A 54931-nucleotide genomic window follows, 5' to 3' on the forward strand; every position below is an offset into this window, starting at 1 on the left:
GCGGCCATGCTGCCTTTGCTGATCGGCCTGCCGCTCGGGGCGATGCTGCCTTGGAAGCGGGCGGATCTCGGGCAGGCTCTGGCGAAGCTCTGGTGGGTCGGGGCGGGGGCGGTGGTCGTCGCGCTGCTGGTCGCCATGGCGCAGGGCGGCGGCAAGGGAATCATGGCGCCCGTGGGGCTGGCTCTGGCCTTTTGGGTCGGCGGCGGCGCGGTCGCGGATCTCGTCGAGCGGGCGAAGCTGGGCAAGGTCTCCGCCGGGGAATCGCTGCGGCGTCTGGCCAATCTGCCGCGCTCGGCCTGGGGCGCGGCTCTGGCGCATTTCGGCGTGGGGCTGACGCTCTTCGGGATCATGGCCGTCACGGCCTGGGAGGTGGAGACCATCCGCGCCGCCCGTCCGGGCGACAGCTTCCCGGTCGGGGCCTATGAGATGCGCTTCGAGGGCGTGGACCGCGAGCGCGGCCCCAACTACCTCGCCGAGATCGGGCGCTTCACGGTGCTGAAGGACGGCCGGGTCGTCGAGGTTCTGCGGCCTGAGAAGCGGGTCTATCCGGTGCAGGGCTCTCCGACCACCGAGGCGGCCATTCGGGCGCGTCTGAGCGGCGACGTCTACGTGGTGCTCGGCGACCGCCAGCCGGACGGCGCCACATGGGCGGTGCGGGCCTATCAAAAGCCTTGGGTCAATTGGATCTGGATCGGGGCTTTGGTCATGGCTCTGGGCGGGACGCTGAGTCTGGCCGACCGGCGGCTGAGGGTCGGGGCGCCCGCGCCGAAGAAGGCCCGCGCTCCTGCGGCGGCGCCTCCGGCGATGCAGGCCGCCGAATGAGGGGCTTCGCGCGGATTCCGGCTTTGGCTCTGGCGCTGGCTCTGGCGGCTCCGGCCTTCGCGGTGCAGCCGGACGAGATGCTCGACGACCCCGCTCTGGAGGCTCGCGCCCGCGCGCTCTCCAAAGACGTCCGCTGCCTCGTCTGCCGCAATGAGAACATCGACGATTCCAACGCGCCCCTCGCGCGGGATCTGCGGATCCTGCTCCGCGAGCGGGTCGTGGCGGGCGACAGCGACGCCGAGGTCAAAGACTTCCTCGTTGCGCGCTACGGCGAATTCGTGCTGCTGCGTCCGCGTTTCGGGGCGCATACGGCGATCCTCTGGTTCGGGCCGCTGGCGGCTCTGGGGCTGGGGCTGCTGATGGCGCGCGGAATCATGCGCCGCCGCGCCGGGCCCGCCGCGCCGGAGACGCCGGAGCCTGAGGCGCCGCTCTCCGAGGAGGACCGCGCGCGGCTGCGCGAATTGCTCGGCGACGGCGAGGAGGGCGGAAAAGGCGCGTGAACCCGGCCCGGAGCCGAGCCTGAATCCGGCCCTGAATCCGGCCCTGAATCCGGCGGATCGCCATGCGAAAACCCGAATCCGGGAAGAGCTTGTTAAGCATTCTGGCGTTTCATGGCTTGGGCGGGGCGATCGGGGCGGGCGCATGCGGCGAGGTTCATCAGCGCAGAGAACGGCGTCTTCGGCGCCATGCGGGCCGGGCCGAGGTTTTCGGATGGGCTTGCGGAGCGGCTTTCGCGCCTCCGTTGCGGCCTTCGTCCTCGCGGCTTCAGGCGGCGCGGCGGCTCAGGCCCCGGCTCCCTCTCAGCCTCCGGCCGCGGATCTCGTCTGGTGCCATGACGCGCCGCGCGATCTGGTTCAGCCCATCTCCCGCGCCGATTGCTCAGGCGTCGTCCTCGCCGACGAGGCGGGCCTCGCCCTCGACGAGGAGATCCGTCAGCGCCGCCTCGTGAAGATGCGCGCCGCCCTCGCCCGCGAGGAGGCGGCTCAGGCGGCGGGTCTCGCCTTCGCCAGCGCCGGAGCGGGCTTCCTCATCAATGAATTCGGCGACGTGCTGACCTCGGCCCATGTGGTCATGGGCTGCGACGCGCTCGGGGCGCGTCCGGCGGGGCTGGATCTGACGCCCTTCCGCGTGCTCGCCATGGACGCCGAGCGCGATCTGGCCATCGGCCGCCTCGATCCGCCGCCGCCCGAGGCCTCGCCCGTGCGCTTCGCGCCGCGCGCCGCCCCCGACGGAGATCCGGCGGCGCTCTTCGGCTTTCCGCATGAGGGGATGATCCCGCTCGTGGCGCGGCTGACTCCGGTGCATCTGGATTACGCCGTGGCCGATCCCGAGCGCGACGGCGCGACGGGGCTGCGCGGCGACGTGCGGCGCGGCCATTCCGGCGGCCCGGTGATGGATAGTCAGGGCCGCGTGACGGGCCTGCTCAAGGCTAAGGTGGATTCCGTCGAGGCCTGGCGGCGCAGCGGACGGCTGCTCAAGGAAATGGGCGTGATGCTGGCCCGCGAGGAGCTTCTGGCCTTCCTCAACCGCGCGCAGGCGCCCTATCACGTCGCGCCGGAGGAGGGGGCCGAACTCTCCGGCGAAGAGCTTTACGCCCTCGCGAAGCCCTCCCTCGCCCGGATCGACTGCTTCAAGCGCCGCATTCAGCCCGCCCGCTCGCCCCGCATCGTCGAGGGGCCGCAGGCGGAGCCGCCCGAAGTCGATCAGGGGGCGGTGGTCGAGGGCGGCGCGCCGAAGACGCTCCCCTTCGCCTTTACGGAGCCTCCGGAGGCGATCCCCCAGACGCCGCCCCAGACTTCGCCGCAGACTTCGCCCTCCGAAGCGTCCGAGGCCGAAACCGCGCCGGAAACGCCCTGATCCCCCTCCGGCGGCGCTGAAAGCTCATTGGGCGAGGGATTTCCGCCTCTTCGCGGGGCGGGTTCCTCCGCCTGAGACGCATTCCCCCTTCCCATGGCGGATAAAACGCGGCATGTAGGGGCCTCATCCCGCTCAGGACAGGACGTCATGGCCTCAGACCAGCCTAATTCCTATCGCGCCGGCCCCGACGACGAAGGCCGGTTCGGCATTTATGGCGGGCGTTTCGTGGCCGAGACGCTCATGCCGCTGATCCTCGACCTTGAAGCCGCCTATCAGGCCGCCCGCAAGGATCCCGCCTACGCCGCCGAGATGACCCATCTCTGGCGCCATTACGCGGGGCGTCCTTCGCCGCTCTATTTCGCCGAGCGGCTGACCGAGCATTTCGGCGGCGCCAAGATCTATTTCAAGCGCGACGAGCTGAACCACACCGGATCCCATAAGATCAACAACGTGCTGGGCCAGATCCTGCTGGCGCGGCGCATGGGCAAGACCCGCGTCATCGCCGAGACCGGCGCCGGACAGCACGGCGTGGCCACCGCCACGGCCTGCGCGCGCTTCGGGCTGAAATGCGTGGTCTTCATGGGCGCCGCCGACGTGGAGCGCCAATCGCCCAACGTCTTCCGCATGAAGCTGCTCGGGGCCGAGGTCCGCCCCGTGACCGCCGGACGCGGCACGCTCAAAGACGCCATGAACGAGGCTCTGCGCGATTGGGTCACCAACGTCGCGGACACCTTTTACTGCATCGGCACGGCGGCGGGGCCTCATCCCTATCCGAGCATGGTCCGCGACTTCCAGTCGATCATCGGCCTTGAGACCCGCGAGCAGATGCTGGAGCGCGAAGGCCGCCTCCCGGACACGCTGGTGGCCTGCATCGGCGGCGGCTCCAACGCCATCGGCCTCTTCCACCCCTTCCTCGACGATCCGCGCGTGAAGATCATCGGCGTGGAGGCGGGCGGCAAAGGGCTTGAGGGCTCCGAACACGCCGCCAGCCTCACGGGCGGGCGTCCGGGCGTGCTGCACGGCAACCGCACCTATCTGCTTCAGGACGCGGACGGCCAGATTCTCGAAGGCCATTCGATCTCGGCGGGCCTCGATTATCCGGGCGTCGGGCCGGAGCACGCCTGGCTCCATGACAAGAAGCGCGTGGACTACGTCGCGGTCACCGACAAGGAGGCCCTTGAGGCCTTCCAGCTCTGCAGCCTCAAAGAGGGGATCATCCCCGCCTTCGAGCCCGCCCACGCCCTCGCGCATGTGGCGAAGATCGCGCCTTCTCTGCCGAAGGATCATCTGCTCGTCATGAATCTCTGCGGGCGCGGAGATAAGGACGTCTTCGCCGCCGCCAAGCATCTGGGTTGGGAGATGGGCCAATGAGCCGCATTCAGGCGCGTTTCGAAGCCCTCGCCGCCGAGGGCCGGGCGGGCTTCGTCAGCTTCGTCATGGCCGGAGACCCCGATTACGACGCCTCTCTGGCGCTGATCAAGGCGCTGCCGGGCGCGGGCGTGGACATCCTTGAGATCGGCATGCCTTTCACCGATCCCATGGCCGACGGCCCCACCATTCAGGCGGCGGGAATCCGGGCGCTCAAGGGCGGCCAGACCCTCGTCAAGACTCTGGAGATGGTCCGGGCTCTGCGCGTCGAAAACGCCGAGACCCCCGTGGTGCTGATGGGCTATTACAATCCCATCTTCAGCTATGGCGCGGCGCGCTTCCTCGAAGACGCGAAAGCGGCGGGCGTGGATGGTCTGATCGTGGTGGATCTGCCGCCCGAAGAGGACGCCGAGCTTTGCCTGCCCGCCCGCGCGGCGGGTCTGGACTTCATCCGCCTCGCCACCCCGACCACCGACGAGAAGCGTCTGCCCAAAGTGGCGGCGAACACCTCGGGCTTCATCTATTACGTCTCCATCGCGGGCGTGACCGGCGCCGCCGTCCCCAAGCCCGCCGAAGTGCGCGCCGCCGTGAAGCGTCTGCGCGAAGGGACCGGACTGCCGGTGGCCGTGGGCTTCGGCGTGCGCACCCCCGAGACCGCCGCCGCCCTCGCCAAACACGCCGACGCCGTGATCGTGGGCTCGGCCATCGTCAAGGCCATCGAGGACAACCTCACGCTCAAGGGGACGCCCCGCGCGGGCTTCCTGAAAAAGGTGACCGCCGTGGCCGCCGCTCTGGCCGAGGCCGCGCGCAAGGCCCGGGCGGCCTGAGGGGATGGGCTTCGTCCCGGCGGATTCCACTCAGGTCGTCGCGACCAATTTCAAGCGGCGGCTTTCGGGCGTCACCGCCACCATCGAGCGGGTGGTCCCGGCGCAAAGGGCGCTCGGCGTGGGAGTCGCGACTCTCGGGCCGGGGCTCTCCGAGGCCGCGCCGCGCCTTCGCTTCCGGGATCTTCTGAAATTCTGGAGGGCGCCCGGGGGGCGCCCTTTCCGCATCTGGCACGCCCGGCGCAACGTCGAGATGCTGGCGGGGCTGGTCCTGCGCGATCTTCTGCGGATGAAGCTGCGCTGCGTCTTCACCAGCGCCTCGCAGCGCGAACATAGCGGCTGGACGAAATTCCTCATCCGCCGCATGGATTCCGTGATCGCCACCTCGGACCGCACGGCGGCTTATCTCGAAGTCCCCGCGACGGTCGTTCAGCATGGCATAGACCTCTCCGCCTACGCCCCTGCGGAGGATCGCGCGGCCTTGCGGGCGAGCCTTGGTCTGTCGCCGGATCTGAAGATGGTCGGCTGCTTCGGGCGCATCCGCCGCCAGAAGGGGACGGATCTCTTCGTGGAGGCTCTGATCCGGCTTCTGCCGGAGCGCCCCGGCTGGATGGGCGTGATCTACGGCCGCGCCACGGCGGAGCATCGGGCTTTCGAGGCCGAGCTTGAAGCGCGCGTCAAGGCGGCGGGGCTCGCGGAGCGCATCCGCTTCGCCGGAGAGCGCCCCAGTCCCGAGATGCCCGCGCCTTACGCCGCTTCGGATCTCTATGTGGCGCCTCAGCGTCATGAGGGCTTCGGCGTCACGCCGCTCGAAGCCATGGGCGCGGGGACGGCGGTGGTCGCGACCATGGCGGGGGCTTTCCCGGAATTGGTGGTCGAGGGCGAGACGGGTTCGCTGGTCCCTGTGGACGATCTCGACGCCCTGACCGCCGCGATGGCGCGCTGGATGGACGAGGATTCCGCCCGCGAGGCGGCGGGCCGGGCCGGACGCGCGCGGGCTTTGGCGCGTTTCGACATCTCCGTCGAGGCGGCGGCGCTCAACGCCGTCTACGAGCGGGTTTGGGCGCGGGGCTGAGGCTTTTGGCCTCTGCCGTCGCGTCCTCCCGCTGCGAAGCCTTTGGCTTCGCTGGACGACGCTCTAGCGCCCCGCGCGCAGAGTGACGCGCTCGCGGCCGTTCCAGATCGTCACCGAGGAGGGCGGCCCCGCGGTCATGGCTTCGATGCGCCATCCGCCCACCGTCGCGCCGACGCCGCCTTCGACGATGCTGTTGTCCGGCAGACGGATCAGCGCCGCGCTGCGGCCGCCTTCGCGGGGGAAGACCGCCGCCAAAGCCAGAGAAGCCGGATGAATCGAAGGCCCCGCCGGAGGCGGTCCTGAAGCCGCAGGCGCGGAAGGCGCCGGAGTCGGAACCGGCGCCTGAGTCCGCGCGGGCGGCGGCGTTTGCGCGACGGGCGCGGGGGGCGTCGGCGTTTCGGTCGGGGCGGCGGGGCGGGGCGTCGAGGGCCGCGGACTGAGGTCGATCCTCAGCGCGTCGTTTGGAGACGCGGGAGAGGGAGTCGCGGCGGGCGTCGTCGCGGAGGGCGGCGGCGTCAGCGCGGAGGTCTCGATGATGACGGCGCCGCCGCTGTCGGGGGCGGGAGAGGCGAGGCTCTCCGGCGGCCCCGCGGCGCCCGTCAGAGGCTGAGGCGCCGGCTCGCGCAGCGGCGCGAGGGTGAAGCTCGGATCCGGGCTCGCCACCGGATGCAGCGCCAGAGAGGCCGCCGTGCCGTAGCTTTCGCGCCGCTGATTGAACAACGGCCGCCGCGCGGCGACCTCCATAAGCGCATGATCCACGCTCGGCGCGTAAAAGCGCCGCGAGGGCGGCGCGCGCAGGCCGCTCAAAGGATCCTGAGGCCGCGCCGAGGGCTCGCCCGGATCCGCCAAGGCCGGCGCCTTGATCGCGAACCACGCGCCCCCAAACGCCGCGAGCGCGAGCGCCGCCGTGACCGCAAGCCAGGTTTCCCGCTTCATCGCGCCGCCGTCTCCTCTAGGCTCATGCGCTGCGCTTCGCCCTCGATGGTCAGCGCCAGAATGGGCGGACGGCCGTTCGGGCGGCTTTCCACCACCGCGCCGAATTTATCGATGAACAGAAAGGGCGGCTCCGACTCCAAGGCCGTGAGGAAGGCCGAGAGGCGGGATTCGGGCAGGGCGCCTTTCGCGAAGAACCGCACTTTCTCAATGCGCTGCCCTTCCTCTTTGGAGACCTCGATCAGCCCGCCGTCGTCCCAGCGGCCTTCGGCGGCGGTGATCAGGCTGCGGATGCGCCGGATGGCGCTGTCGGCGGCGAGCTGCGCGGTGTCCTCCGGCGAGAAGCCCGAACGCGGATCGCGCACATGGCGGCGCCATTCGCTTTCCTCCAGCGCGAGGCGCCTTCCGGCCTCGTCGAGGCTGCGGGCCTCTTGGGTCGCGGCGCGTTTGGCGAGGATCTCCTCGCCTTGGGCGCTCCAGACGCGCCAGAGCGGCGCCGCCGCCAGACCGGCCAGAACCAGCCCCAAGGCCGCGGCCAGACCAAGGGCGGCGAAGCGGCTGGCCAGAGTTCCGCGCTTGAGGCTCATCTTCCGCTCCATGTCACGGCGGCTTCGAGCGTGAATTGCGTCACGCCCGCCGTCGAGGTGGAATTGGAGCGCACGAAGCGGGCGCCCTCGAAATAGGGCGAGGCGTCCATGGCCTCCAGCACGCCGCGGGTGTCGGTGGCGCGGCCCTCCAGACGGATGCGGCGGTTCTCGATCCAGAGCTTGTCGAGATGGGCCGCCGGAGGCAGGGCCGCCGCCGCTGCCGCCGCGAGGGTCGAGATCTCCGGCGAGGTGCGCCGCTGGCTGGAGGGCGCGAGCGCCGCCGAAGACAGCCGCGCCAAAGCGTCGGAGCGGCCTGCGAGGGCCCCCTCGTCGCGGGCGCTGGCGATGGAGGCGGCGTTGGTCTCCTCGACCAGCGCCGAGCGCGCCGCCAGAGCCCGCGCCGCGCCGAAGGCGCCTCCGGCTATGGCGATCACGGCGAAGATCGCCGCCGCCCGCCGCAGGGGCTTGAGCGCCGGATCCGGAGATTCGTCGCGCAGGAAGACGGGCCGGGCCTCGGTTTCGCGCCAATGGGAGGGGCCGGAGACCCGCGCGGCGCGAAAGCCCCAGCGCTCGGCGTATTCGGCGGCCTCGCGGACGGTCTTTTCGGGGGCGACGGCGACCTCGGAGTAAACGTCGTCGGGAGTCTTGCGCGGCGCGGGCGCCAGATCGAAGGCCAGAGGCTGGCCCGATTGCTGCGCCAGCCGCTCCACCCGCAAAAGGGCGGCGGCCCGCAGAGCCGCGATCTCGCGCGGCTCGAAACGCTCCTCGCTGAGGAAGGTCTGATCCTGCGGCAGCACCACGTCCACCGAGGCCGGAGCGCCCACGCGGCGCTCGGCGGCCTCGCGCAGGGAATCCAGCTGCTCGGACCAGTCGAGCGCGCCGATGCGGGCGCTGGCGATGGCAGCCCCGCCCGAGCTCTCCACGAGATGGACCTCCTCCGGGCCGAGCACCAGCGCCAGAGGGGGATCAGCGCCCCGCCCACGCCAGATGTCGGACAATTCGCCCGTCCACCATCTCCAAAATCTCGTCAACGCCGTCATGGGGCGGCCTCGTCGCTCGACATCGTGCAAACCGCGGCGTTGCGCGTCGGCGCCTGCGGAGTCGGGCGCGCCTCTGCGCCCTGAGGCCTTCGTCGGGCCCTGAGGGGGTCCGGCGGGGGCCTTCTTCATTGGTTCTTCTTCGGGATCGGGGGGCGGGCCGCAGCCGGCCTTCCGATTCCGCCATGGCTTTTCAACCTTGGTTTACGTAGCATTATAAAACCCTTCCTCCAGCCTGTCCCGCGTGAAATCTCCTGATTCGGCGCTCTTTTGGCGCGATTGGACGCGGGCCTCGCCCAGAGGGCCTTTTGAAGGGCCCTCGCGCGGACCGAGGCCCCGCAGAAGAAGAGAATTCATCCTTAGGCTGAGCGGAAAACGCCTGTGCGTTGAGCAAGCCTTAGGAAAAACCGGGAACAATCCAAGGCGGAGCAGTTTGTTTGGAGGCGCGTCATGCCCCCCCCTTTGACGACAGCGCCGCCGTCCTCCCGCGATTTGGAGGAGCCCGTCGAAAAAGCCGCCCATGAGGGCGCGGAGAACGGGTCGGCGGCGGCGGAATCTCAGGCCCCTCAAAGCCCTTACGAGCTTTATGTGGCGGCCATGTCCTATATCGAGCGTCTGCATCGCCTGATGCTGGACGTGATCAAAGACGAATTCGAACGTCTGGGCCAGGAGGGCCTGAACAGCGTGCAGGCGATGTTGTTGTTCAACATCGCGGGCCATGAGCTGACCGCGGGCGAACTGAAGTCGCGCGGTTATTATCAGGGCTCGAACGTCTCCTACAACCTCAAGAAGCTGGTGGAGGGCGGATACATCCACCATGAGCGCAGCGAGGTGGACCGGCGCGCGGTGCGCATTCGTCTGACCGAAAAAGGCGAAGCCTTGCGGCGTCGGGTGGCCGAGCTCTACGAGGCCCATGTCTCGGCCTTCTCCGCGGAGGAGGGGGCGGTGAGCGCCGAGAACCTCGCGCGGATGACCTCCGTGATGCGCGACCTCGAACGCTTCTGGGGCGAGCGGATCCGCTATATTTATTGAAAAAGGCGGCGGATCCGGGATCGGATCCGCCGCCGCCGCCTCGCGCTGCGTATCGGCGATCAGCGTCCGAAGCGGAAGAAGTCGTCGTCCCGGCGGCGGTCATGGTCGTCATGCTCGCGGTCGATGAACTCGCGGCAGGCGCGTTGGGCGTCCCGGCCGCGGACGTCGCCCGCGCAACGCCGCCGCCAGCCCTCCCGCCAGCCGTCCTGATAGGCCCGCAGCGCGCTTTGCGGATCATGGGCGCGGGCGCCGCAGGCGCGCGGATCGCGCTCGCAGAGCCAGGGGCGGCCGCTCAGGCCATCCTGAAATCCGCGTTCGGCGAAGCTGGAGACGGGCGTGCGTCCTCCCCCGAAATTAGGCCCGAAGCTCGGGCCGGGATTGACGACGGTCGCCTGACAGCCCGCCAGACCGAAAGAGGCGAAGAGCAAGGCGAAGAGGGTTCGTTTCGAGGTCATAGGGGCCTCCTTGAGGGCGGATCCTGAATAGTGCGGGTGTGCGGTCGGGCGGGCGGCGCCTCACCAGAACCAGCCGGGGCCGAAGCCGTCGACGCGGTCCAGCCGGGCGCGCAGGCGCCGGATTTCAAAGCCCCATCTGGCGCGCTCCTCCTTCGAGCCCGCCGCGGAATAAGCGGCTTCGGCCCGGCGCAGATCGTCGAGCGCCTCCTGATAGCGCCTGCGGGCGTAAGCCTCGGCCTCGCCGGTCCGGTAGCCCGCGAGGAAATCCGCCTCGGCGGGCCCGGAGCAGACCCGCGCGTAAGGCCGCTCCGCCAGACCCTCGCGATAACCGATTTCGGCGACGCAATAGAGCCTCAGGCCCTCCGCGCGCCCCGCCGACCATGCGGAGGCGTTCGGGACCACCCCCGCCTTGGCGCAAGCTTCGGCATGGGCGTTCAGGCGGCCTTCGGAGGCGCCCGCGGCGCCGTCCTTGAAGCCCTGCTCGCTCCAGTCGACGACGCGGCATTCCTCCGGCGAGAGCGTGGCGCAGCCCGTCAAGACGCCGGTCAGGATCAGGGCCGCCGCTGAAAGCCTCATGGCGGTCACCACCAGCCGCTCCGCCAGCCCCAGCCGACGCCCCAACCCATGCGCGGGCCGCCGCCCCAGCCCCAGCCGAGCCCGACGCTCGGGGCGTAGACCACCGCCGGATTGCGGAAGGCGAAGCCGCGCTCATATTCGCGCAGGAAGGCCTCGGCCTGAGCCTCCGGGCAGACGCCGCGATATTCGCGCCCCGCCCGCCCGAGCCGATAGCCGTTTTCAGCCGTGCAATAGGCCGCGAGCCCTTGGGCGCGGCCTTCGGCCCAGGATTGCTGCGGCAGGCCGGGACAGGCTCCGAGATGGCGCGCCAATTCGGTGGAGGGGGCGCCCTTCGCGCCGTCCTCATAGCCGACGCGCGTCCAGTCGACGGCGGCGCATTGGGCCGGAGCCAAGGGCTGGACCGGCAGAGAGGCGCAGCCCGCCGCCAGAGCGCCGCCGGCGAAAACCGCGCAGAGGCCGATCCGCCGCCCGATCCGCCGTCTTATCCTCTGCGAATCCGCGCATGTCGTCTTGATCATCGAAGGCTCATCCTCCCGAATCATATCCCGTCGTCGCGTCCGTCCCCGGTCCCCGTCTCCATCATGCCCGCATATATGGCGAGACCAAGACGAAAACCCTTTCGGACGCCGTCTTCTTTACGTTTCAGGTTCTTCCGATCCGTCGCGGACGGCCTTGAGCGGCCAAAATCCGCCCAAAACCGCCTCTGGGCCGGATTCGTGACGGAGCTGTGAGCGCGCCTTCCTTGACGCCGTCCGTTTGAGCGCCCAAATCCGGGAGCGCGATCAGGCGATTCCGAAGCGCCCCGGCGCGAGGCCTGACCTTATGGTCCGGCTTCGTCGGCCTCGCCGCCCCCTCTCCGAGCCCTCCGGTCGCGTTGCGCCGGGCGTCTTCGGGGCCTATAAGCGGCTTGGCGTCTCCGTGGGGAGGCGCGGACCCATCGCAAGAGCGAGACATCCCGCGCGCGGAATTCCGGAGGCCGAGGCCCCCCGCGCGCCTGAGGCGAAGGAGCGTTCATGCCCTGGAGCAATGATTCGGGCGGCCCTTGGGGGAAAAAAGGCGGTCAGGGCGACCGCGGGCGCGGCCCATGGGGCTCCGGGCCTTCGGGCGGAGGCGGCGGTTCGGGCGGAGGCGGAGGCGGAGACCGAGATCCTCAGAAAGAGGTCGAGGAGTTGTTTCGGCGCGGCCGCGAGCGCATGCGCTCGGCTTGGGGCGGCGGAGGCGGCTCCGGCGGCGGCGGATCGGGCGGCGGAGGCTCCTCCTTTCCCGGCGGCGATCTGACCGCGGGCGGGCTTCTGCTCGGCGGTCTGGCGGCGCTCGGCGTCTGGCTCTTTCTCTCGATCTACACCGTGGACGCGGGCGAGGAGGCGGTGGTTCTGCGCTTCGGCGAGTTCCACGCGACCGCCACCCCCGGTCTGAACATGCGCATCTGGCCCATCGACACGGTGGAGAAGGTGCGCGTCACCGAGGTGCGTCAGATCAACATCGGCGGCGAAACCTCCGGCGTGACCAATTTCCGCAATCAGCGCGTCTCGGCGGACGACGGCGAGAACCTGATGCTCACCGGCGACGAGAACATCATCGACCTGCATTTCAAGGTGCAGTGGCGCATCGGCGACGCCCCGAAATACCTCTTCAGCCTGCGCGAGCCGGAAAGCACCGTGCGCGCCGTGGCCGAAAGCGCCATGCGCGAGGTGGTCGGCCGCAACAACGCCGAATTCGTCCGCACCACCGGCCGTCAGCTGGTGATGCAGGAGGTCCGCGACGTCATCCAGACCACCCTCGACAGCTACGACTCCGGCATCCTCATCGCCGACGACATCCAGCTGGAGAAGGCCGATCCGCCCGCCGCCGTCATCGAGGCCTTCCGCGACGTGCAGGCCGCGCAGCAGGATCAGGTGACCGCTCAGAACCAGGCCGAAGCCTATCGCAACCAGACCCTCGCCCGCGCCCGCGGCGACGCCGCTCAGGTGGCGCAGCAGGCCGAAGGCTATCGCGCGCAGGTCGTGGCGGAGGCTCAAGGCGAGGCCTCGCGCTTCGGCGCGATCTATCTGGAGTATCGCGAGTCGCCGGCCATCGTGCGCACGCGGATGTATCTCGAATCCATGGAGCGCGCGCTTGCGGGCGCGCCGAAGGTCATCCTCGATCAAAACGGCGTCGGCGGGGCTGTGCCCTTCCTGCCGCTGAACCAGATGACTCCGTCGAGGGAGGACCGCTGACATGGCGACCGTGATTTCGCAACGCGCTCTGCGCTTCGGTCTGATCGGCGCCGCCTTGGCCGCCGCCGCGATCTATTTCTGCACCTACACCGTGGACGAGCGCGAACAAGCGCTGGTGCTGGCCTTCGGCGAGCCCCGCGAGGTGGTCAAGGATCCGGGGCTGCATTTCAAGCTGCCGCCGCCCTTCAACAACGTGCTTTACTTCGAGGACCGCATCCTGCGGCTGGAGACGCCTTCCCGCGAAGTGATCTCGCGCGATCAGCGGCGCCTCGTGGTGGATTCCTTCGCGCTCTGGCGGATCACCGATCCGCTGAAGTTCTATCAGTCGGTGCGGACCATCGGCACCGCCGAACAGCGCATCTCCGCCAATCTGAACACGGCGCTTCTGCGGGTGCTTTCGGGCCAGAACTTCGCGGCCCTGCTCACCGCCGACCGCGCCACCACCATGAATCAGATCCGCAACGAGGCCCGCGACTCCAGCGCGGCCTTCGGCGTGGACATCATCGACGTGCGCATCCGCCGCGCCGATCTGCCGGACGCCAACCTCGTGGCGACCTATAACCGCATGAACACCGAGCGTCAGCGCGAGGCCGCCGACTTCCGCGCCAAAGGTCAGGAGGCGGCGCAGATCACCCGCGCCGAAGCCGATCGTCAGGCTCTGGAGCTGGTGTCCAACGCCCGCCGCGACGCCGAATATATCCGGGGCGAGGCCGACGCCGCCCGCAACGGCATCCTCGCGGACGCCTTCGGCGGAGATCCCGAGTTCTACGGCTTCTATCGCCATATGCTGGCCTATGAGCGCGTCTTCGGCGAGGGCTCGGCGGGGACTTCGGCGGTGCTGACCCCCGAGAGCAATCCCTTCCTGCGCTATTTTCAGGACATGGCCGGAGGCTCGGAGCGGATCACGGCCTTGCCGGCTCTGCCGGATATTCCCGGCGGCTACGTCGCGCCGAGCTTCCCGCGCGGGCCCGTCATCGAGCCGCCGGTGATCGAGGGCGTGACGCCCGCGCCCGCGACTCAAACCGAGACCGAGGCCGGGACCGAGACCGGGACGCCGGGCTTCAACGGATCCTTGCTGGAGCCTGCGCCCGCCGCCTCTGAGGTCGAGGCGGCTCCGGCCGCGCCCTTCGCGCCGCTTCTGGAGCCGGCTCCGGCCCCGGCCGCCCCGCAGGAGAACGGGGAGGAGGAGGCGGCGCCCGCGCCGCTCTGATCTCTCCGACTGATCGCCGCAATCTCGAAAGGCGTTCCCCCCATGACGCACAAGACGACGGACATGACGACGGACATGACGCAGATTCCGATCCGCAAGCCGCGTCCGGCGATCTTTCTGGCGGCGGTTCTTCTGGCGCTCTCCGGCGCGGGGGGGCTCGCTCCGGCGAGCGCCCAGCCCGCCGGAGCGCCGGAGAGCTTCGCCGATCTGGCGGGGGCGCATTCCGCGGCGGTGGTGAACATCTCGACGCGCCAGACGGTCGAGCGTTCGGCCTTCGACCGCGCGCCGAATTTTCCGCCGGGCAGCCCCTTCGAGGAGTTCTTCAAGGACTTCTTCGGCGACGGCGACCGCCCCAGCACGGCGCAATCCCTCGGCTCGGGCTTCGTGATCGACGCCGAGGGCTACATCGTCACCAACAACCACGTCATCGAGGGCGCGGACGAGGTGACGGTGAACTTCCCCAACGGCGATTCGGCCGAGGCCGAGATCGTCGGCCGCGATCCCAAGACCGACATCGCCTTGCTCAAGCTGATTTCGCCGCCCGCCGATCCTCTGCCGACGGTGGCTTTCGGCGATTCCGACGGGCTGCGGGTGGGCGACTGGGTGATGGCCATCGGCAATCCCTTCGGTCTGGGCGGCTCGGTTTCGGCGGGCATCGTCTCGGCGCGGGGGCGCTCCATCGACGTTGGGCCCTACGACGACTTCATTCAGACCGACGCCGCCATCAACCGCGGCAATTCGGGCGGCCCCCTGTTCAATCTGCGCGGCGAAGTGATCGGCGTGAACACCGCCATTTACTCCCCGACCGGCGGATGGGTGGGCATCGGCTTCGCCACGCCCTCGAACATCGCCGCCGAGGTCGCGGCGCAATTGCGCGAACATGGCGTGACGCGGCGCGGCTGGATCGGGGTGCGCACGAGCAATCTCGGGCCGGAGAAGGCCCGCGAGCTCGGATTCGCCCGGCCGCGCGGGGCTTTGGTCTCCGCCGTGACCGAGGAGGCGCCCGCCGCTCAGGGCGGCCTTCAGGAAGGCGACGTGATTCTGAAGGTCGGCAGCCAGGAGGTCGCCGATTCCCGCGCGCTGACGCGCATCGTGGCCGCCGCCGAAATCGACGCGCCGGTGGATCTGCTCGTCAACCGCGACGGAGAAGAGATCTCCCTCGAGGTGACCGTGGGCCTGCTGGAGGAGGAGACGCCGGAGATCCGCCGTCGCCGCGTGGAGGCCGCCGAAGCGGACGAAGCCGCCGCAAGCCGCGCCCGGATGACTCTCGGCATGGCTCTGGCGCCTCTGACCGAGGAGAACCGCCAAGAGCGGGACTTGCCGGAGGATCTGGAGGGCGTGCTCGTGACGGACGTCGCCTCGACCGGCCCGGCGGCCCAGAAGGGCATCCGCGTCGGGGACGTGGTGGTCGAGGCCGCCCGCGAGCCCGTGACCACGCCGGAGGATCTCGTGGCGCGGGCGCAGGCCCAGCGCGACGAAGGCCGGACCTCCATTCTGCTGCTCGTGCGTCGGGCGGGCGATCTGCGCTTCGTCTCTCTGCGGCTGAACGAAGAAAACCCCTGAGGCTTCCGGCCGGGGCCCGGAGGAGAGGAGGCGGGGGCCGCGAGGCCGCCCGCCTTTTTCGTCTTCAGAGGAGGAACTCCTCGACGCTGAGCACGCCCGCCGCGCTGCGCAGATCGCTCATGAGGTCGGGCGTCATGGCGTAGCGCTCGGGAAGGCGGATCTGCGCCAGACCCGCCGGAGCCTCCAGCAGGAGGCGGACCTCCGCGCCGCGCGCCGCCCGCATCGGATCGAGCCGCGCCTTCAGCGCCTGAGGCGCGGCCTCGGAGGTCAGACGGATCGTCACGCCCTCCGGCGCGGCGCCCGCCGTGGCCTCGCGCAGATCCTCGACGCTTTGCAGCTTGAGGCGCATCTGCTCGCCGCCGCGGTCGGCCTCCACGCCCAGCGCCACGAGGCGTCCGGGCTCCAGAAGCTCGCGGCTGGAGGTCAGCAGGTCGGAGAAGGCCATCCCCTCCGAAATCCCCGTCTGGTCGGAGAATTTCACGAAGGCGAACATCCGTCCGGACTGGGATTTCTTCTCCTGACGGCTGATGATCACCGCCGCCACGCGCCCGCCCGCCGCGCTGGACTGCTCCAGATCGCGCAGGGTCATGAATTTCTTGCGCCTCAGCGCCGGGCCGAAGTCGTCCAGCGGATGGCCCGAGAGATGGAAGCCCACCGCCGATTGCTCATGATCGAGCTTCACCATGGCGGGCCAATCCTCCTGAGTCTTCAGCCGGGGCGGGGGCGGGGGGCCGCCGAAGAGCGAATCCTGATGGCTGGCGCGGTCGGCGGCGGCGCTCTGGGCGTAGGAGAGGAGCGCGTCGAGATTCTCGAAGAGCTTGCGGCGATTGGGCTCCAGCTTGTCGAAGGCCCCGGCGCGCACGAGATTCTCCAAAGCCCGCTTATTCACCTGACGGGGATCGATGCGGCGGAGGAAGTCGAAGACGTCCTTGAAGGGGCCCTTGGCCGCGCGCTCGCGGACGATGCCCTCCATGGCCTCGGCGCCGACGTTCTTCAGCGCGCCCAGCGCATAAAGGATCTCGCCTTCTCCGGTGACGAATTTCGCGCCCGAGCGGTTCACGTCGGGCGGAGAGAGCCTGATGCCGAGCCGGTCCAGCTCCTGTTTATAGACTCCGAGCTTATCGGTGTTGTGCATGTCGAAGGTCATGGTGGCGGCCATGAACTCCAGCGGATGATTCGCCTTGAGCCAGCCCGTCTGGTAGCTCACCAGCGCATAGGCGGCGGCGTGGGATTTATTGAAGCCGTAATCCGCGAATTTCGCCAGCAGGTCGAAGATCTCATCCGCTTTGGCCCGGTCGAGGCCGCGCTCCACCGCGCCCTCGACGAAGCGGCTGCGCTGCTGATCCATCTCGGCCTTGATCTTCTTGCCCATGGCGCGGCGCAGAAGATCGGCCTCGCCGAGCGAATAGCCCGACAGAAGCTTGGCGATCTCCATCACCTGCTCCTGATAGATGATGACGCCGTAGGTCTCCTTGAGCACCGGCTCCAGCTTGGGATGCAGGTAGTCGGCGGGTTCGCGGCCATGCTTCACGGCGCAATAATGCGGGATGTTGCTCATCGGGCCGGGACGATACAGCGCCACGAGGGCGATGATGTCCTCGATGGCCGTGGGCCGGAGCTGGCGCAGGGCGTCGCGCATGCCCGTGCCCTCCACCTGAAACACGCCCACGGTCTCGGCGCGGCCGTAAAGGGCGTAGGTCTTTTCATCGTCGAGGGGGATGGCGGCGATGTCCACCGGCGCCGGGATCAGCTCCAGAGCCTCCTGAATCACCGAGAGGGTCTTCAGTCCGAGGAAGTCGAATTTCACCAGACCCGCCGGCTCGACCCATTTCATGTTGAACTGAGTGACCGGCATCTCCGAGCGCGGATCGAGATACAGCGGCACCAATTCGTCTAAAGGCCGGTCGCCGATCACCACGCCCGCCGCATGGGTGGAGGCGTGGCGGTAAAGCCCCTCCAGCTTCATGGCGATGTCGAAGAGCTTGGCGACCGCCTCATGAGACCGGATCTCCTCGCGCAGGCGGGGTTCTCCGGCGACGGCCTCCTCGATGGTGACCGGCTTGGCGGGATTGTTCGGCACCATCTTGCAGAGCTTGTCGACTTGCCCATAGGGCATGTTCAGCACGCGCCCCACGTCGCGCAGAGCCGCGCGGGCCTGAAGCTTTCCGAAGGTGATGATCTGGGCCACCTGATCGCGGCCGTATTTCCTCTGCACGTAGTCGATGACGAAATGGCGCTTCTCCTGACAGAAGTCGATGTCGAAATCGGGCATCGACACGCGGTCGGGATTGAGGAAGCGCTCGAAGAGCAGCCCGTAGCGGATGGGGTCGAGATCGGTGATCAGCAGCGACCAGGCCACCAGAGAGCCCGCGCCCGAACCGCGCCCCGGCCCCACCGGAATCCCCTGCTCCTTGGCCCATTTGATGAAGTCGGAGACGATGAGGAAGTAGCCCGAGAAGCCCATGCGCGCGATGATCGACAATTCATAGGCCAGACGCTCTTCGTAAGCCTCGCGCGTCGCGTAGAGCGGACCTGTGGCGAGGCGGCTGGCGAGGCCCTCCTCCGCCTGACGTTTGGCCTCCTCGACCTCGTCGGGGGCGAAGCGGGGCAGGATGGGCTTATGAGTCTTCGGGCGATAGGCGCAGCGCCGCGCGATCTCGACCGTGGTCTCCAGAGCCTCCGGCAGATCGGCGAAGAGCGCCGCCATCTGATCGGGAGTCTTGAAATAGCGCTCCGGGCTCAGCCGCACGCGCTCGGCGTCGTCCACCCGCGCGCCCGAGGCGATGCAAAGCATGGCGTCATGGGCCTCGGCCATTTCGGAGACGGCGTAAAGCGTCTGCTGGGTCGCGACGATGGGCAGATTCCGCGCATAAGCCGTCTCCAGAAAGACGGCTTCGGTCTCCTCCTCCTCCGGCGCGCGCCTCGCGCCTTCGGAGCCATGGCGCTGGATCTCGACGTAAAGCCGGTTGGGATAGATCCGCGCGAGCTCTTCAAGATGCGCCTCGGCGAGGGGGCGGCGGCCGCTGCGGATCAGGCGTCCGGCGGGGCCGTCGGCGCCGCCGGTGAGGCAGATCAGCCCCTCGCTCCAGCGCGCGAGATCCTCCATCAGCACATGCGGCGATTCCGACCCCGAATCGAGGAAGCTCTTGGAGATCAGCTTGAGCAGATGGCGATAACCCGCTTCGTTTTGCGCCAGCAGGAGGATCGTCGGATCGGCGGCGGCGTTTCCCGGCGGCTCCAGACGCAGCGGCGCCAGACAGCCCGCGATGGGCTGAATCCCCGCCTTGGCGAGAGTCTCCGAGAACTCCAGCGCGCCGAAGAGATTGCCATGGTCGGTCAGAGCCGCCGCCGGAACGCCCGCCTTCTCGCAGAGCTTGGCCATGGCCTTCACATGAATCGCGCCCTCCAGCATGGAATAGCTGCTTTGCAGCCGCAGCGGGATGAAGCGCGGCTGAATCAAATCGAGCGGGGCGGGGGATTCGGCTTCGGTCATAGGCGGCGGACTCGCGGCGGGAGGGGGCGGGGGAGGGGATCCCCGCGAGTCTAGAACATCAGGGCGCGGGGGTCACGTCTTGAAGCTCGGGGAAGCTGGGGGCCGCCAGACGCCGCGCATGATCGCGCAGATCCTCCGGCCAGCCTTCGGTGAGCGCAAGGAAGCGCGCCTGATCCTTGGCGTAGAGCGCCCGCGAGGCTTCTTCGTAATCCGGGGCGTCGCCGAGGGCGGCGGTCATGAAATTCCCCGCCGCGGTCTGAGCGCGTTTGGCTTCGGCTCGGGGGTCTTTGCGGGCCTCCTCCACCAGCCGCCGCAGAGCCGCCGAGGCGCCGCCGGGCTGAGTCGCCAGCCAATCCCAATGGCGCGGCAGAAGCGTCACCTCGCGGGGGGAGACGCCGAGCTTCGGGCGTCCGGGCTTCACGGATTTCTGAGGCTCGGCGCGCTCGGCGACTTCTTCGGGGGTTCCGCGCAGATCGGCGTCGAGGGGGCGCCCGGTGTCGTCGGAATAGAAGCTGAGGCGGGATTCCGCCTCGGGATCCGCGTCGAGGGCCTTGCGCGCGGCTTTGACCACGCAGCCCGGCGCGCCGGAGGCGAGGCGCCTCCCATCAAGGAAGGCGGTCCAGCGGGGGGATTCGGAGTGAGGCATGGAAGGGGCTCCCGAAGCGTTTTCCAGCGAAGCCGAACGGACTTCGCGTCGGGAAAACGCGGCCATGTCAAAAGTCAGGCCCCGATTATTACCCGGATGAAATCTGCGAGTCAAGATTTATCCGGGTAATATTATCCTCATAAAAGATGTCCGCTCTTCGCGCCCTTCACCGCGAGATAACGCGCGTTCTGCTCGGTCTCGCCGACCCGCAGCGGCGCGCGGGCGACCACCTCCAGCCCCTGTTTCTCCAGAGCGGCGATCTTGCGCGGATTATTGGTCATCAGCCTGAGCTTCTTCGCCCCGAGATCCTTCAGCATCAGAGCCGCCACGCGGAAATCCCGCAGGTCGTCCTCGAAGCCGAGGCGGTGATTGGCCTCCACCGTGTCGAAGCCCTGATCCTGCAAGGCGTAGGCGCGGAGCTTGTTCGCGAGGCCGATGCCGCGCCCCTCCTGCGCCAGATAGAGCAGGATTCCGCCGCCGCTTCCCGCTTTATGCTCGACGGCCATGCGCGCCAGAGCCGCCCGCAATTGCGGCCCGCAATCGCATTTCAGCGAGCCTAAATGATCCCCGGTCAGGCATTCGGAATGCAGCCGCGTCAGAACCGGCCGCGTCAGATCCGGCTGGCCCACGACGACGGCGTAATGCTCCGGCCCGCCGTCCGAGGGCCGATAGGCGTGGATCTCGGTCATCCCCGCCAGAGCCAGTGGCACCCGCGCCGCCGCCAGACGCCGCAGCGTCAAATTCTCCGTATCGAGAGCCTCGCGCAGATCCGAAGCTGCGATCCTCAGGAGATCGGCGGGCGCCTCCGCCGGGGCCGAAGCCAGCAGCGCCGCGGGCAGCAGCCCCGCCCGCGCGCAGAGCTTCAGCGCCAGACGCGCGGCCTCCGCTTCGGGCTGGCCTTCCGCGTCGCCGCGCAGGCTCTCGAAGGGGCCGCGCAGAGGATTCGCCAGATCCTGCGCCGGATCGGCCAGAGCCCCGAGAAGCTCCGGCCCGGCCCCGGCGGGAATCAGAATCCGCGCGAGATCCCCGTCATAGGCCCGGATCTTCAGCACCGAGGCCCGCCGCGCGCTCAGAGCCGCCACGGGCCGCCCGAGCCGTCGCGCCAGCTCCAGAGCCCGCTCAGAAACGCCCTCCAGCGCCGCGACGAGGACCGGCGCCGCGCCTTCCCGCATCAGCAGCAGCGGCGTTCCGGCGCGCAGATCCGCGCCCGCGCGCGCCAGACGCTCCGCAGGCGTCAGCCAGATGTCGTCGGCCATGGGGGTCTCCTTGCTCAGGGGATGGGCTCCGGGAAGCGCAAAAGATCGGGAGGCTTCGCAAGCGCGCGACCTTCCGCCGCCGCGTCTTGACGAAAGCGGCTCCGTCGCCTTCCTATCCTCAGAAGCGCAGGCCGGAAAGCGGGAAGCGCCTTTCGGCCGCTCCGGCGTGGAGCGCCGCAATCAAGAATAAGGAGCAGAGAGCATGGCCGCCATACGCCGCATTCTGATGGTGGACGACGACGCCGATCTGCGCGGAGCCCTCGCGGATCAACTGGTTCTGACCGAGGAATTCGACGTCTTCGAAGCCGAAAGCGCCTCCCGGGGGCTGGAGATGGTCAAGAGCGACCATTACGACCTCGTGCTGCTGGACGTCGGGCTGCCCGACATGGACGGCCGAGAGCTCTGCCGCATGATGCGCAAGGCGGGCGTGAAGTCGCCGATCCTCATGCTGACCGGCCACGCCTCGGACGCGGACGCCATCCTCGGGCTGGACGCGGGCGCCAATGATTACGTCGCCAAGCCCTTCAAATTCGCGGTTCTTCTCGCGCGGATCCGGGCGCAGCTGCGCACCCATGAGCAGAATGAAGACGCCATCTTCAGCATCGGCGGCTACAGCTTCCAGCCCAGCACCAAGATGCTCACCGACGGATCGGGCAAGAAGATCCGTCTGACGGAGAAGGAATCCAGCATTCTGAAGTTCCTCTATCGCGCCGCCGACCGCATGGTGGCCCGCGAGGTGCTGCTGCACGAGGTCTGGGGCTATAACGCCAACGTCACGACCCATACGCTGGAGACGCATATTTATCGCCTCCGCCAGAAGATCGAGCGCGAGCCCGGCGAGGCCCGCATCCTCGTGACCGAGCCCGGCGGCTATCGCCTGATCGCCTGAGGCTGAGCGCGGCGGCGCTGGACAATCTCGTTTCACCCCCTTACCGTTCCCTTGATGTTCGAATCAAGGGAGGCGAAGATGAGATTCGGCTATATGGTCGTCTATGCGCCCGACGTCGCCGCGACCGTGGCGTTTTACGAGAAAGCCTTCGGCGTGAAGGCGCGCTTCGTCACGCCTGAGGCCGATTTCGCCGAGATGGAGACCGGCGCCACGGCTCTGGCCTTCGCGCGGGAGGGCCTCATGCAGGGCTTCGCGCCGGACCTCCGGCCGAACCGCCCCGAGGATCCGCCCGCGGGCGCGGAGATCGCCTTCGTCGTCGAGGAGGCGGAGCTTGAAGCGGCCTGGACGCGCGCCGTGGCGGCGGGCGCCGCGCCCCTGGTCAAGCCGGAGCGGACGCCCTGGGGACAGATGATCTCTTACGTGCGCGATCTGAACGGCGTGCTGGTCGAGATCTGCGGCCCGGTCCCCAAACCCGCCTGAGCGCTAAACCGCCCTCAGCGCCGCCGAGACCCGGCGCCCTTCCAGAAGCAGCACGTTATAGGCCCGGCAGGCCGAAGCGGTGGACATGGGGTCGAGCCCCAAGCCCGCCGCCTCCGCCGCCGCCCGCACCGAAGCCGGAGGCGGCGCCTCAAGCCGCAGGCCCAATCCCAGCAGGATCACGTCGCCCGCCGCCGCCCAGAGCGGCGCCAGAGCCTCGGGCGTCAGCTCGCCCGACCAAGGCAGGATCTCGCCCGTCTCCAGAATGAAGAGAGATCCCTCGCGCCGCGTCCCGCCGATGCGGAAGCCGCCCGCGCCATAGGCGTCGATGGGCCGCGCGCCCCCGGAAGGGGCCTCGGGAGGGATTTCGGTCATGCGCATGGCGTTTCCTCCTCGGATGGCGCGGAATCGCGTCCGGACAGGGAATAGAGCCTTTCCGCCCGCTCTGAAAAGGCCGCGCCGCCGCGCCGCATGAAAAAATCCGGGAGGCGGCGCCCCCCGGATTTCCGGATGTCGTAAGATCGGGCCGTCGCCTTAATTGCTGGCGGGCGGGGGCTCGTCGCCGCCGAAGCGGACGCCGGTCGGGCCTCCGGCGGCTTTCTCGGCCGCCTCCTTGCTCCAGTCGCGCTTGACCCCGAGCAGCAGCAGCATGGGCGCCGCGATGTAGATCGAGGAATAGACGCCGATGAAGCAGCCCCAGAGCATCGTCAGCGAGAAGCCGCGCAGGGTTTCGCCGGCGAAGAAGTAAAGTCCGATCAGCGCCAGCAGCGTGGTGAAGGTGGTCATCAGCGTGCGGGCGAGGGTCTCGTTCAGCGAGAGGTCGATCAGATCCGGCAGGGACATCTGCTTATATTTGCGCAGATTCTCGCGGATTCGGTCGTAGATGACCACCGTGTCGTTGAGCGAGAAGCCGAGCAAGGTCAGCAGAGCCGCGATCAGGGTCAGGTTATACTCCACCCCTGTGATCGCGAGGATCGCCGCCGCCACGGCCACGTCGTGCAAGGTGGCCACCGCCGCGCCCACGGCGAATTGCCATTCGAAGCGCAGCCAGAGATAGATCATCACGCCGAGCAGCGAGACGGCGATGGCCGCGATGCCCGTCCAGACGAATTCGCCGGAGACCTTCGGCCCCACCACGTCCACGCCATGCACGGTCAGGCCGGGCACTTCGGCGGCCAGCGCCTCGCTGGAGCGGCGGACCACGTCGTTCATGGCGGCTTCGTCCTCGGCGGCGGCGACGCGCACCATCGCGTCGCGCGGATCGCCGAAGCCCTGCACCGCCACCTCGCCGACGTTCAGGCGGTTCATCACCTCGCGGATCGCGCCGACGTCGGCCTGAGGCTCGACGCGGACCTGAATCACCGCGCCGCCCGCGAAGTCGATGCCCATGTTCACGCCGCGGATCGGCAGAATGGCGATGGCCGCGAAGGTCAGGATGGTCGAGATGATCAGCGCCGGGCGCCAGATCTTCATGAATTTGAACTTGGTGCCGTCGGGGACCATCTGGAAGAGCGCGATCTTCGCGGTCTTGGGGCGCTTCCAGTTATACCAGGTCACGACCATCAGGCGGGTCAGGTTCACGGCGGTGAACATGGAGGTCGCCACGCCGATGGCCAGAGTCACGGCGAAGCCGCGCACCGGCCCCGCGCCGAGGCTGTAGAGCACGCCCGCCGCGATCAGGGTGGTGATGTTGGCGTCGATCACCGCCGCCAGCGCCTTTTCGAATCCGAGGTCGATGGCGCGAGGCATGGATTTGCCCGCTTTCAACTCTTCTCGGATGCGCTCGTAGATGAGCACGTTGGCGTCCACGGCGAAGGCGATGGTCAGCACCACGCCCGCGATGCCGGGCAGCGTGAGCGTCGCGCCGATCATCGACATGATCGCGAAGATCAGGATGACGTTCACCGCCACCGCCACGCTCGCCATGACGCCGAAGAGCCCGTACATGACGATCATGAAGACCACCACCAGCGCCGAAGCGATGTAGGTCGCCTTTTTGCCGGCCTCGATGGAATCGGCGCCGAGCTCGGGGCCGACGGTGCGCTCTTCAAGGAACTCCATGGAGGCGGGCAGGGCGCCCGCGCTGATCTGCGTGGCGAAGCGCTGAGCGCTGTCGACGGTGTAATTGCCGGTGATCTGGCCCGAGCCGCCCATGATGGGCTCGTTCACGCGGGGCGCGGAGAGCACCTTGCCGTCGAGCACGATGGCGAAGGGATTGCCCACGTTGGCGCGGGTGAAGTCGGCGAATTTCTTGCCCGCCGCCGTGGTGAAGCGGAAGGCGACGATGGGCTCGTTGGTGTTGGAGTCGAAGCCTTGGCTGGCCGTGGCGACCTCGGTGCCCGCGATGAGCGGCGTGACCGAAACGGCCCAGAGGATCTCGGGGTTGTCGGCCTCGGCGAGGATCTTGAAGCCCGGAGGCGCCACGCCCGCGTCGAGATCGGCCTGAGACACCGACATGTTGACCGTATGGAAGCTCAGCACCGCCGGATCGCCGATCAGGGCCTTGATGGCGTCGGCGTCTTCGGCGCCGGGCACCTGAATCAGAATGCGGCGGTCGCCTTGGCGGGTGATGGTGGCTTCCGTGGTGCCGTCGGGATCGACGCGGCGGCGCACCACCTCCAGCGATTGCTGGAGCGTGCGGGCGGCGAGATCCGTCTTGGCGGCCTCCGAGAGGGCGACGCGGAAGGTCTTGTCGTCCACGCGCGTCACCGTGAGGTCGCGCGCCCCGCCCAGAGAGCCGTCGATGGGCTGCGAGAGGCCTTCGAGCGCGGTCTGCGCCTTGGCCTGCTCCTCGGGCAGCGGGATCTCGATGAGGATCGCGCCGTCGGCCTGAGTCTGGGGCACGCCGCGCCGGGTGACGCCCGCGTCGGCCAGAGCCTGACGCAGATCCAGAGACACCTGCGTCATGCGGGCGCTCCAGACGTCCTCGACCTTGGTCTCGACGAGCAGATGCGCGCCGCCTTGGAGGTCCAGCCCCAGATTCATGCCTTGAGAAGGCATCCATGCGGGCAGCCGCTCGCGAGCCTCCTTGTCGATCAGGTTCGGGGAGGCGATCACCGCCCCGAGCAGACAGATCATGAGGACGAGGGCTTTTTTCCAGAACGGATAATGGAGCATGGGGGGCGTCCGGCTTGGTCCCGACGGATCCGGCGCCCGGACCCGCCGCGACGGGTCACTTCACGGCGGGTTCGGTCTTCTTGAGCACGGCGGAGAGGGTCGAGCGCAGGGCCTTCACACGCACGCCGTCCGCGAGCTCCAGCTCGATTTCGTCGTCGCCCTCGGCTCCGATCTTGGAGATCTTGGCGATCAGGCCGCCCGCGGTCACGACCATGTCGCCGCGACGCAGCGCCGTCAGCATCGCGCGATGCTCCTTCAGGCGTTTCTGCTGGGGGCGGATGAGCAGGAAGTACATGATGCCGAAAACCAGCACCATGGGCAGCAGCATGGAGATCATGCTGGGCGCCGGAGCGGCGCCGGCGGTCTGCGCGAAAGCGGGAGTGATGAACATGCGTGACTCCGGGGGTCCGAAGTTCGGGCTTCGGATGCGGCGGATGGGGATATGGGTCCGGCGACGGCCCGCCGCCAGAGGGTCGGCGGACTATATAGCCCAAAGCGTCAATTGCAAACGCGCCCTGAAACCATGATTCCCGCCCCGCGCGGAAGGGCGCGAAGGGAGGCGGGGCGTTTCGCCGCAAGCCTTTCGCGCCTCGCCGAGGGGCGCCGCGCGGCTGGACAGAAGCGCCTCGGGAATGTAGCTGAACTTCATCCGCGGCCCGCGTCAGCGAGGGATCCATGTCCGGTTACGAATATAAGACCCTCGCCTTGCCCCGTCTGCTGAAAGGCCCGCGCGCGCGCCGCCAGAGCGCCGCCGATTTCGTCTCCGGCGTGATCGAGTCGGCGCTGAACGACGAAGACGGCCAAGGCTGGGAATATCTGGGCGTTCAGGAATTCTCGACGCCGGACCGCTCGGGGCTTTTCGGGCGGGTGGAGCCTGCGGAGTTCGCGGTGCTGATCTTCCGGCGTCCGCGCGAGGCCAGCGCTCCGGTGAAGCGCATGATGGAGATGCGCGCGCCCTCTTCGCCCGCCCCTGCGGCTTATGAGTCGCCGCCCGCGCCTGAGGAGCCCATCGCTCCGGCGGCCGCGCCGCCGCGTCCGCCCATCGGTTCAGGGACGGGTTCGGGCGCTTCGCCCGCCGTCGTGGCGACCTCGCCCGCGCGGCCTTTTCCTCCGCGCGCGCCTGCGGCGGGAGGGATGTTCAAGGGCGGGCGCCAGACGCCCCCGACGTCTTCGATTCCTGAAGATCCGGGCGTTTCCCCCTCTGCTCCCCCGGCCGCTCCGAGAGCGCCGCGCCCGCCTGCGCCGAGCGCCGGGCCGCGTTCCGCCCCGCCTCAGATCGACGACGATTTCGGCAAGCTCTGAGGGCGTTGGGTCTTTTCTCGCGCCCGGATTGCGTTAAATATTCCTTACGGAGACGGAGGAATCGCGCATGGATGAGATTCTCGCATGGCTGGGCCAGAATTGGTGGATGGGCGTCGCGGGGATCGTGGCGATCCTCGGTTTGCTGGTGACGATCTTCAAATCCGGCGGGGACAAGATCTCGGCGAGTGACGGCGGCGTGGCGATCAAGGGCAAGAACAACACGGTTAATCCGTCTGCCTCCAAAGAGCCGCCCAAGCCATGATGGGCGATAAAATCTCTGCTGAGAATGGCGGCGTGGCCTTCAAGGGCGATGGCAACACCATCATTGTCGGCTTCACGATTGAGCAGCATAAGGCTATTCTGAAAGAGCGTCTCGCCGAACTGCGCGAGCAGATCGCGCGCGAACATGGCAAGGATCTGCAAATCCTTGAACATGAGAGGTCAAGATTTGAGCGCAACCTCGCCGACCTCAACACCTCATATCAGGCGGCGCTGAAGCGTTTAGAAGAAATGGGCGAGGCTCTGCGTCGCCTCTCCGACGAGATTCCGCAAGAGCGCCTGAAAGCCGCTTATGAAGCCCTGAATCGTGGCGATTCCAGCGAAGCCGACAAGATTTTCGCCGAAATTCGGAAATCAGCGGTCGCCACCATCTCTCGCGCCGCCGAGGCGGCTTATCAGCAAGGCCGCATCGCTTATGAAGCGATCCGCTGGCGCGAGGCCCGTGCGGACTTCGATGATGCCCATCGGCTGGAGCCGGAGAATGAGCTTTACATCTATTGGGCGGCGCGTCTGGCACGAGCCACGGGCGATTATATCGTCGCTGAGCCGCTCTATCGCCTCTCCCTCCAGCTGGCTGAAACGAACCATGGCGCCGCGTCATCCGAATACGCAGCGGCGGCGAGCAGTCTGGCTGGAGCGCTTGAAGACAAAGGCGAATACGCCGCCGCAGAGCCATGGTGCCGTCTGGCCATAGACATCGGGGAAAGGACGCTTGGGTCAAGCGACCCTATTTTGGCGCTCCGATTCAACAATCTCGCCAATCTGCGCCGAGCTCAAGGCGATCTCGTCGAAGCCGAGACCCTCTATCGCCGCACCTTGGAGATCAACGAGAAAGTTCTTGGGCCAGATCATCCTGACTTGGCGAAAACACTCAATAATCTCGCTGGGCTGATAAGAACAAAAGGCGATATCGCCGCTGCCGAGCCGCTTTATCGGCGCGCCATCGCCATTGGCGAGAAAGCCCATGGGAGGGATCATCCCGAGCAGGCGACCCGTCTCAACAATCTCGCCTTTCTGCTTCAGCTCAAAGATGAACCCGCCGGAGCAGAGCTGCTTTATCTCCGCGCCATAACCATCGCCGAAGATAAACTCGGGCCGGATCATCCCCAAACTCAAAAAATCAAAGCCAATTACGCCCGCTTCAAATCCGCCCATCCCTGACCCTTCGCGCCGCAGGCTTCTTGCGGCTTTGGCGCAAGTGATGTATCTCACGCGCGTCGGGGCGTAGCGCAGCCTGGTAGCGCGACAGTTTTGGGTACTGTAGGTCGTGAGTTCGAATCTCGCCGCCCCGACCAGAACCGTCGAGCGGAAGCCGCAAGCCTCCTCCGACGAACCTCTAACACCTTTCAAAATCCTCCAGCCGCGCCCGCCTCGGCGCTTCTTCTTCTCATTTTGACGCCCCGTCGCGGATCGGGGCCTCTCTCCGGACGCCGCCAAATGACCCAAAATCACGGGAATCAAGATCAGGGAGCCCAAGGCCCCCAACCTAAGCCCGGCGTCCTGCGCATCCACGCCTATGTGGGCGGCGCAGCTCAGACGAAAAGCGGCAAACCCGCCGTCAAACTCTCCTCGAACGAAAATCCGCTCGGAGCCAGCCCCGCGGCCAAGGCCGCTTATGAAACGGCCGCGCGCAGCCTCCCCATCTATCCCGAGGGAAGCGCGCGGATCCTCCGCGAAGCCATCGCGGAGGCCGAAGGCCTCGATCCCGCCCGCATCGTTTGCGGCGCAGGATCGGACGACATCCTCGCCCTGCTCGCCAAAGCCTATTCCGGCGAAGGCGACGAGGTGATCCACACAAGGCACGGCTTCTCCGTCTACCCCATCGCGGCGTTGACGGCCGGAGCCGAGCCCATCATGGCCGACGAGACCGACTTGCGCGCGGACGTGGACAAGATCCTCGATCTCTGCACCCCGCGCACCAAGCTGGTCTTTCTGGCCAATCCCAACAACCCGACCGGAACCTATCTCTCGATCAAGGAGATGGCGCGGCTGAGGGCGGAGCTTCCGCCGCAAGTCCTGCTGGTCGTGGACGAGGCCTACGCCGAATTCGCCGAGGCGGGCGATTTCGGCTCCGCGCTGAAGACGGTCGAGACCCGCGAGGATCTCGTCGTGACGCGGACCTTCTCGAAGATCCATGGACTCGCGGGCCTGCGCGTGGGCTGGGGCTACATGCCCCTCGCCGTCGCGGACGCCCTGCACCGGATCCGAGGGCCTTTCAACACCTCCATCCCGGCGCAGATGGCCGGGGCGGCGGCGATCCGGGACCGGGCCCATATCGAGGCCTCCCGGAACCATGTGCTGCGCTGGCGGAGCTGGCTCGCGCAGGCGCTCGGCGGAATCGGGATAGAAGCCACGCCGAGCCAAGCCAATTTCCTGCTCTTGCGCTTCGATCCGGAAGGACCCCGAAGCGCTCCGGCCGCCGATGCATGGCTTCAGGAGCGGGGACTGATTTTGCGGCGGATGGAGGGCTACGGCCTCCCCGACCGGCTGCGGCTCTCGATCGGCCGCGAAGAAGACAACCGCGCGGTGGTCGAAGCGCTCGCGCAATTCATGACGGAAAATCATCAGTGACGAATGAGAAGAAGACGGGCGTGGACCTTGAGGCCGCCCGCATCGCCGCGGAGCGGCTGGACGAAGGTCTGGACGCCATCGGTCCCGAAAGCGAGGACGAGGCGCTGAACGAAGAGGAAGAAGCCGAGGTCGCGAAGCTCTCCGACGAGGATTTCGACGAGGAAGGCGAAGAAGGCGAAGATGAGGACGAAGACGAGGACGGCGAAGAGGACGAAGACCTCGAAGCCGAAGCCTCCGCCGTCGTCGCCAAGGCGCTGAACGCCCAAAGCCCCCGCATGAGCCGTCTGGCGATCATCGGGCTCGGCCATATCGGCGGCTCCATCGCTCTGGCCGCGCGCCGGGCGGGGATCGCCTCGCATATCTCCGGCTACGTCCGCAATCCTGAGGATCGCGAAGCCGCCGAGCGGCTGGGCTTCGTGGATTCGCTCCATGTTAGCGCCGCCGAGGCCGCCGAGGGCGCGGATCTGACGATCCTTTGCGTTCCGGTCGGCGCCATGGCCAAGGTCGCCGCCGAGATCGCGCCCTCGCTGGCGCCGGATTCGATCCTGACGGACGTCGGTTCGGTCAAGGGCGCGGTGGTCGAGGCCGTGACGCCTCTCGTGCCGCCGGGCGTGCATTTCGTGCCGGCCCATCCTCTGGCGGGCACCGAGCATTCCGGCCCCGAATCCGCCTTCGCGGAGCTCTTCGACGGACGCTGGGCCATCCTGACTCCGCCCGAGGGCACCGATCCCGAGGCCGTCGCGGTTCTGCGCGGCTTCTGGGAGAAGCTCGGCGCGAACGTCGACGAGATGACCGTCGCCCATCACGACCGCGCTTTGGCTCTGATCAGCCATCTGCCCCACGCCATCGCCTACACCATCGTGGGCACGGCGGCGGACGCCGAGGACGTGTCTCAGGCCGAGATCATCAAATATTCGGCTTCGGGCTTCCGCGACTTCACCCGCATCGCGGCTTCGGATCCGGTGATGTGGCGCGACATCTTCCTCAACAACCGCGAGGCCCTGCTTGAGGCCTTCGGACGCCTTGAGGAGGATCTGGTGGCGCTGCGTCGGGCGATCCGCTCCGGCGACGGCGATTATATGTATAAGCATTTCTCCCGCACCCGCGAGATCCGCCGGGGGATCGTGCAGGCCGGTCAGGACGTGGCGGCGGCGAACTTCGGCCGTCCGCATGGTCAGGCCGGACGCAAGGCGCCTTCGCCGCGCACCGTCGAATCCGACGCGGGCCGCAGCTTCCGCCGTCCTGAGAACGAAGAGCGCGGCGGTTTCGGCCGTCCCTCCGATTTCGGCGACCGTCCCCGTCGCAGCTTCGATCGTGACGGCGGGCGCGAAGGCGGCGGCGGCTATCGCGGACGCGAAGGCGGCGGGGATCGTCCCTTCCGTCCGCGCGAGGGCGGCGGCGGCGGCTTTGGCGGCGCGCCCCGCAGCTTCTGGCGCAAAGACGACGAGGGCGGGCGTCCTTTCCGTCCGCGTGAGGGCGGCGAGGGCGGCGACCGTCCCTTCCGCAAGCCCTATGAGGGCGGCGGGGATCGCCCCTTCCGTCCGCGCGACGGCGAGGGCGGAGATCGTCCTTTCCGCAAACCCTTCGGCGGCGGCGACCGTCCCTTCCGTCCGCGTGAAGGCGGCGAGGGCGGCGACCGTCCCTTCCGCAAGCCTTTCGGCGGCGGCGACCGTCCCTTCCGTCCGCGCGACGGCGAGGGCGGGGGAGATCGTCCCTTCCGCAAGCCCTATGAGGGCGGCGGCGACCGCCCCTTCCGTCCGCGCGAGGGCGGCGGCGGAGATCGTCCTTTCCGCAAGCCTTACGAAGGCGGCGGGGATCGCCCCTTCCGTCCGCGTGAGGGCGGCGGCGACCGTCCCTTCCGTCCGCGCGACGGCGAGGGCGGGGGAGATCGTCCCTTCCGCAAGCCCTATGAGGGCGGCGGCCGGTCCTTCGGCGGCCCGCGCGAAGGCGGCGGCGGGGATCGTCCCTTCCGCAAGCCGGGCGGTTTCGGCGGCGGCGGCGGCTTCGGCGGCGGCCGGTCCTTCGGCGGCCCGCGTGAAGGCGGCGGCGGACGCGGCTTCGGCGGTCCGCGCGACGGCGGCCCTCGCGGGGGCGGCGGCGGTTTCGGCGGCCCGCGTCGGCCTCCCTTCCGTCGCGACGACGAGTGATTGAATGAAGATGCCCCCTCGCCGCAAGGCGAGGGGGTTTCTCTATGAGGATTCCCATGTTTTACCGGCCCGGACGCGACCCTCACGGCTTGCCGCATGACCCTCTCAAGTCCTGCATAGCGCCGCGCCCCATCGCTTGGGTGACGAGCCTCGATGCTGAGGGCGTCGTGAATCTGGCGCCTTTCAGCTTCTTCGCCATGGTCTCCGACGCGCCGCCGACCCTGATGATCTCCTGCAACGGGCGCAAGCCGGGGCTCGACGAAGCCAAGGACACGCGCCGCAACGTCGAGGCGGCGGGGGAATTCGTCGTCAATATGGCGACCTACGACCAGCGCGAGGCCGTGAGCCTCAGCAGCGCGGCCTATCCCGCCGGGATCAGCGAGGCCGAGGCTTTAGGGCTGGCTCTGGCGCCGGGCCGCGAGATCCGCACGCCGCGTCTGGAGGCGGCGCCGGTCGCGCTGGAATGCCGGCTCTGGAGGATGGTTCCGCTGATGAATCCCGATGAGGCCATGATCCTCGGCGAGATCGTCGGGGTGCATATCCGCGACGAAGCCCTGACCGAAGGACATCTGGACCTCGCCCGGATCAAGCCTCTGGCGCGGCTGGGCTATCAGGAATATGCGGCGGTCGAGCGGGTCTTCGCCATCCCCCGGCCCAAGAAGCCGCAGGCTTAAGCCGTCTTCTCCGGGAAAAGGCAGAGATCCCGCGCCACGCAGATTCCGCATTTCGGCGCGCGGGCCGTGCAGACGTAGCGCCCGTGCAGGATCAGCCAGTGATGCGCATGGAGCCGCCAGCGCTCCGGGACGACCCGCTCTAAGGCCGCCTCCACCGCCGCGACGTCCTTCCCCGGCGCCAGCCCGGTGCGGTTGGAGACCCTGAACACATGGGTGTCCACGGCGATGGTGGGCCAGCCGAAGCCGATGTTGAGCACCACATTGGCCGTCTTGCGCCCCACGCCCGGCAGGGATTCCAGCGCCGCGCGATCCTCGGGAACTTCGCCGCCGAAATCCTCAAGCAGGCGGCGGCTCAAGGCGACGACGTTCTTCGCCTTGTTCTTATAAAGCCCGATGGATTTAATGGCCTCGGTCAGAGCCTCCTCGCCGAGCGCGAGCATGGCCTCAGGCGTGCGGACCTTGGCGAAGAGCGGCCCCGTGGCCTTGTTCACGCCCTTGTCGGTGGCTTGGGCCGAGAGGACCACCGCCACCAAGAGCGTATAGAGATTGACGAAATCCAGCTCGCCTTTCGGCTCGGGGTTCTGAGCCGCGAGCCGGGCGAAGAACTCGTCGATCTGGCCGGGAGTCATGAGGGAGGGGAGGCTCAGCGCCCCGCCTCCGCCAATTCGAACCAGCGGCGCCCGGCGCGGCTGGTCACGCCGCCGAGGAAGGCCACCAGATCCGCCGACATTTCTTCGGTGAAGCGGTCGGGCGCCGAGGAGCCGAAGAGCAGCAGGCCGCCGGGGCGTCCGGGGCCGAAATCGAGCCGCACCAGCGCCTCGGTGGCGATGGGCGCGCCTTGGTCGTGCAGGCCCATGGTCATGCGCAGAGCCGGGCGCAGCACGCAGCCTTGCCCCGAAGCGCCCATCAGCCGCGCCAGAGCCGCCGCGTCGATCCAGCGGGCGCCGCCGCCCCCCGGCAAAGCCGGGAGGCCGCGCTCAAGGCAGAGCGCCACCGATTCGAGATCGAAGATGGTGCGGAAGCCCTCGGTGGCGGCCTCGACGAATCCGGCGAAGCTGGCGGCGTCCAGCACGGCGAGGGTCGCCGCCCGCATGGATTCCGCCGCGAGGGCGTTCAGCTCGATGGTCTCGATCAGCTCGTCGCGCAGCTCGGTCAGCTCGGCGACGCGCTGCTGAAGCCTCCGGATGGCGGCGCTTTCATAGCTCAGCACGTTGTCGCCGCTCTGGCGGCTGCGGACGTCCAGAGCGGCCCGCGCCAAATCCGGATCATCCCGGAAGATGCCGGGATGGATCTTCAGAAAGCTGCGGACGGCCTCCGGATCGAGGCGTTTGGCCTCGCGCAGAGAAACGTCCCGAGCCTGTTCGTCGCGCATCGATGCTCCCCCCGAAGCCCCGCCCCTGAAGCCCCGTCAACACTTCCTTAAAGGATAGATTGCCCGGTTTTCGCCCAATCCGCAACAAAGGCCGCAAGCCCCTTGTCGGTCAGAGGATGGTTCGCCAGAAGCTTGACCACGTTCGGCGGAATGGTGGCCACGTCGGCGCCGATCTTGGCCGCCTGCTGCACATGATTGACGTTGCGGATCGAGGCGGCCAGAATCTGGGTCTTGAAGCGGTAGTTGTCGTAGATCTCGCGGATGTCGGCGATCAGCTCCATGCCTTCGAGGCCGATGTCGTCGAGCCGCCCGATGAAGGGCGAGATATAGGTCGCGCCCGCCTTGGCCGCGAGCAGAGCCTGAGCCGAGGAGAAGCACAAGGTGACGTTCACCGGAGTCCCGGCGTCCGAGAGGACGCGGCAGGTCTTGAGGCCGTCCCAGGTCAGCGGCACCTTCACCGCCACGTTGGAGGCGATGGCGGCCAGCTTCTTGCCCTCTTTGAGCATGGTCTCGAAATCGGTGGCGGCGACTTCGGCGCTGACATGGCCTTCGGTGAGGGCGGCGATCTCGGCGATGACGTCGAGGAATTTGCGGCCCGATTTCGCGATCAGCGAGGGATTGGTGGTCACGCCGTCCACCATGCCGGTGGCGGCGAGGTCGCGGATCTCGGCGATCTCCGCCGTGTCGATGAAGAATTTCATGGAGGCTCTCCTGATCGGCCGCAGGGCGCGGCGCGAGGCCGCTTTCCCGGCTTCTAGAGCATTTTCCAGTGAAGCCGACAAGGCTTCGCGTCGTGAAAATGCGATCGCTAAAAAGGAAGCTGGAGCGTTTGAGCGATCCCAGAAGATCGGAAAACGCTCTCAGCCATTCGCAGGAGCTTCGCCAGAGCGCTTGTCGGCTTGGGCGGGGCCGAGGGCATGAACGGGACGCGGATTCCGGTTTTGCCGCCTCTGCCTTTCGAGGGGCCTCTGGATTATCTCGCGCCGGAGGGGCTCGCGCTCGCGCCGGGGACATGGGTCGAGACCAAGATCATGGGCCGCCGCACCATCGGCGTGGTCTGGGATCCGCCGCAAAGCGAGGAGGGCAGGCCGCCCGAGTCGAAGCTCAAGCCGATTCTGCGGGCTCTGGATCTGCCGCCGATGCGCGCCGAGACCCGCCGCTTTCTGGAGCGCATGGCCGATTATACGCTGACTCCGCTCGGCATGGCCTTGCGGCTGGGCGCCCGCGCGCCGGGGCTGGAGGCCCCGCCTCAGGAGAAACGCGGCTGGCGCTTGGCGGAGACTCCGCCGCCGGACGCGGACTCGACTCCGGCGCGTCGGCGCGTGCTGGCGGTCTTCGAGAACGGGCCGATGCGGGCGCTCAGCTCCTCGGAGATCGCTATGGCGGCGGGCGTCAGCGCGGGCGTAGTGCAGGGCTTGGCCAAGATCGGGGCCTTGATCCCCGAGGCCATGGCGCGCAAGGCGCCGGGCTCCGGGCTGAAGCCCGATCACGCCCCGCCCAAACTCAACCCCGATCAGGCCGAGGCCGCCGCGGCTTTGCGTCTGGCGGCGGCGGAAAGGCGCTATCAGGGGATTCTCCTCGACGGCGCGACGGGCTCCGGCAAGACGGAGACCTATCTCGAAGCCGTGGCCGAGACGATCCGACAGGGGCGTCAGGCGCTGGTGTTGTTGCCCGAGATCGCGTTGACCGCCGATTTCGCGTCGCGCGTCGAAAGGCGTTTCGGGGCCAAGGCAGCCGAATGGCATTCCGGCCTCAGCGGCCCGCAAAGAACCCGGCTCTGGCGCAGCGTCGCCGGGGGCGAGACGCAAGTGGTGATCGGGGCGCGCTCGGCGCTTTTCCTGCCCTTCGCGAATCTGGGTCTGGCGGTGGTCGATGAGGAGCATGACTCCAGCTATAAGCAGGAGGAGGTGGTTCTCTACAGCGCCCGCGACATGGCGGTGCTGCGCGGCGCGACCGAGGGCTTTCCGGTGGTCCTCGTCTCCGCGACGCCTTCGCTGGAGACTTGGGCCAACGCCGAATCCGGGCGCTATCGCCGCCTGAGCCTGCCCATCCGCCATGGCGGCGCCAAGCCCCCCGAGATCCTCGCGGTCGATCTCCGCTTGGACCCTCCCGAGCGGGGCCGCTGGCTGAGTCCGAAATTGGTGGAGGCGGCGAAGGAATCTCTGGAGCGCGGAGAGCAGGCGCTGTTCTTCCTCAACCGCCGGGGCTACGCGCCTTTGACCATCTGCCGCACATGCGGCTGGCGGGCCGGATGCCCGCATTGCTCGGCCTGGCTGGTGGAGCATCGGGCGCGCGGACGCCTCGTCTGCCATCATTGCGGCCACGCCGAGCCGATTCCGCTCAAATGCCCCAAATGCGGGGCCGAGGATCAGATCGTCCCGGTCGGCCCCGGCGTGGAGCGCGTCGCGGAGGAGGCTAGGGCGCTGTTCCCGGAGGCGCGGCTCGCGGTGCTCTCCTCCGACCTCATGCCGGACGGCGCCGCCCTGCGCGCCGAGATCGCCCGAATCGCCGCCGGAGAGGCGGATCTGATCGTCGGCACCCAGATCGTCGCCAAGGGGCATCATTTTCCGAATCTCACCATGATGGGCGTGGTGGACGCCGACATCGGCCTTCAGGGCGGCGATCTGCGGGCGGGCGAACGCACGGTTCAGCTGCTCTTGCAGGCGGCGGGGCGCGTGGGCCGGGCCGAAAAGCCGGGCCGCGCCTTCCTTCAGACCACCGCGCCGGATCATCCGGTGATGAGGGCCATTCTTTCAGGAGACGGCGAGGCCTTCCGCCGCGCCGAGGCCGAGTCGCGCCGCGAAACCGAGGATCCGCCCTATGGGCGCTTGGTCGCGGTGATCGTGGCGGGCGAATCCGAGGAGGAGGTCCGGGCGGCGGCTCAGGATCTGGCGCGGCGGGCGGACCCGATTCTCGATCTCGGCGCGACGCTCTACGGCCCTGCGCCCGCGCCTTTCGCGCGTTTGCGCGGAAAATGGCGCATGCGGCTGCTCGCGCGCTTCGAGCGCGCCCTTTCGCCGCAGAACGCCCTACGGGCATGGCGGGCGAGGGTGAAGCCCGCCTCGGGGGTGCGGATCGTCTTCGACGTTGATCCGCAATCCTTTCTCTAGCCGCATTTCTCTGAAGCTTTTGCGAATCCTCCGGGAATCCGCTCCGAATCTCCGCCTGACCGCGCGGCGGGCGCGCCTCGGAGGCGCCGCGGGAGCCCCGGAGAAGGCCGCGGATGCGGCGAATTTCCCTCTTCAAGGCCCATCCTTTCGGCTCGCCCCCCGTTGCCTCCCGAAAAACCTTGTGTTAGCAAGCGCCCGGATCGGGGGAAAAAGCGAGGCGCAAGAGGCGCTCCGCGCGCAGACGCGCAATTTTCCGCGATCGACGCGATCTTTGATTGGCGCGATCTTTCGGAAAGGGGCGCATGTGACGCAAGGAACCGCCACGCTCGCCGGAGCTTCCGGCCGATACGCCTCCGCGCTGTTCGACCTCGCCGATGAGGCGGGCGCGCTGGATTCGGTCGAGCGCGAGTTGACCGCTCTGGGCGACCTCATCGCCTCAAATCCGGATCTGGGCCGCGTGGTCTCCAGCCCCGCCTATAGCCGGGAGGATCAGGGCCGCGTGATGGCCGCCCTCCTCGGCAAGCTGAACGCCTCCGAGCTTTCGCGCAAATTCGTCGGGCTGATGGCCGGCAAGGGCCGCCTGCATCTGCTGCCCTCCGCTCTGGAAGGCTTCAAGACGCTGCTCTCCGCCCATCGCGGGATCGTCGAGGCCGAAGTCGCCTCCGCCCGTCCGCTGGACGAAGCGCGCAAAGCCGAACTCATCCGCAGCCTTGAAGCCTCCGAAGGGCGCAAGGTCTCGCTGAAAACCCGCGTCGATCCCACGCTGCTGGGCGGCCTCGTGGTCAAGATCGGCAGCAAAATGATCGACGCCAGCTTGCGCGCCAAGCTCGCCCGCCTGCAACTCGTCATGAAAGAGGTCGGTAGATGAACATCCAGGCCGCAGAGATCTCCGCGATCCTGAAGGAGCAGATCCAGAATTTCGGCCAGGAAGCCGAGGTCTCCGAGATCGGCCGCGTCCTCAGCGTCGGCGACGGCGTGGCGCGCATCTACGGCCTCGACAACATTCAGGCCGGCGAGATGGTCGAATTCGACGGCGGCCTGCGCGGCATGGCGCTGAACCTCGAAGCCGACAACGTCGGCGTCGTGCTGTTCGGCGACGACCGCGGCGTGAAAGAGGGCGACGTCGCCCGCCGCACCAAGGCCATCGTGGACGTGCCCGTGGGCCGCGGCCTGCTCGGCCGCGTGGTCAACGGCCTCGGCGATCCCATCGACGGCAAAGGCCCGCTGACCGACGTCGTGCGCGCCCGCGCCGAGGTCAAGGCGCCCGGCATCATTCCGCGCAAATCGGTCCATGAGCCGATGCTCACCGGCCTGAAGTCGGTGGACGCGCTGATCCCCATCGGCCGCGGCCAGCGCGAGCTGATCATCGGCGACCGTCAGACCGGCAAGACCGCCATCGCGCTCGACGCCATTCTGAATCAGAAGTCCTATAACGAGACCTACGCCGACGACGAGAGCAAGAAGCTCTATTGCGTCTATGTGGCCGTCGGTCAGAAGCGCTCCACCGTGGCGCAGTTCGTGCGCAAGCTCGAAGAGCAGGGCGCGCTGGACTACTCCATCGTGGTCGCCGCCACCGCCTCCGATCCGGCGCCGCTACAGTTCCTCGCGCCCTACACCGGCGCGGCCATCGCGGAGTATTTCCGCGACAACGGCATGCACGCCCTGATCATCTACGACGATCTCTCCAAGCAGGCCGTCGCCTATCGTCAGATGTCGCTGCTGCTGCGCCGTCCGCCGGGCCGCGAAGCCTATCCGGGCGACGTGTTCTATCTGCACTCCCGCCTGCTGGAGCGCGCCGCGAAGCTCAACGACGAGCATGGGAACGGCTCCATGACCGCTCTGCCGGTCATCGAGACCCAAGCCGGCGACGTTTCGGCCTATATCCCGACCAACGTGATCTCGATCACCGACGGCCAGATCTTCCTTGAGACCGAATTGTTCTTCCAGGGCGTGCGTCCGGCGGTGAACGTCGGCCTTTCGGTGTCGCGCGTCGGCTCCTCGGCCCAGACCAAGGCGATGAAGTCGGTCGCCGGCTCGATCAAGCTGGAGCTCGCGCAGTATCGCGAGATGGCCGCCTTCGCGCAGTTCGGCTCCGACCTCGACGCCGCGACGCAGCAGCTGCTCAACCGCGGCGCCCGCCTCACCGAGCTTCTGAAGCAGCCGCAATACGCGCCGCTGACCAACGCCGAGACTGTGATCGTGCTCTTCGCGGGCACCCGCGGCTATCTCGACAAGCTGGCGCTGAGGGACGTGGGCCGCTTCGAAAAGGGTCTGCTGAGCTATCTGCGCACGCAGAAGAAGGACCTCCTCGACGACATCCGCACCAACGACCGCGCGGTCAAGGGCGAACTCGAAGAGAAGATCCGCGCCGCCCTCGACGATTACGCCAAGAGCTTCTCCTGAGGCCTGTTGACCGAGAGGGGAAGCGGCCATGCCGAGTCTGAAAAGTCTCAAGAACCGGATCAACAGCGTGAAGTCCACGCGGAAGATCACCAAGGCCATGCAGATGGTCGCGGCGGCTAAGCTCCGCCGCGCTCAGGAGGCCGCCGAAAGCGCCCGGCCCTACGCCGTGCGCATGGCGGCGGTGCTGGCCAATCTCGCGGGCTCGGCCAAGTCCGGCGCGGATGCTCATCCGCTGCTGGCGGGCCGGAGCGAGGAGAAGGTCCACCTTCTGGTGGTCGCCACCTCCGAGCGCGGCCTCGCGGGCGCCTTCAACAGCTCCATCGTGCGCCTCGCGCGCGAACACGCCCGGCGCCTGAAGGCCGAGGGCAAGACCGTGAAGATCCTGCCGGTCGGCAAAAAGGGCCGCGACGCCCTCAAGCGCGACTACGGCGACGCCTTTTACGGCAAGCCCATCGATTTTCAGGGCCTGAAGTCCGTCGGCTACGCTCAGGCGCAGCAGATCTCCGAGCGCGTGCTCGCGGGCTACGAGGCCGGGGACTTCGACGTGGCGACCTATTTCTTCGCCACCTTCAAATCGGTGATCGCGCAGGAGCCGACCGCCCTGCGGATCATCCCCGCCGAGATCCCCGCCGCGCCGGAAGGCGCGGAGACCGGCGGCGCTTCGGCGCAATATGAATATGAGCCCGACGAGGCGACGATCCTTTCGGATCTGCTGCCGCGCAATCTGACCGCCCAGATCTTCCGGGGTCTGCTGGAGAACGCCGCCTCCGAGCAGGGCGCGCGCATGTCCGCCATGGACAACGCCACGCGCAACGCCGGAGACATCATCAAGAAGCTGACGGTCGAATATAACCGTTCGCGTCAGGCGGCGATCACCAAAGAGCTCATCGAAATCATCTCCGGCGCCGAGGCGCTTTGATGAGGCGCCTTCTCCTTCTGGCCGCGGTCGCGGCCCTCGGCTATCTCGCTTGGCCCTATTGGTGCGCCTACAGCCTCGCCAAAGGGGCCGAGACGGGCGACCGGGCGGCGCTTGAGCGTTACGTCGACTGGCCCGCGCTGCGGCTTTCGGCGAAGGAGGAGGTGGGCGGCGCCCTCATGGCGGCGCAAGGCGCCTTAGGGGGCTTGGGCGGAGCGGCGGGCTTCGGCCCGAGCGCGGCGGATCTCGGCGCGGCGCTGGTGGGGCAGGCGGTGGACGCCGCCCTCACGCCGGAGGGCGTGGCCGAAATGATCGCGCGCTCCAAGCGCGGCGGCGCCTCAGGCGGCGGCGCGGCGGCGAATGCGGGCGCGAGCTTCGGGGGAGCCATCCCCGCGGAGTTCTCGCGCGAGAACGTCAAATGGGCCTTTTTCGAGAGCCCGACCTCCTTCGTCGTCGATCTGGCGCCGAGGGCGGACCGCGAAGAGATCGTGAAGCTGCGGTTCAGGCTCGACGGCTTCGTCTGGAAGCTGTCGGACGTCGATCTGCCGCAGAACTTCAGCTTGTGAACTACGACGGATAACTTGGGATCGGGAGATCAACCGTGACGAAAGCCATCGGGAAATTAACGCAGGTCATCGGCGCCGTCGTGGACGTGCAGTTCGCCGACGGCGAGTTGCCTGAGATCCTCTCCGCGCTGGAGACCGAAAACAACGGCCAGCGCCTCGTCCTCGAGGTCGCGCAGCATCTGGGCGAGAGCACCGTGCGCGCCGTCGCCATGGACACCACCGACGGCCTCGTCCGCGGTCAGGAAGTGCGCGCCACCGGCTCGCCGATCTCGGTGCCCGTGGGCGACGCCACTCTGGGCCGCATCCTCAACGTCGTGGGCGAGCCCATCGACGAAAAAGGCCCGGTCAGCTCGGATCTGCGTCTGCCGATCCATCGCCCGGCCCCGGAATTCGCCGAGCAGTCGACGGAAGCCGAGATCCTCACCACCGGCATCAAGGTCATCGACCTGCTGGCGCCTTACTCCAAGGGCGGCAAGATCGGCCTCTTCGGCGGCGCGGGCGTGGGCAAGACGGTTCTCATTCAGGAGCTGATCAACAACATCGCCAAGGTGCATTCGGGCTACTCGGTCTTCGCCGGCGTCGGCGAGCGCACCCGCGAGGGCAACGACCTCTATCATGAGTTCATCGACTCGGGCGTCATCGACAAAGACGATCTCTCCAAGTCGAAAGTGGCCCTCGTCTACGGCCAGATGAACGAGCCTCCCGGAGCCCGTCAGCGCGTGGCTCTGACCGGCCTGACCCTCGCCGAGCAGTTCCGCGACCAGTCCGGCACCGACGTGCTCTTCTTCGTGGACAACATCTTCCGCTTCACGCAGGCGGGCTCCGAGGTGTCGGCGCTTCTGGGCCGCATTCCTTCGGCGGTGGGCTATCAGCCGACGCTCGCCACCGACATGGGCGCCCTTCAGGAGCGCATCACCTCGACGCGCAACGGCTCGATCACCTCGGTGCAGGCGATCTACGTGCCCGCCGACGACCTCACCGACCCGGCGCCCGCCACCTCCTTCGCGCATCTCGACGCGACCACCGTGCTTTCGCGCGCCATCTCCGAGCTGGGCATCTACCCGGCCGTGGATCCGCTCGACTCCACCTCGCGCATCCTCGATCCGCTGGTCGTGGGCGACGAGCATTATCAGGTGGCCCGCGACGTGCAGAACATCCTTCAGCGCTATAAGTCGCTGCAGGACATCATCGCGATCCTCGGCATGGACGAGCTTTCCGAAGAGGACAAGCTGACCGTGTCGCGCGCCCGCAAGGTGCAGCGCTTCCTGTCTCAGCCCTTCGACGTGGCCGCCGTCTTCACCGGCTCGCCGGGCGTGCAGGTGCCGCTGGAGAAGACCATCGACGGCTTCAAGCGCCTCGTGGCCGGCGAATTCGATCATCTGCCCGAGTCGGCCTTCTACATGGTCGGCGACATCGACAGCGCCGTCGCCAAGGCCCAGAAGCTGGCCAAAGACGCCGCCTGACCGGTCTGAACCTTCTGCGCGGGGCGTTCCGACGCCCCGCTGCGGTCTGACCCGCGCTCACGAAGAGGACGCCCCATGGCCGACAGCCTGACTTTCGATCTGGTCTCGCCCGCGAAGAAGCTCGCCTCCTTCCCGGTCTCGCAGGTGGTGATTCCCTCCGCGGCGGGCGACATGACCGCCATGCCGGGCCACGCCCCCGCCGTGGCGACGCTGCGGCCCGGTCTGGTGCGCGCCTTCACCGCCGAGGGCGAAAAAGCCTATCTGGTGATCGGCGGCTTCGCCGAGATCTCCGGTTCGAGCGTGACCGTGCTGGCCGAAGAGGCCGAGCCGCGCGAGGGCGTCGACGCCGCGCGCGTGGCCGATCTCGTGGCGAAGCAGGAGAAGCTGGCGGCCTCTCTGGAGGCTGAAAGCGACGCCCGCCGCGCCGCCGAGGCCCGGCTCAACGATCTGCGCAATCTGGAGATTCTGGTCCGCGCCTGACGCGCCGCCTGAAATCCCGACGCGATCCCGACGATCTTCCGCCCCCTTTCGCGCCCCGCGCGGGAGGGGGTTCTTCTTTGCGCGATTCCTCGCATTTTAGCTATCTCGCGCCGCGCCGCTTCGGCGGACGCGGAACGAATAAATCTCCCCGCAAGAGGCCCGCGCCATGCTGCCCTCAGGATTTTGACGGCGGGGGCTGAGAAGATGACCGAATCCGCGCAGCCTGTGCTGGACGCTCAGGCGCTGAACGACAACACCATGTCCGACCGCAGCTTGCAGGCCGAGCTTTTCGAGATCTTCTTCGATCAGGCGACGCATTACCTCGACATGCTGCGGGAATCGGCGGTCGCGCGCGATCCCGAAGCTTGGGCGGGCGCCGCCCATGGGCTGCGCGGCGCCGCTCTGGCGCTGGGTCTGACGCGTCTGGCGCGGCGCGCGGCGCGGGCCGAGGTCTCGCCGCCCCAGATCGAGGCGGCGGGGATTCTGGCGGCGACGCTGGAGGAATCCCGCCTCGCCGCCCGCCGCTATCTGGAGGAGAGCGCGGCCTGAGAGGCCGCGCCTCCCGAAGAAGCTTATTGCGGCATTTCGGCCATCAGGCGGGTCACGACCGCTTTTTGGAACTCCTCCATCTGGGGGCCGAAGATTTCGAAGGTCTTTTGGGTGAAGGGCGCGGTTTTGACCGCCATGCTCGCGCCTTCGGGCGATTCGTAGAAGGCGATCATCGCCTGAAGCTCCTCCGCCGAATAGGTGGCGGCGGCGCTTTCGATCATGGCCTCCTCCATGCCGGGGCGGATCTTGGCGAATTCCTCGCTGAGGATCGTCGCGAGCTGCTTGCGGATCTCCTCAGGAAGGGAGTCCTGCATGGCCATCATCGAATCGATGACGTTGCCGCCGTAAAGATCGTCGTTCATCTTCTGAATGGCGGGCAGGCTGAGATAGCGCGCGGCGAGCTCGCGGGTTTCTTCGGTGGCTTCGGAAGCCGCCTCCTCCGCCGCCTCTTCGGCTTCTTCAGCCGCAGCCTCTTCGACAGCCTCAGACGTCGCGGCTTCTTCGCCCTCGGCGAGGGGGGCGGCTTCTTCGGTCTTGGGCGCGGCGGCGGGCTCTTCGGCCTTCAGAGGGGCGGCGACGAAGGCGGCGAGGCTCGCGGCCAACAGGAAACGCGGAAGCTGAGACATGATTCCTCCTTAAGGCGCGTCAGGGCGCCGGGGGAGAAATAGGCGCTCCGGAGGCCGCCGCCTAGCCTTCCGCGTGGAGACTCCGGCGGGCGGGCCCCGGAGTTTGGTCTTATCCGAAGGCGTAGGTTTTGCGCTTGCCTTGGCGGGGGCAAGCTTCCTATGCCCTGAATGGACCCTCCGCAGCTGATTCCCAAGGCGATCCTTCATGTCCAAATCCGAGCCCGAGGCCGCTCCGCCGATCAACATCTGCCTCTATTGCGGCGCCGCCGGCGGGCGGGATCCCGCTTATCTCGATTCGGCGCGGCGGTTCGGCCGGGCTCTGGGCGCGGCGGGGGCGCGTCTGGTCTATGGCGGGGGCGGAGACGGCATGATGGGCGCCGCCGCCACGGCCTGCATGGCGGCCGGAGGCGAGGCCATCGGAATCATCCCCCGGACCATGGTGCGGCGGGAATGGGCGAAGAAGGATCTGACTCAGCTTCTGGTCGTCGAATCCATGCATACGCGCAAATCGGTCATGGCCTCCAACGCCGAGGGCTTCGCGGTTCTGCCGGGCGGAATCGGCACGCTGGACGAATTCTTCGAGATCCTCGTTTGGGGCCATCTGAGCTTTCACGCCAAGCCCATAGCCCTGATCGACGTGAAGGGCTATTGGGATCCGTTGCTGAAGTTTCTGGATCACTCCGTGGAGGAGGGCTTCACCGCCCCCCGCGCGCGGGAGCGCTTCTTCCTCGCGCCCGATCCCGAGACGGCGGCGGCGGAGCTGATCCGCGGCGCCGAGGCTCTGCGCGCCGCCCCTCAGAGAGGAAAAGGCGCGTGAGCGAAGGGAAGCTCCTCAGCTACGTCGTGACCTATCTGGAGATGGCCGCGCCGCCTGCGCGGCCCGCGCCTCCGGCTCCGGCGGGGCCGCGGACGGGGAATCTGGCCCTGATGAAGGCCGAGAAGCCTTCGGCGGGCTATTTCCTCTATCTTTATCGGGCGGTGGGCGCGCGCTGGCAATGGAGCGACTGGCTGGCGCGTCCGCGCGCCGAGGCCGCGGCCTTCGCGGGAGATCCGCAGGTGGAGACCTTCGTCCTCTATCGCGAGGGGGCTCCGGCGGGCTTCTTCATGCTGGATTTCCGCGGCCGCGCAGGCGAAGCGGGGGCGGGAGAGGGGGCGGAGAGGCCCGAATCTTGCGAGCTCGCTTATTTGGGATTGGTCGAGTCGGCTCAGGGCCTGGGCTTGGGCGGCTGGCTTCTGGGAACGGCTCAGGCCCGCGCCTGGGAGCGGCCGATTCGCCGTCTGATCGTCGAGACCTGCACGCTCGATCATCCGGGCGCCTTGGCGCTCTATCAGAAAGCCGGCTTCGTTCCGACGGGGCGGGCCGAGAAAACGCGCCGCTTCATGGATCCGGAAATCTTCGGATTCTGATCGGGACGCGGGCGCCTGCGGCCCCGCGGCTCTTGGCGAGCGGCTGATTTATGTTATGCCTCTGCGCGCGAAAGCGGCGAGTCGCTTCAGGATAAGGTGCGATGGATATATCTCCGAATGTGATCGACGGCGTCGTGATCGGCGTGATCTTCGTCTCGGCGATCCTCGCCTGGTCGCGAGGCTTCACGCGCGAGACGCTGGGTCTGGTGGGCTGGGCTCTGGCCGCCGCGGGCGCCGCCGCCGCCGCGCCGCTGCTGATGCCCTATATGACCAAGCTGCCGGTGGTCGGGGGCATGCTGACCGGCAATTGCACCTTCACGCTCGCGGCCGCCTTTCTGATCGCTTTCGCGGTGCTTCTGGCGATTCTGGGCATCCTCACGCCTTCGCTCGGCGACGCGGTGCGCAGCTCGGCCATCGGCGGGCTCGACAAGGCTCTGGGCTTCCTCTTCGGCGCGGCGCGCGGCGTGCTGCTGGTGGCGGTGGCGGCTTGGGCGCTGCATGCTCTGGGGCTGAGCGACAGCCTCGCCCTGCAGGAGGCCCGCACGGGCGGCTTTCTGAACGATCTGCGCAATGGTCTGGCCGAGGCTCTGCCGACCGAGGCCCCCGCTTGGGCCTCCGGCCGCCTCGACGGGCTGCTCTCGACCTGCGCGCCGACCTCCGCCCCCACGGCCGGGACCGCGACCGAACAATTGTGAGGCGCGCTTCAGGAGCGGCCTCCGGGCCGCCCCTTCTCCGGCGGCCTCTTGGATTCGCCTCTTGGATTCGGAGGCGCGCTTCCTTAATGACGCGACGCGGCCTGTTTCGAAAGGCGATCCCGCCTTTCAGGCGAAGCCGCGCTCCAAGGAGATGACGCTCATGACCCGCGACGCGCGCGAAGGCGCTCCATGGGATGGCGGTCCGGACGGGGAGGCGCCGCGTGAAGAATGCGGCGTTTTCGGCGTTTTCGGCGCCGCCGACGCTTCGGCTCTGGTGGCGTTGGGGCTGCACGCGCTCCAGCATCGCGGACAAGAGGCCGGGGGGATCGTCGTCTATGACGAGGCGCGCGGCGAATTCCACGCCGAGCGGCGTTTGGGTCTGGTGCGCGACAACTTCACCAGCAAAGAGGCCATCGAGGCCCTGCCGGGGGACAAGGCCATCGGCCATGTCCGCTACTCCACGGCGGGCGGCAAGGGGACGCAGACGGCGCTGCGCAACGTGCAGCCCCTTTTTGGCGAATTCGAGCCGGGCGGCTGCGCCGTGGCCCATAACGGCAATCTGACCAATGCGGTGCATCTGCGGCGCTATCTGACTCAGCGCGGCTCGATCTTCCAGTCCGATTCCGACACGGAATGCGTCATTCATCTCATGGCGCGCTCGATTCAGGGCCCGATCCGCGAGCGCATGGAGGACGCCCTGCGCGCCGTGGAGGGCGCCTTCTCGGTGGTGGCTCTGACGCGCGGGATGATGATCGGCGTGCGCGATCCTCTGGGGATGCGGCCTCTGGTGATCGGGCGGCGGGGCGAGGCTTGGGTTCTGGCCTCCGAGACCTGCGCCCTCGACATCATCGGCGCGGAATATCTGCGCGACGTCGAGCCCGGCGAGATGGTGACCATCACCGACGAGGGCCTGCGCAGCTCGCGGCCTTTCCCGCCCGCCGCGCGGCGCTTCTGCATCTTCGAATATGTTTATTTCGCGCGCCCCGACAGCTTCGTGGACGGACGCGGCGTCTATGAGACCCGCCGCCGCATCGGCGAGGAGCTGGCCCGCGAGCAGCCCGCGGAAGCGGATCTCGTCTGCCCGGTGCCGGATAGCGGCGTGCCCGCCGCCATCGGCTATGCGCGGGAATCGGGCATTCCCTTCGATTACGGCATCATCCGCAATCACTATATCGGCCGCACCTTCATCGAGCCGAGCGAGCAGATCCGCAATATGGGCGTGCGGCTCAAGCTCAACGTGAATCGGGCGCTGGTCGAGGGCAAGCGCGTGATTCTGGTCGATGATTCCGTGGTGCGCGGCACCACCTCGCTGAAGATCATGCAGATGGTCCGCGACGCGGGGGCCAAAGAGGTTCATTTCCGCATCGCCTCGCCCCCGACCTCCTGGCCCTGCTATTACGGCGTGGACACGCCCGAGCGCGACAAGCTGCTGGCCGCTCAGCATGACGTCGAGGGCATGCGCCGCTTCATCGGCGTGGACAGCCTCGGCTTCATCTCGCTGGACGGCCTGTATCGGGCCTGCGGCGAGGCCGAGGGCCGTCAGGCCGCCGCGCCGCAATTCTGCGACGCCTGTTTCTCGGGCGATTATCCGATCCGTCCCCGCGACGCCGAAGCCGGGCTCACGGGGCCGGGCTGCGCGCCGAAACGGCCGGTTCTGGTGACGAGGAAAGCCTCATGAGCAAGCGTTTCACGGAGAAGGTGGCTCTGGTCTTCGGGGCCTCGCGGGGATTGGGCCGGGCCATCGCTCTGGAGCTGGGCGAGGCGGGGGCTCAGGTGATCGCCTCGGCCCGCACCGAAGGCGCTTTGACCGAACTCGACGACGCGGTGCAGGCCGCGGGCGGCCCGCCCGTGGTGCTGGCGCCGCTGGATCTGCTGGACGCGGGGGCTCTGGACCGGCTCGGGGCGGTGCTCTTCGAGCGCTGGGGGCGTCTGGACATCCTCGTCAATTGCGCGGCCCATGCGCCGCCTCTGACGCCGGTGGCCCACGCCGCCTTCAAGGAGGTGGACCGCGCCTTCGGCGTGAACGCCTTCGCGGTGCAGCGCATGGCGCGGGCTTTCGATCCTCTGCTCTCGGCGGCGCCTTCGGCGCGGGCGCTCTTCATGACCGACGATAAGACCAGCCGGGCCTATTGGGGGCCTTACGCCGCCTCCAAGGCGGCGGGAGCGGCCTTCGCGGCGGCCTATCGGGCCGAGAAGGAATCGGGATCGGTCAAGGTGGAGATCTATGCGCCGCCCGCCATGCCGACCGCTCTGCGCGGCCGTTTCTATCCGGGCGAGGACCGGACCAAGCTGACCAAGCCGCGCCAAGTGGCCGCCGACGTGGTGGGCAAGCTGCTCGCCATCTGAAAGGCCGGGGAGATGCGGGAGACATGAGCGTGAACAGACGGATTCTCGGAGCGGCGAGCTTCGCGGCGGGATTTTCGGCGGCGGCTCCGGCTTGGGCGCGGATCTGCGCCATGGAGAAGCCCGATTGGGACGGCCTGCCGGTGCCTTGGCGCGTGGATCTCGTCGAGTTCCTCATCACGCCGCTGGGCTTCGGCGTGATCGTCATGGTCTGCGTGGCGCTGATGTTCGGCCGGGCCTCGCTTTTGGCTCTGGCGGCGGGATTCTGCGCGCTGGTCGCCGTCTTCCGCCTCTTGCGGACGGATTCCCTCGCCTACGCCATGGGCGCCGAGGGCTGCGCGCCCAATCCTTGGATCTCCGGCGCGACGCTGCTGCTTCTGGCTCTGGCTCTGGCGGCTCTGGCCCTTTGGCGCAGGCGCGCGACGCGGCGGGTCTGATCAGCCGCCCGCCTCCGCCTCCAGCCGCCGCTTCAGACGCCTGAGCATGCCGCCGACGATCAGCTTATGCGCCGGGCCGACCGGCGCCATATAGGCGCGTCCGAAGGCGTTATGCGTCACGACCGAGGAGGTGATCGTGAGCCTGCGCCCCTCGGCTGAGAGGGCGGTCATCACGTCGAGATGCTTGTCCCGCTCCGTCAGGACCAGAAGATCCGGGGCCTGATGCTCCACGAGGAAGAAATCCAGATGATCGCCCGCCGCGACGCTGGTCCGGGGCGCGCCTGAGAATCCGCCGATCCGCTTCACGCCGAAAGGCGCCGAGACGGCGTCCCGGATGCGGAAGGCCGCCTTCAGCAGAGGATTCGGCCGCTCCATCATGAGATTCCACGCCTCTAAAGGCGAGACCGCGCGGGGCAGCGGCGCGGAGCGGCTGTCAAAGTAATCCAGCTCCGCCGGAGGCTTCAGGAGGGCGAGGCCCTCATGCAGGATCATGGCCGAACTCCTCCGGCTGGGCGCCCCGCCTAATTCAGGGCCTGTTTCACCTTCAGCGCCAGATCCTTCAGCGAAAAAGGCTTGGGCAGGAAGAGGAATTCCTCGCCGCTGCGGAGATTCTTGCGGAAAGCCTCCTCGGCGTAGCCCGAGATGAAGAGGATCCGCGTGTCGCGGCCCAATTCGCGGATGCGCCCGAGCAGGGTCGGGCCGTCCATGTTCGGCATGACCACGTCCGAGATGATGAGGTCGATCTTCTGGCTCTCATCCGCGAGCAGCTCCAGCGCCTCCTCGCCCGAGGCGGCCTGAAGCACCTGATAGCCCCGCACCTCCAGAGCCCGCGAGGCGAAGCTGCGCACGGCGGCCTCGTCCTCGACCAGCAGGATCAGCCCCTTGCCCGAAAGATCGCGCGCGGCGGCGCTCTGAGCGGCTTCAGGCGCCTCCTCGGCGGCGTGGCGGGGCAGGAAGATGCGGAAGCAGGTGCCTTCGCCCAATTCGCTCTCGACGAAGACGAAGCCGTCCATCTGCTTCACCGCGCCATAGACGCTGGCCAGCCCGAGCCCCGTGCCGTTCGCGCCTTTGGTGCTGAAGAAGGGCTCGAAGATCTTGCCGAGATTCTCGCGCGGAATGCCCGAACCCGTGTCGCGGACCTCGATCAGCACGTAATCGGCGGGCGGCAGAATGGGATTGTCGAGCCGCGCGGCCTCCTCGCGGGCCACGTTGCGCGAGGAGATGGCGATGGAGCCGCCTTCCGACATGGCGTCGCGGGCGTTGATGACGAGATTCATCAGCACCGTGAAAAAGGCGTCGGGGTCGATGTTCACCGGCCAGAGGTCGCGGGCGTGATGGGTCTCGAAGCGGATGCGCTCGCTGCTCATGCGATGAAGCATGTGGATGTTTTCGGAAAAATACTCCGTCAGCCGCACGGGGCGCTTCTTCAGAGTCTGCTGACGCGAGAAGGCCAGCAGATGCCGCACCAGAGCCGCGCCGCGATTGGCCGTCTGCTTCACCTGATTGATGTCGGCGAAGCCGGGATCTCCGGCTTCGTGGTTTTGCAGCAGAAGGTCGCAATGGCCGATGATGACCGTCAGCAGATTATTGAAGTCATGGGCCAGATTGCCGACCAATTGCCCGATGGCCTGCATCTTCTGCGACTGGGCGAATTTCAGCTCAAGGGAACGCTGCTCCGAGACGTCGATGAAATAGGCGAGGATCGCGCCGGAATCTCCGCCCTCGCGGGCCATGAAGATCTGCGCGATGCGCGGCGGGCCTTCGCGGTCGGGGAGATGGGCCTCGAAGGGCTTCACCGCCTCGCCCGCCGCCAGCGCCTTCAGAGCGGCGTCGAATTCGCGGCGGTCCTCGATCTTCACCGCCGCCGCCAGAGAAGCGCCGGGATTGAGCGCCCCTTGGGTCAGGCGCATCATATGATCGTTGGATTCGATCACGAGGCCCTCGGCGTCGGCCACGGCGATGGCCAGAGGCGCGGCCTCGAAATATTGCGGCAGACGCGGCGCCCCCGGCGCCCGGGCCTGAGCCCGCGCGGCGCGCATCACGAAGCCATGGGCCTCGGCGGCGCCTTCGGGGCCGCGCACGAGGCGCTGCACCACCTCCGCCGCTCCGCCGCCGCGCAGACGGGCCGAGACGCGGATCTCCTCGGTCTCGGAGGCGAGGGCGGGGGAGAGGGCGGCCGCCCCCTCCTCGAAGAGATCCTCAAGCCGGGCGGGGATCGCGCCGGGCGCGCGGCCCGCCAGAGTCAGAAGCGCCGGATTGGCCTCCAGAAGGGCGCCGCCCCGGTCGGCCCGGTAATAGCCGAGGGGCAGATCCGCGCAGAGCAGCGCGGCGGCGGGCGGCGCCTCAGGCGCGGCGACGGGGAGGGGAGCGGGCTCCTCGCGGCGGATGCGCCAGAGGGTTTCGCCGCGCCCGCGCGCCAGACGCGAGACCGAAGCCGAGAACCGCGCGCCGCCTGGAGCCTGAAAGGCGTCCTCCGCGGCGCCGGAATCGAGGGCGCCCCGGATCAGGCGATAGATCCGGCCCTCCGCGTCGGAATCCGAGCCGAGCATCACCGCCAGACGCCGCCTTCCGCCCGGACCCGAAGCCACATGGGCGAAGAGCCGTCGTCCGGCGCGATTGGCGCCCAAGGCCGCGCCGAGATCGTCGACCAGCACATAAGCGTCGGCGGTCTCCTCCAGCGCGTAGATGGCTTCAAGGGCGTTTTGTCCGCGCCGCGCGGCGTCGAGGCTCCAGCCCAGACCCGCCGCCGTGGCCGCGCCCAAAGCCGCCGCGCCGCTCATGAGCAGCACGCGCAGGCTCGGTTCGGCGGGGCCCGCAGCGCCGATCCAGACGGCCGCCCCCGCCCCCAGACCCGCCGCGGCGGCGGCGAAGGCCACGCGCCACCCCGCGCTCAGACCGAGCGGGCGAGAGGCGGCGGAGGGGGCGGCGGTGAACTCGGCCATGGAGGAAACCCTAAGGAAGAAAGCTGGTTGGCTGAGGCGTCTTAAAGAAGAGCGTAAAGCCAATCGCTGAACGCAGTCTTAACCATAGGCGAAGCGCGCGAGATAAAACCCGTCCGTGGCGCTGGCGCTCGGCCGGAGGCTCCAGCCGCGCGGATCCTCCTCCGGCCCCGCGGGCAGGGCGCGCAGATCGGGGCGGCGGGCGAGGAGGGCCTCGGCCACGCGCTGATTTTCGGTCTGAAACAACGAGCAGGTGACGTAGGAGAGGCGGCCGCCGGGGCGCAGGAAGCGGAGGGCCTCCTCCAGAATCCGCAGCTGCAGCCGCGAGACCTCCGCCAGCTTGTCGGGGGTCATGCGCCATTTCGCCTCAGGATCGCGCCGCCATGAGCCAGAACCCGAACAGGGGGCGTCCACGAAGACGTGATCCATCCGCCCCTCCAGCCCGCGCAGATCCGGGCGCAGCGCGATTCGCGCTCCGGCGCGTTCGGCGCGTTCGGGAATCTCGGCCATGCGGCGCGGCGCGACGTCATGGGCGAAGATCCGGCCTTCGCCCTCCATCAGCGCCGCCAGAGCCAGAGACTTGCCGCCGCCGCCCGCGCAATAATCCAGCAGGCTCTCGCCGGGACGCGGCAGACTGGCCGCCGCCGCCGCCTGAGACCCCGCGTCCTGCATCTCCGCCAGCCCCTCTTGATAGGCGCGGGAGGCGAGGATCTTGGCGCCCTCCGGCGCGCGCAGAGCCGTGGCGCAGATCGCCAGAGGCTCCGTCTCGATGCCGTCTTCGCGCAGAGCCTCGCGGGCCTCCTCGCGCGTGGCCTTCAGCAGATTGGCCCGCAGATCCGGCGGCGCGCGCTCGCGCAGAGCGGCGAGATTCGCCTCCGTCTCCGCGCCGAGCGAGGCCAGAGCCTCGGGCCAGAGCGCGTCCGGCCAGTCGAGGCGCACCGGGGCGGGGGCCTCGCTCAGAGGGCGCAGGGCCGCGAGGGCGCGGGTCTCGGCGGCGGTCAGGGGAGGGGGCGCATGGCCCTCTCCGGTGAAGAGCGTCTCAGGCGCGGCGCCTTCGGCCAGAACCCGCCCGAGGACTAAGCTCCGGCCCGTCTCCTCCAGCCCGAGCGGCCAGAGCAGCGAACGCCGCCGCCGCAGGACTCCATAGACCAGATCCGCGACGGCGGCCCGGTCGCGGGATCCGGCGAAGCGCCGCGCGCGGCCCCAATCGACCAGAATCCGGTCGATGAGCCCGCCGCTCTCCAGCCAATAATCGAGGATCTCGATGGCGGCGGCCAGCCGCGCGGCGGGAGTCATGCGAGGAGCGCGGGGATGACCAGAGCCGCCCAGAAAAGCCCCAGAGCGAAGAAGCCGATTCCAAAGGCCATGCCCCGGCGCCGCACGATATTGCCGCCCAGATGCTCGAAAGCGTGCCAGACCCGCGCCAGAGCGAAGACCAGAGCCAGAATCGCCAGAAGCCAATTGGCCGAGCCGACGGCGAAGGCGATTCCCACCCCCGCGAAGAACAGCACCGGCAATTCATATTGATTGGCGAGATTGGCCTGAGCCTGACGCGCCGGAGCGGGCCAGAGGCTCGAATCCAGAGCGGTGTCCTGAAGCTTCACGCCCGCTTTGATCGCCGCGCTGCGGCGGCGCATGAGGATGACGTAGACCGCGAAGGTCAGCGCGACCTGCAAAGCCGCGGCGAGCAGCAGAATCTTGGCGGAGAGGATCACGGAAGGCGCCTTTCAAAGCGGGATGCGAAGGAGCGGGAGGATGCCGCCTCCCCCTCCGAAAGGCAAGAAGCCGCAGGAGAGGGGCGGTCTGGCGGCGGTTGCGGCGGGCTTTCGGCTCTGCTATCGCGGCGGCGTCTCCGCGCTCTGCTGATTGAAAGGCCTCGTCATGGTTCCGCGCTATTCCCGCCCCGCAATGACCGCGCTCTGGGAGCCGGCGACGAAATTCCGCATCTGGTTCGAGATCGAAGCCTACGCCACCGAGGCTCTGGCGAAGATCGGCGTGGTGCCGCAATCGGCGGCGGATGCGGTCTGGAAGGCGAAGGACGTCGAATTCGACGTGGCCCGCATCGACGAGATCGAACGCGAGGTCAAACATGACGTCATCGCCTTTCTGACCCATCTTTCCGAGCATGTCGGGCCGGAGGCGCGCTTCGTCCATCAGGGCCTGACCAGCTCCGACGTGCTGGACACCTGCCTCAACGTGCAGCTCGTGCGCGCCAGCGACATTCTGCTGGCCGATCTCGACGCGCTGCTGGCCGCGATCAAGCGCCGGGCCTATGAGCATAAAGACACGCCCACCATGGGCCGCAGCCATGGAATCCACGCCGAGCCGGTGACCTTCGGCCTCAAGCTCGCGGGCTATTACGCCGAATTCTCCCGCGCGAAGGCCCGCCTTCTGGCGGCGCGGGCGGAAGTCGCCACCTGCGCCATCTCCGGCGCCGTGGGCACCTTCGCCAACGTCGATCCCAGCGTGGAGGCCTATGTGGCCGAAAAGCTCGGGCTGGAGATCGAGCCGGTTTCGACTCAGGTCATCCCGCGCGACCGCCACGCCATGTTCTTCGCGACTCTGGGCGTGATCGCCTCCTCCGTCGAGCGGCTGGCCATCGAGATCCGCCACCTCCAGCGCACCGAGGTTCTGGAGGCCGAGGAATATTTCTCGCCCGGCCAGAAGGGCAGCTCGGCCATGCCCCATAAGCGCAATCCGGTGCTGACCGAGAATCTGACGGGCCTCGCCCGCGTGGTGCGCGGCGCCGTGGTCCCCGCCATGGAGAACGTGGCGCTCTGGCATGAGCGCGACATCTCCCACAGCTCCGTCGAGCGCTTCATCGGGCCGGACGCGACCATCACCCTCGATTTCGCCCTCGCGCGGCTGACCGGCGTGATCGACAAGCTCATCGTCTATCCCGAGCGGATGATGGAGAACCTCAATAAGTTCAGGGGCCTCGTGCATTCGCAGCGGATTCTTCTCGCGCTCACCCAAAAGGGCGTCAGCCGCGAAGATTCCTATCGCCTCGTGCAGCGCAACGCCATGAAGGTCTGGGAGCAGGGCAAGGACTTCCTGACCGAACTCAAGGCTGACGCCGATGTGACGAAGGCCCTCAGCCCCGCCGAACTCGAAGGCCTCTTCGATCTCGGCCACCACACTCGCCATGTGAAGACCATCTTCGCCCGGGTCTTCGGCGAGGCCTGAGCCGAGCGCGATCCGAAAACTGGGAACCGGTTT

Annotated in this window: 52 protein-coding genes, 1 tRNA gene and 1 pseudogene (1 of these 54 only partly in view); 34 read left to right on the forward strand and 20 right to left on the reverse strand. The window is 68.2% G+C overall.

The window, feature by feature from the left end; all coding sequences use genetic code 11:
- The 6 genes from B161_RS0101900 to B161_RS0101925 all read left to right on the forward strand — a co-directional run.
- On the forward strand, positions 1 to 822 hold the final stretch of the coding sequence (locus tag B161_RS0101900; RefSeq protein WP_018631660.1) for a heme lyase CcmF/NrfE family subunit. 1185 nt of this gene lie to the left of the window's left edge; only the last 822 of its 2007 coding nucleotides appear in the window; its start codon lies beyond the left edge, outside the window; its stop codon occupies positions 820 to 822.
- Positions 819 to 1322, forward strand: coding sequence for a cytochrome c-type biogenesis protein (locus B161_RS0101905; protein ID WP_018631661.1), 504 nt, complete (start codon positions 819 to 821; stop codon positions 1320 to 1322). The genes B161_RS0101900 and B161_RS0101905 overlap by 4 nt, the downstream gene beginning before the upstream one ends.
- A gap of 211 nt (positions 1323 to 1533) precedes the next feature.
- The gene (locus tag B161_RS0101910; protein WP_018631662.1) at positions 1534 to 2679 is read left to right on the forward strand and encodes a S1 family peptidase; all 1146 of its coding nucleotides are present in this window, start codon (positions 1534 to 1536) and stop codon (positions 2677 to 2679) included.
- A 147-nt stretch (positions 2680 to 2826) separates the two neighbouring features.
- Positions 2827 to 4050 (forward strand): tryptophan synthase subunit beta, encoded by a 1224-nt coding sequence (gene trpB / locus B161_RS0101915; protein WP_018631663.1) that lies wholly within the window; start codon positions 2827 to 2829, stop codon positions 4048 to 4050.
- On the forward strand, positions 4047 to 4874 hold the full coding sequence (gene trpA / locus B161_RS0101920; protein WP_018631664.1) for a tryptophan synthase subunit alpha: 828 nt from the start codon (positions 4047 to 4049) through the stop codon (positions 4872 to 4874). Before trpB ends, trpA begins: the two co-directional genes overlap by 4 nt.
- Before the next feature lie 4 nt (positions 4875 to 4878).
- A complete protein-coding gene (locus B161_RS0101925; RefSeq protein WP_018631665.1) occupies positions 4879 to 5946 on the forward strand; it encodes a glycosyltransferase family 4 protein in 1068 nt (355 codons plus the stop codon).
- 63 nt (positions 5947 to 6009) lie between these two features.
- Here the strand turns inward: B161_RS0101925 and B161_RS0101930 are convergent, their stop codons facing one another.
- From B161_RS0101930 to B161_RS0101940, 3 genes are read right to left on the reverse strand one after another with little or no spacing between them, the layout of a single operon-like run.
- Entirely contained in the window at positions 6010 to 6882 is an 873-nt protein-coding gene (locus B161_RS0101930; RefSeq protein ID WP_018631666.1) for a hypothetical protein, read from the reverse strand.
- Positions 6879 to 7466: a GspMb/PilO family protein gene (locus tag B161_RS0101935; protein ID WP_018631667.1), complete on the reverse strand. Its 588-nt coding sequence runs from the start codon at positions 7464 to 7466 to the stop codon at positions 6879 to 6881. Before B161_RS0101935 ends, B161_RS0101930 begins: the two co-directional genes overlap by 4 nt.
- Positions 7463 to 8506, reverse strand: coding sequence for a PilN domain-containing protein (locus B161_RS0101940; protein WP_157755502.1), 1044 nt, complete (start codon positions 8504 to 8506; stop codon positions 7463 to 7465). The genes B161_RS0101935 and B161_RS0101940 overlap by 4 nt, the downstream gene beginning before the upstream one ends.
- A 594-nt stretch (positions 8507 to 9100) precedes the next feature.
- Between B161_RS0101940 and B161_RS16205 the strand changes: the two genes are divergently transcribed.
- Positions 9101 to 9535: a MarR family winged helix-turn-helix transcriptional regulator gene (locus B161_RS16205; RefSeq protein ID WP_240471590.1), complete on the forward strand. Its 435-nt coding sequence runs from the start codon at positions 9101 to 9103 to the stop codon at positions 9533 to 9535.
- Between the two features lie 59 nt (positions 9536 to 9594).
- Here the strand turns inward: B161_RS16205 and B161_RS0101955 are convergent, their stop codons facing one another.
- The 3 genes from B161_RS0101955 to B161_RS18455 are packed head-to-tail and all read right to left on the reverse strand — an operon-like array spanning position 9595 to position 11084.
- Positions 9595 to 9990 (reverse strand): hypothetical protein, encoded by a 396-nt coding sequence (locus B161_RS0101955; protein WP_018631671.1) that lies wholly within the window; start codon positions 9988 to 9990, stop codon positions 9595 to 9597.
- Between the two features lie 60 nt (positions 9991 to 10050).
- Entirely contained in the window at positions 10051 to 10578 is a 528-nt protein-coding gene (locus B161_RS18450; RefSeq protein ID WP_018631672.1) for a DUF2799 domain-containing protein, read from the reverse strand.
- On the reverse strand, positions 10572 to 11084 hold the full coding sequence (locus tag B161_RS18455; RefSeq protein WP_018631673.1) for a DUF2799 domain-containing protein: 513 nt from the start codon (positions 11082 to 11084) through the stop codon (positions 10572 to 10574). The genes B161_RS18450 and B161_RS18455 overlap by 7 nt, the downstream gene beginning before the upstream one ends.
- 495 nt (positions 11085 to 11579) lie before the next feature.
- Between B161_RS18455 and hflK the strand changes: the two genes are divergently transcribed.
- The 3 genes from hflK to B161_RS0101980 are packed head-to-tail and all read left to right on the forward strand — an operon-like array spanning position 11580 to position 15555.
- Positions 11580 to 12782: an FtsH protease activity modulator HflK gene (gene hflK, locus B161_RS0101970; protein ID WP_018631674.1), complete on the forward strand. Its 1203-nt coding sequence runs from the start codon at positions 11580 to 11582 to the stop codon at positions 12780 to 12782.
- Between the two features lies 1 nt (position 12783).
- Positions 12784 to 13992, forward strand: a complete 1209-nt coding sequence (gene hflC, locus B161_RS16220) for a protease modulator HflC (protein WP_018631675.1) — start codon at positions 12784 to 12786, stop codon at positions 13990 to 13992.
- Between the two features lie 42 nt (positions 13993 to 14034).
- Complete coding sequence (locus B161_RS0101980) at positions 14035 to 15555, forward strand: Do family serine endopeptidase (RefSeq protein ID WP_018631676.1); 1521 nt, start codon at positions 14035 to 14037, stop codon at positions 15553 to 15555.
- 64 nt (positions 15556 to 15619) lie between these two features.
- Here B161_RS0101980 and dnaE read toward each other — a convergent pair whose 3' ends face one another.
- From dnaE to ribA, 3 genes are all read right to left on the reverse strand, one after another.
- Positions 15620 to 19048: a DNA polymerase III subunit alpha gene (gene dnaE / locus B161_RS0101985; RefSeq protein ID WP_018631677.1), complete on the reverse strand. Its 3429-nt coding sequence runs from the start codon at positions 19046 to 19048 to the stop codon at positions 15620 to 15622.
- Positions 19049 to 19106: 58 nt separating this feature from the next.
- Positions 19107 to 19694 carry a DUF2239 family protein gene (locus B161_RS0101990; protein ID WP_018631678.1) on the reverse strand — a complete coding sequence of 196 codons (588 nt, stop codon included), beginning with the start codon at positions 19692 to 19694 and terminating at the stop codon, positions 19107 to 19109.
- 137 nt (positions 19695 to 19831) lie between these two features.
- On the reverse strand, positions 19832 to 20950 hold the full coding sequence (ribA, locus tag B161_RS0101995) for a GTP cyclohydrolase II (RefSeq protein WP_018631679.1): 1119 nt from the start codon (positions 20948 to 20950) through the stop codon (positions 19832 to 19834).
- Between the two features lie 202 nt (positions 20951 to 21152).
- Between ribA and B161_RS0102005 the strand changes: the two genes are divergently transcribed.
- Complete coding sequence (locus tag B161_RS0102005) at positions 21153 to 21839, forward strand: response regulator transcription factor (RefSeq protein ID WP_018631681.1); 687 nt, start codon at positions 21153 to 21155, stop codon at positions 21837 to 21839.
- Positions 21840 to 21917: 78 nt separating this feature from the next.
- Positions 21918 to 22319 carry a VOC family protein gene (locus B161_RS0102010; protein WP_018631682.1) on the forward strand — a complete coding sequence of 134 codons (402 nt, stop codon included), beginning with the start codon at positions 21918 to 21920 and terminating at the stop codon, positions 22317 to 22319.
- Between the two features lie 3 nt (positions 22320 to 22322).
- On the opposite strand, the gene B161_RS0102015 is transcribed toward B161_RS0102010, so the two are convergent.
- From B161_RS0102015 to yajC, 3 genes are all read right to left on the reverse strand, one after another.
- A complete protein-coding gene (locus B161_RS0102015; RefSeq protein ID WP_018631683.1) occupies positions 22323 to 22697 on the reverse strand; it encodes an Mth938-like domain-containing protein in 375 nt (124 codons plus the stop codon).
- A 153-nt stretch (positions 22698 to 22850) separates the two neighbouring features.
- Positions 22851 to 25433, reverse strand: coding sequence for a protein translocase subunit SecD (gene secD / locus B161_RS16225; RefSeq protein ID WP_018631684.1), 2583 nt, complete (start codon positions 25431 to 25433; stop codon positions 22851 to 22853).
- 55 nt (positions 25434 to 25488) lie between these two features.
- Entirely contained in the window at positions 25489 to 25824 is a 336-nt protein-coding gene (gene yajC / locus B161_RS0102025; protein WP_018631685.1) for a preprotein translocase subunit YajC, read from the reverse strand.
- 284 nt (positions 25825 to 26108) lie between these two features.
- On the opposite strand from yajC, the gene B161_RS18460 reads away from it, so the two are divergent.
- The 7 genes and pseudogenes from B161_RS18460 to B161_RS0102060 all read left to right on the forward strand — a co-directional run bounded on the left by B161_RS18460 (position 26109) and on the right by B161_RS0102060 (position 32406).
- A complete protein-coding gene (locus B161_RS18460; protein ID WP_018631686.1) occupies positions 26109 to 26735 on the forward strand; it encodes a hypothetical protein in 627 nt (208 codons plus the stop codon).
- Positions 26736 to 26802: 67 nt separating this feature from the next.
- Entirely contained in the window at positions 26803 to 26997 is a 195-nt protein-coding gene (locus tag B161_RS0102035; RefSeq protein ID WP_018631687.1) for a hypothetical protein, read from the forward strand.
- Complete coding sequence (locus B161_RS18465) at positions 26994 to 28175, forward strand: tetratricopeptide repeat protein (protein ID WP_018631688.1); 1182 nt, start codon at positions 26994 to 26996, stop codon at positions 28173 to 28175. The genes B161_RS0102035 and B161_RS18465 overlap by 4 nt, the downstream gene beginning before the upstream one ends.
- A 57-nt stretch (positions 28176 to 28232) precedes the next feature.
- Positions 28233 to 28309, forward strand: a tRNA-Pro gene (locus tag B161_RS0102045).
- A gap of 142 nt (positions 28310 to 28451) precedes the next feature.
- Entirely contained in the window at positions 28452 to 29585 is a 1134-nt protein-coding gene (gene hisC / locus B161_RS0102050; RefSeq protein ID WP_018631689.1) for a histidinol-phosphate transaminase, read from the forward strand.
- A gap of 275 nt (positions 29586 to 29860) precedes the next feature.
- Positions 29861 to 30772 (forward strand): annotated as a pseudogene (locus B161_RS16240) (prephenate/arogenate dehydrogenase family protein); the annotation flags it as partial.
- A 1016-nt stretch (positions 30773 to 31788) separates the two neighbouring features.
- A complete protein-coding gene (locus tag B161_RS0102060; protein WP_018631691.1) occupies positions 31789 to 32406 on the forward strand; it encodes a flavin reductase family protein in 618 nt (205 codons plus the stop codon).
- On the opposite strand, the gene nth is transcribed toward B161_RS0102060, so the two are convergent.
- From nth to fsa, 3 genes are read right to left on the reverse strand one after another with little or no spacing between them, the layout of a single operon-like run.
- Positions 32403 to 33035 (reverse strand): endonuclease III, encoded by a 633-nt coding sequence (gene nth / locus B161_RS0102065; protein WP_018631692.1) that lies wholly within the window; start codon positions 33033 to 33035, stop codon positions 32403 to 32405. The genes B161_RS0102060 and nth overlap by 4 nt on opposite strands.
- A gap of 14 nt (positions 33036 to 33049) precedes the next feature.
- Positions 33050 to 33778 carry a DUF484 family protein gene (locus B161_RS18470; RefSeq protein WP_018631693.1) on the reverse strand — a complete coding sequence of 243 codons (729 nt, stop codon included), beginning with the start codon at positions 33776 to 33778 and terminating at the stop codon, positions 33050 to 33052.
- Positions 33779 to 33825: 47 nt separating this feature from the next.
- Positions 33826 to 34479, reverse strand: a complete 654-nt coding sequence (gene fsa / locus B161_RS0102075; RefSeq protein WP_018631694.1) for a fructose-6-phosphate aldolase — start codon at positions 34477 to 34479, stop codon at positions 33826 to 33828.
- 216 nt (positions 34480 to 34695) lie between these two features.
- Here fsa and B161_RS0102080 point away from each other — a divergent pair, with 216 nt between their 5' ends.
- The 8 genes from B161_RS0102080 (at position 34696) to B161_RS16255 (ending at position 43265) form a co-directional block, all read left to right on the forward strand.
- Positions 34696 to 36888: a primosomal protein N' gene (locus B161_RS0102080; protein ID WP_040789079.1), complete on the forward strand. Its 2193-nt coding sequence runs from the start codon at positions 34696 to 34698 to the stop codon at positions 36886 to 36888.
- A gap of 304 nt (positions 36889 to 37192) precedes the next feature.
- On the forward strand, positions 37193 to 37756 hold the full coding sequence (locus B161_RS19370; protein ID WP_026310129.1) for a F0F1 ATP synthase subunit delta: 564 nt from the start codon (positions 37193 to 37195) through the stop codon (positions 37754 to 37756).
- Positions 37753 to 39291, forward strand: a complete 1539-nt coding sequence (gene atpA, locus B161_RS0102090) for a F0F1 ATP synthase subunit alpha (RefSeq protein WP_018631697.1) — start codon at positions 37753 to 37755, stop codon at positions 39289 to 39291. The genes B161_RS19370 and atpA overlap by 4 nt, the downstream gene beginning before the upstream one ends.
- A 28-nt stretch (positions 39292 to 39319) precedes the next feature.
- Positions 39320 to 40210 (forward strand): F0F1 ATP synthase subunit gamma, encoded by an 891-nt coding sequence (locus B161_RS0102095; protein ID WP_018631698.1) that lies wholly within the window; start codon positions 39320 to 39322, stop codon positions 40208 to 40210.
- Positions 40210 to 40773 carry a DUF2939 domain-containing protein gene (locus B161_RS18480; protein WP_018631699.1) on the forward strand — a complete coding sequence of 188 codons (564 nt, stop codon included), beginning with the start codon at positions 40210 to 40212 and terminating at the stop codon, positions 40771 to 40773. Before B161_RS0102095 ends, B161_RS18480 begins: the two co-directional genes overlap by 1 nt.
- A gap of 35 nt (positions 40774 to 40808) precedes the next feature.
- The gene (gene atpD, locus B161_RS0102105; RefSeq protein WP_018631700.1) at positions 40809 to 42236 is read left to right on the forward strand and encodes a F0F1 ATP synthase subunit beta; all 1428 of its coding nucleotides are present in this window, start codon (positions 40809 to 40811) and stop codon (positions 42234 to 42236) included.
- 75 nt (positions 42237 to 42311) lie between these two features.
- Positions 42312 to 42716: an ATP synthase F1 subunit epsilon gene (gene atpC, locus B161_RS0102110; protein WP_018631701.1), complete on the forward strand. Its 405-nt coding sequence runs from the start codon at positions 42312 to 42314 to the stop codon at positions 42714 to 42716.
- Positions 42717 to 42920: 204 nt separating this feature from the next.
- Positions 42921 to 43265, forward strand: coding sequence for an Hpt domain-containing protein (locus tag B161_RS16255; RefSeq protein WP_018631702.1), 345 nt, complete (start codon positions 42921 to 42923; stop codon positions 43263 to 43265).
- Positions 43266 to 43288: 23 nt separating this feature from the next.
- Here B161_RS16255 and B161_RS16260 read toward each other — a convergent pair whose 3' ends face one another.
- Positions 43289 to 43891 carry a DUF2059 domain-containing protein gene (locus B161_RS16260; RefSeq protein WP_018631703.1) on the reverse strand — a complete coding sequence of 201 codons (603 nt, stop codon included), beginning with the start codon at positions 43889 to 43891 and terminating at the stop codon, positions 43289 to 43291.
- A 205-nt stretch (positions 43892 to 44096) separates the two neighbouring features.
- On the opposite strand from B161_RS16260, the gene B161_RS0102125 reads away from it, so the two are divergent.
- From B161_RS0102125 to B161_RS0102150, 6 genes are all read left to right on the forward strand, one after another.
- The gene (locus tag B161_RS0102125) at positions 44097 to 44708 is read left to right on the forward strand and encodes an LOG family protein (protein WP_018631704.1); all 612 of its coding nucleotides are present in this window, start codon (positions 44097 to 44099) and stop codon (positions 44706 to 44708) included.
- Positions 44705 to 45298: a GNAT family N-acetyltransferase gene (locus tag B161_RS0102130; RefSeq protein WP_018631705.1), complete on the forward strand. Its 594-nt coding sequence runs from the start codon at positions 44705 to 44707 to the stop codon at positions 45296 to 45298. Before B161_RS0102125 ends, B161_RS0102130 begins: the two co-directional genes overlap by 4 nt.
- 101 nt (positions 45299 to 45399) lie before the next feature.
- Complete coding sequence (locus tag B161_RS16265; protein ID WP_018631706.1) at positions 45400 to 45993, forward strand: CvpA family protein; 594 nt, start codon at positions 45400 to 45402, stop codon at positions 45991 to 45993.
- Between the two features lie 160 nt (positions 45994 to 46153).
- The gene (gene purF / locus B161_RS0102140) at positions 46154 to 47671 is read left to right on the forward strand and encodes an amidophosphoribosyltransferase (RefSeq protein ID WP_051085729.1); all 1518 of its coding nucleotides are present in this window, start codon (positions 46154 to 46156) and stop codon (positions 47669 to 47671) included.
- The gene (locus B161_RS16270) at positions 47668 to 48339 is read left to right on the forward strand and encodes an SDR family NAD(P)-dependent oxidoreductase (protein WP_018631708.1); all 672 of its coding nucleotides are present in this window, start codon (positions 47668 to 47670) and stop codon (positions 48337 to 48339) included. Before purF ends, B161_RS16270 begins: the two co-directional genes overlap by 4 nt.
- Before the next feature lie 23 nt (positions 48340 to 48362).
- Entirely contained in the window at positions 48363 to 48773 is a 411-nt protein-coding gene (locus B161_RS0102150; RefSeq protein ID WP_018631709.1) for a VPDSG-CTERM sorting domain-containing protein, read from the forward strand.
- On the opposite strand, the gene B161_RS0102155 is transcribed toward B161_RS0102150, so the two are convergent.
- From B161_RS0102155 to B161_RS0102170, 4 genes are all read right to left on the reverse strand, one after another.
- Positions 48774 to 49265 carry a DUF2867 domain-containing protein gene (locus B161_RS0102155; RefSeq protein ID WP_018631710.1) on the reverse strand — a complete coding sequence of 164 codons (492 nt, stop codon included), beginning with the start codon at positions 49263 to 49265 and terminating at the stop codon, positions 48774 to 48776.
- Positions 49266 to 49294: 29 nt separating this feature from the next.
- Positions 49295 to 51715 (reverse strand): response regulator, encoded by a 2421-nt coding sequence (locus tag B161_RS16275; RefSeq protein WP_018631711.1) that lies wholly within the window; start codon positions 51713 to 51715, stop codon positions 49295 to 49297.
- A gap of 78 nt (positions 51716 to 51793) precedes the next feature.
- On the reverse strand, positions 51794 to 53008 hold the full coding sequence (locus B161_RS0102165; RefSeq protein ID WP_018631712.1) for an RsmB/NOP family class I SAM-dependent RNA methyltransferase: 1215 nt from the start codon (positions 53006 to 53008) through the stop codon (positions 51794 to 51796).
- Complete coding sequence (locus B161_RS0102170; protein WP_018631713.1) at positions 53005 to 53427, reverse strand: MAPEG family protein; 423 nt, start codon at positions 53425 to 53427, stop codon at positions 53005 to 53007. The genes B161_RS0102165 and B161_RS0102170 overlap by 4 nt, the downstream gene beginning before the upstream one ends.
- Positions 53428 to 53593: 166 nt before the next feature.
- Between B161_RS0102170 and purB the strand changes: the two genes are divergently transcribed.
- On the forward strand, positions 53594 to 54898 hold the full coding sequence (purB, locus tag B161_RS0102180; RefSeq protein WP_026310132.1) for an adenylosuccinate lyase: 1305 nt from the start codon (positions 53594 to 53596) through the stop codon (positions 54896 to 54898).
- The last annotated feature ends 33 nt before the right edge of the window (positions 54899 to 54931 follow it).

It is taken from the genome of Neomegalonema perideroedes DSM 15528 (assembly GCF_000374145.1).
Lineage (GTDB): Bacteria > Pseudomonadota > Alphaproteobacteria > Rhodobacterales > Rhodobacteraceae > Neomegalonema > Neomegalonema perideroedes.

What these genes read in the sequence shown, in the direction of transcription:
- atpC (WP_018631701.1), top strand. Translation starts at nt 42,312, where the DNA reads ATGGCCGACAGCCTGACTTTCGATCTGGTCTCGCCCGCGAAGAAGCTC.
- purB (WP_026310132.1), top strand. Translation starts at nt 53,594, where the DNA reads ATGGTTCCGCGCTATTCCCGCCCCGCAATGACCGCGCTCTGGGAGCCG.
- hisC (WP_018631689.1), top strand. Translation starts at nt 28,452, where the DNA reads ATGACCCAAAATCACGGGAATCAAGATCAGGGAGCCCAAGGCCCCCAA.
- fsa (WP_018631694.1), bottom strand. Translation starts at nt 34,479, where the DNA reads ATGAAATTCTTCATCGACACGGCGGAGATCGCCGAGATCCGCGACCTC.
- hflK (WP_018631674.1), top strand. Translation starts at nt 11,580, where the DNA reads ATGCCCTGGAGCAATGATTCGGGCGGCCCTTGGGGGAAAAAAGGCGGT.
- B161_RS0101940 (WP_157755502.1), bottom strand. Translation starts at nt 8,506, where the DNA reads ATGACGGCGTTGACGAGATTTTGGAGATGGTGGACGGGCGAATTGTCC.
- B161_RS0101905 (WP_018631661.1), top strand. Translation starts at nt 819, where the DNA reads ATGAGGGGCTTCGCGCGGATTCCGGCTTTGGCTCTGGCGCTGGCTCTG.
- B161_RS0101990 (WP_018631678.1), bottom strand. Translation starts at nt 19,694, where the DNA reads ATGCCTCACTCCGAATCCCCCCGCTGGACCGCCTTCCTTGATGGGAGG.
- B161_RS0102035 (WP_018631687.1), top strand. Translation starts at nt 26,803, where the DNA reads ATGGATGAGATTCTCGCATGGCTGGGCCAGAATTGGTGGATGGGCGTC.
- B161_RS0102005 (WP_018631681.1), top strand. Translation starts at nt 21,153, where the DNA reads ATGGCCGCCATACGCCGCATTCTGATGGTGGACGACGACGCCGATCTG.
- B161_RS16270 (WP_018631708.1), top strand. Translation starts at nt 47,668, where the DNA reads ATGAGCAAGCGTTTCACGGAGAAGGTGGCTCTGGTCTTCGGGGCCTCG.
- B161_RS18460 (WP_018631686.1), top strand. Translation starts at nt 26,109, where the DNA reads ATGTCCGGTTACGAATATAAGACCCTCGCCTTGCCCCGTCTGCTGAAA.
- B161_RS0102095 (WP_018631698.1), top strand. Translation starts at nt 39,320, where the DNA reads ATGCCGAGTCTGAAAAGTCTCAAGAACCGGATCAACAGCGTGAAGTCC.
- B161_RS16255 (WP_018631702.1), top strand. Translation starts at nt 42,921, where the DNA reads ATGACCGAATCCGCGCAGCCTGTGCTGGACGCTCAGGCGCTGAACGAC.
- B161_RS0101930 (WP_018631666.1), bottom strand. Translation starts at nt 6,882, where the DNA reads ATGAAGCGGGAAACCTGGCTTGCGGTCACGGCGGCGCTCGCGCTCGCG.
- B161_RS18480 (WP_018631699.1), top strand. Translation starts at nt 40,210, where the DNA reads ATGAGGCGCCTTCTCCTTCTGGCCGCGGTCGCGGCCCTCGGCTATCTC.
- atpA (WP_018631697.1), top strand. Translation starts at nt 37,753, where the DNA reads ATGAACATCCAGGCCGCAGAGATCTCCGCGATCCTGAAGGAGCAGATC.
- B161_RS16260 (WP_018631703.1), bottom strand. Translation starts at nt 43,891, where the DNA reads ATGTCTCAGCTTCCGCGTTTCCTGTTGGCCGCGAGCCTCGCCGCCTTC.
- B161_RS18465 (WP_018631688.1), top strand. Translation starts at nt 26,994, where the DNA reads ATGATGGGCGATAAAATCTCTGCTGAGAATGGCGGCGTGGCCTTCAAG.
- B161_RS0101910 (WP_018631662.1), top strand. Translation starts at nt 1,534, where the DNA reads ATGGGCTTGCGGAGCGGCTTTCGCGCCTCCGTTGCGGCCTTCGTCCTC.
- B161_RS0102125 (WP_018631704.1), top strand. Translation starts at nt 44,097, where the DNA reads ATGTCCAAATCCGAGCCCGAGGCCGCTCCGCCGATCAACATCTGCCTC.
- B161_RS0102155 (WP_018631710.1), bottom strand. Translation starts at nt 49,265, where the DNA reads ATGATCCTGCATGAGGGCCTCGCCCTCCTGAAGCCTCCGGCGGAGCTG.
- B161_RS0102060 (WP_018631691.1), top strand. Translation starts at nt 31,789, where the DNA reads ATGTTTTACCGGCCCGGACGCGACCCTCACGGCTTGCCGCATGACCCT.
- secD (WP_018631684.1), bottom strand. Translation starts at nt 25,433, where the DNA reads ATGCTCCATTATCCGTTCTGGAAAAAAGCCCTCGTCCTCATGATCTGT.
- hflC (WP_018631675.1), top strand. Translation starts at nt 12,784, where the DNA reads ATGGCGACCGTGATTTCGCAACGCGCTCTGCGCTTCGGTCTGATCGGC.
- nth (WP_018631692.1), bottom strand. Translation starts at nt 33,035, where the DNA reads ATGACTCCCGGCCAGATCGACGAGTTCTTCGCCCGGCTCGCGGCTCAG.
- B161_RS16275 (WP_018631711.1), bottom strand. Translation starts at nt 51,715, where the DNA reads ATGGCCGAGTTCACCGCCGCCCCCTCCGCCGCCTCTCGCCCGCTCGGT.
- B161_RS0102165 (WP_018631712.1), bottom strand. Translation starts at nt 53,008, where the DNA reads ATGACTCCCGCCGCGCGGCTGGCCGCCGCCATCGAGATCCTCGATTAT.
- B161_RS16205 (WP_240471590.1), top strand. Translation starts at nt 9,101, where the DNA reads ATGTCCTATATCGAGCGTCTGCATCGCCTGATGCTGGACGTGATCAAA.
- B161_RS0101955 (WP_018631671.1), bottom strand. Translation starts at nt 9,990, where the DNA reads ATGACCTCGAAACGAACCCTCTTCGCCTTGCTCTTCGCCTCTTTCGGT.
- B161_RS0102150 (WP_018631709.1), top strand. Translation starts at nt 48,363, where the DNA reads ATGAGCGTGAACAGACGGATTCTCGGAGCGGCGAGCTTCGCGGCGGGA.
- B161_RS18470 (WP_018631693.1), bottom strand. Translation starts at nt 33,778, where the DNA reads ATGCGCGACGAACAGGCTCGGGACGTTTCTCTGCGCGAGGCCAAACGC.
- B161_RS0101980 (WP_018631676.1), top strand. Translation starts at nt 14,035, where the DNA reads ATGACGCACAAGACGACGGACATGACGACGGACATGACGCAGATTCCG.
- B161_RS0102015 (WP_018631683.1), bottom strand. Translation starts at nt 22,697, where the DNA reads ATGCGCATGACCGAAATCCCTCCCGAGGCCCCTTCCGGGGGCGCGCGG.
- yajC (WP_018631685.1), bottom strand. Translation starts at nt 25,824, where the DNA reads ATGTTCATCACTCCCGCTTTCGCGCAGACCGCCGGCGCCGCTCCGGCG.
- B161_RS16265 (WP_018631706.1), top strand. Translation starts at nt 45,400, where the DNA reads ATGGATATATCTCCGAATGTGATCGACGGCGTCGTGATCGGCGTGATC.
- trpB (WP_018631663.1), top strand. Translation starts at nt 2,827, where the DNA reads ATGGCCTCAGACCAGCCTAATTCCTATCGCGCCGGCCCCGACGACGAA.
- B161_RS0102080 (WP_040789079.1), top strand. Translation starts at nt 34,696, where the DNA reads ATGAACGGGACGCGGATTCCGGTTTTGCCGCCTCTGCCTTTCGAGGGG.
- B161_RS0101935 (WP_018631667.1), bottom strand. Translation starts at nt 7,466, where the DNA reads ATGAGCCTCAAGCGCGGAACTCTGGCCAGCCGCTTCGCCGCCCTTGGT.
- dnaE (WP_018631677.1), bottom strand. Translation starts at nt 19,048, where the DNA reads ATGACCGAAGCCGAATCCCCCGCCCCGCTCGATTTGATTCAGCCGCGC.
- ribA (WP_018631679.1), bottom strand. Translation starts at nt 20,950, where the DNA reads ATGGCCGACGACATCTGGCTGACGCCTGCGGAGCGTCTGGCGCGCGCG.
- trpA (WP_018631664.1), top strand. Translation starts at nt 4,047, where the DNA reads ATGAGCCGCATTCAGGCGCGTTTCGAAGCCCTCGCCGCCGAGGGCCGG.
- B161_RS0101925 (WP_018631665.1), top strand. Translation starts at nt 4,879, where the DNA reads ATGGGCTTCGTCCCGGCGGATTCCACTCAGGTCGTCGCGACCAATTTC.
- B161_RS0102010 (WP_018631682.1), top strand. Translation starts at nt 21,918, where the DNA reads ATGAGATTCGGCTATATGGTCGTCTATGCGCCCGACGTCGCCGCGACC.
- purF (WP_051085729.1), top strand. Translation starts at nt 46,154, where the DNA reads ATGACCCGCGACGCGCGCGAAGGCGCTCCATGGGATGGCGGTCCGGAC.
- B161_RS18455 (WP_018631673.1), bottom strand. Translation starts at nt 11,084, where the DNA reads ATGATCAAGACGACATGCGCGGATTCGCAGAGGATAAGACGGCGGATC.